The organism is Caballeronia sp. AZ1_KS37 (genome assembly GCF_023631165.1).
GTDB classification, from domain to species: domain Bacteria; phylum Pseudomonadota; class Gammaproteobacteria; order Burkholderiales; family Burkholderiaceae; genus Caballeronia; species Caballeronia zhejiangensis.
The window spans coordinates 57,150-114,063 of record NZ_JALQDP010000017.1 but is presented as its reverse complement, the minus strand read 5'-3'; the positions used below and the strand labels follow the sequence as shown (position 1 = coordinate 114,063).

Genomic DNA, 56,914 nt, shown 5'->3' with positions numbered 1-56,914 from the left:
GCTCGTCGTGATCGACTACGCGCACACGCCCGACGCGCTCGACAAGACCCTCACCGCGCTGCGCCCGATCGCCGAGGCGCGCGGCGGCGAGCTCGTCTGCATGTTCGGCTGCGGCGGCGACCGCGACGCCACCAAGCGTCCGCTGATGGGCGAAATCGCCGAACGCCTCGCGGATCAGGTCGTCATCACGAGCGACAACCCGCGCAGCGAAGATCCCGTCGCGATCATCGATCAAATCGCCGCCGGCATGAGCGAAGCCGCGAAGGCGCGCCGCGTCGAAGACCGCGCGAGCGCGATTCTGCAAGCAATACGAAGTGCGGCGCGCGAGGACGTCGTCGTGCTCGCCGGAAAAGGGCACGAAGCCACGCAGGAAATCATGGGCAAGAAGCGCGCGTTCTCGGATCAGGATCACGCGCGTCTCGCTCTGGCCGCACGCGCCACACAACAACGCGGAGGCGGCGAATGACGATGTTCACTTTGCGCGAAGCCGCCGCGATGATTCCCGGCGCCGTCCTTAAGGGCGATGCGGGTATCGCCATCGCGCGCGTCGTCACGGACAGCCGCGGCGTGCAGGCCGGCGATCTGTTCGTCGCGGTGAAGGGCGATCGCTTCGATGCGCATGATTTCCTCGATCAGGTGGCGAAGAGCGGCGCGGCTGCTGCGCTCGTGTCACGCGACCCGAGCAACTCCGGTGCCTGGCCACTTCCGGTCATCAAGGTAAAGGACACGCGCGCGGCGCTCGGTGCGTTGGCGCACGGCTGGCGCAAGCGCTTCACGATGCCGCTCGTCGCGGTCACGGGCAGCAACGGCAAGACGACGGTCAAGGAGATGATCGCGTCGATCTTCGCGGCTGCGGTCGGCGAGGAAGCGCGCCTCGCGACGGCGGGCAACTTCAATAACGACATCGGCTTGCCGCTCACGCTGTTTCGTCTGAAGGCGTCGCACAAGCTCGCGGTCGTCGAACTGGGCATGAATCATCCGGGCGAAACCGAAGTGCTCGGCAAGATCGCCGCGCCGGATGTCGCCGTCGTCAACAACGCGCAGCGCGAGCATCAGGAATTCATGGCGACGGTCGAAGCGGTCGCGCTCGAGCACGCATCGGTCATTCATGCGCTAGGCGATACCGGCACGGCCGTGTTTCCCGCCGACGACCAGTACGCCGTCTTCTGGCGCACGGCCGCGACCGGCAACGCGATCATCGATTTCGCGCTGACCGCCGATGCATCGCAGGCCGCCGTCACCGGTACGCTCGAAGGCACGACGGTCCACATGCAAACGCCGCAGGGCGCGGTCGACATCGCGCTGAACGTGCTCGGCGAACACAACGCGCGCAACGCAATGGCGGCGACCGCGGCAGCGCTTGCCGCAGGCGTTTCGCTCGATGTCATCAAGCGCGGTCTCGAAGCGTTCGAGCCGGTTAAAGGCCGCTTGCAGGTGAAGCGCGCGATGCTCGGCGCGCTCGCCGGCGCGACCGTCATCGACGACACGTACAACTCGAATCCCGATTCGATGCGCGCCGCGATCGACGTGCTCGCATCGCAGGCAACGCCCCGCGTGCTCGTGATGGGCGACATGGGCGAAGTCGGCGAGGAAGGTCCGGCGTTTCATCGCGAAGTCGGCGCGTATGCGGCGGAGTGCGGCATCGATGCGCTCTTCGCGCTCGGCGCCGCGAGCGTCGATTCGGTGAACGCATTCAACGCGGCCGCATCGAAGCAAACCGCGCAGCATTTCGCCGATGTCCGCGAACTGCTCACCGCGCTCGAACAGGCAGGCTACGGCAACAAGGCCACGTATCTCGCGAAAGGCTCGCGCTTCATGAAGATGGAGCGCGTGGTGGATGCCTTGACGAGTCCACAACAACCCGCAGCGGGCGATGCGCCCGCTGCACATTGATTCACTGAAGAGAAGGACCAGCATGCTACTCGCACTCGCGCAATGGCTTCAGAATGACGCCAGCTTCATGCGCGTGTTCACCTACATCACGTTCCGCGCGGTGGGCGCCACGGCAACGGCGCTTCTGATCGGTCTCGTCTGCGGCCCGTGGGTCATCCGCAAGCTGACCTTGCTCAAGGTCGGCCAGGCCGTGCGCAAGGACGGCCCGCAGACGCATCTCGTGAAGTCCGGCACGCCGACGATGGGCGGCGTGCTGATCCTCATCGGCATTGCCATTTCCACGTTGCTGTGGGCCGATCTCACGAACCGTTTTGTATGGATCGTGATGCTCGTCACGTTCGGCTATGGCGTGATCGGCTGGGTGGACGACTATCGGAAGGTCGTGCACAAGGATCCGCGCGGCATGTCGTCGCGCGAGAAGTATTTCTGGCAATCGGTGATCGGCCTGTTCGCGGCGGTGTATCTCGCGTTTTCCGTGTCCGAAGCGAACAACGCGCGCGTGTTCGATCTCTTCATGGCGTGGGTGCGCAGCGGCCTCTCGATGGGCCTGCCCGCGCGCGCCGACCTGATGCTGCCGTTCCTCAAATCGATCACGTATCCGCTCGGCGTGTGGGGCTTCATCGCGATGACCTACTTCGTCATCGTCGGGTCGAGCAACGCCGTGAATCTCACCGACGGCCTCGACGGCCTCGTCATCATGCCGGTCGTGCTGGTCGGCGCGTCGCTCGGCGCGTTCGCGTATGTGATGGGCTCGTCGGTCTATTCGAAGTACCTGCTGTTCCCGCACATTCCCGGAGCGGGCGAGCTTTTGATCTTTTGTTCCGCAATGGGCGGCGCCGGTCTCGCGTTTCTCTGGTACAACACGCACCCCGCGCAGGTCTTCATGGGCGATGTCGGCGCGCTCGCGCTCGGCGGCGCGCTCGGCACGATCGCGGTGATCGTTCGTCAGGAAGTCGTGCTGTTCATCATGGGCGGCGTGTTCGTCGCGGAAACGCTTTCCGTGATGCTGCAGGTCTTCTGGTTCAAGTTCACGAAGCGCCGTTATGGCGAAGGCCGCCGTTTCTTCAAGATGGCGCCGCTGCATCACCATTACGAGCTGTCCGGCTGGACCGAGACGCAAGTCGTGGTGCGCTTCTGGATCATCACGTTGATGTTGTGCCTGTTCGGTCTGTCGACGTTGAAGTTGCGTTGATTCATTCAAGTTTCGGTAAAAGGTAAAGCGATGTTTGGCGAGAAGTTTATCGGTCGGCAAAGTCCGATGGTGCTCGTGCTTGGGCTGGGTGAATCCGGTCTGGCGATGGCGCGCTGGTGCGCCAGGCACGGTTGCCGCCTGCGGATCGCCGACACGCGCGAAGCGCCGCCGAATCTCTCCGAACTCGCGATCCACAAGATCGATGCGGATTTCGTCGGCGGCGCGTTCACGCCCGCGTTGCTCGATGGCGGCATCGAACTCGTCGCGATCAGCCCGGGGCTGTCGCCGCTCGCGGATGACCTCGCGCCGCTGATCGCTGCAGCGAAAGAACGCGGCATTCCCGTCTGGGGCGAACTCGAACTGTTCGCGCAGGCGCTCGCCGGACTCGGCGCGAACGGCTATGCGCCTAAAGTCATCGCGATCACGGGCACGAACGGCAAGACCACCACGACCGCGCTCACCGGCCTCTTGTGCGAGCGCGCGGGCAAGTCGGTCGCGGTCGCGGGCAACATCAGCCCGGCGATGCTCGACAAGCTGACCGAAGCCATCGACCAGACCGCGCTGCCCGATGTCTGGGTGCTCGAACTGTCGAGTTTCCAGCTCGAAACCGCGCATACGTTCGCACCGGATGCCGCCGCGGTGCTGAACATCACGCAGGATCATCTCGACTGGCACGGCGGCCTCGACGCCTACGCCGCCGCGAAAGGGCGCATCTTCGGCCCGGCCACGACGCGCGTGCTGAACCGCGACGACAGCCGCGTCATGAAGCTCGCGGCGAACGTCGCGCAACATCGCGTCGTGACGTTCGGACTGAACGAGCCGCTGAATGTCGGCGACTACGGTTTGCTGCGCGATAACGGCATGCAGTGGCTCGTCGTTGGCATCGATCGGGACGCGTCGGAAGAGACTGCGACTTCGCGTCGCCGCAAGAAGGACGAGGCCGAGCCGAATCTCGTTTCCAAGCGTCTGATGCCCGTCGACGCGCTGCGCATCCGCGGTCTGCACAACGCGGCGAACGCGCTCGCAGCGCTGGCGCTGGCTCGCGCGATCGATCTGCCGCTTGCGGCGCTTTTGCACGGCTTGCGCGAGTATCGCGGCGAGCCGCATCGCGTCGAAGTGATCGCGCAGATCGACGGCGTCGATTATGTCGATGACAGCAAAGGCACGAACGTCGGCGCGACGGTCGCCGCGCTCGACGGCCTCGCGCAACGCGTCGTGCTGATCGCCGGCGGCGACGGCAAGGGCCAGGACTTTTCGCCGCTCGAAGCGCCGGTCGCACGCTGGGCGCGCGCCGTGATGCTGATCGGCCGCGACGCGGCACGCATCCGCGAAACGCTGGCATCGACGAATGTCGAATTGCAGGATCACGCGACGCTCGAGGAAGCGACGAACGCCGCCGCGAAAATCGCGGAAGCCGGCGACGCCGTGCTGCTTTCGCCCGCGTGCGCGAGCCTCGACATGTTCAAGAACTACGCACATCGCGCCGACGTGTTTCGCGGCGCGGTCGAAGATATCGCCGCCGCGCGGGGAGTGATGCTATGAGCTGGTCGGAACGCTTCGGATCGAAACTCACCGGACAGCGCAACGCCATGCCCGGCGACTCGCTCGCGGGCCGCTCGAATTCGGGCACGCGCGGCGGCATTTCGAGCGCGGTCAACGGCGTGCGCCCGGCGCGCTCGCGCATGCTCGACTACGACTATTCGCTGTTGTGGGTGATGATCTCGCTGCTCGGCCTGGGCATCGTGATGGTGTACTCGGCGTCGATCGCGATGCCGGATTCGCCCAAGTACGCGAGCTATCGCGACTATCACTTCCTCGTGCGTCACCTCGTTTCGATCACGACGGCGCTCGTCGGCGCGACCATCGCGTTCAAGATTCCGATCAAGACGTGGGAAAAGTACGCGCCGAAGCTTTTTCTCGTCGCGCTGGCGATGCTCATCATCGTGCTGATTCCGCACGTCGGCAAAGGCGTGAACGGCGCGCGCCGCTGGATTCCGCTCGGCATCACGAACATGCAGCCGTCGGAGATCATGAAGCTCGCGGTGACGATCTACGCTGCGAACTACACCGTGCGCAAGCAGGAATTCATGCACAGCTTCGGCAAGGGCTTTCTGCCGATGGCGGTCGCGGTCGGCGCGGTCGGTGCCCTCTTGCTGCTCGAGCCCGACATGGGCGCGTTCATGGTGATCGCCGCGATCGCGATGGGCGTGCTGTTTCTCGGCGGCGTCAACGGCAAGCTGTTCGGCGGCCTCGTGCTGACGGCGGTGGGCACGTTCACGATGCTCGTGTGGCTGTCGCCGTGGCGTCGCGAGCGGATCTTCGCTTACCTCGATCCGTGGGACGACCGTTACGCGCAAGGCAAGGCGTATCAGTTGACGCACTCGCTGATTGCGTTCGGGCGCGGCGAGTGGTTCGGCGTCGGCTTGGGCGGCAGCGTCGAGAAGCTGAACTATCTGCCGGAAGCGCATACCGACTTCATTCTCGCGGTGATCGGCGAGGAGCTCGGTTTCGTCGGCGTGATCTGCGTGATCCTGCTGTTCTACTGGATCGTGCGCCGTGCGTTCGAGATCGGCCGTCAGGCGCTTGCGCTCGATCGCACGTTCGCCGGTCTAATGGCGAAGGGCGTCGGCATCTGGTTCGGCGCGCAGACGTTCATCAACATGGGCGTGAATCTCGGTCTTCTGCCGACCAAGGGTCTCACGCTGCCGCTCGTGTCCTACGGCGGCTCGGGCATTTTGCTGAACTGCGTCGCGCTGGCGGTGTTGCTGCGCGTCGATTACGAAAATCGCGTCTTGATGCGCGGAGGAAAAGTATGACCGCGCAACGCGACCGCACCTTGATGGTGATGGCGGGCGGCACCGGGGGCCACGTGTTCCCGGGGCTCGCGGTCGCGCACTGGATGCAGGCGCACGGTTGGCGCGTCGTGTGGCTCGGCAATGCGAGCGGCATGGAAGCGACGCTCGTGCCGAAGCACGGCATTCCGATGGAATACGTGCGCTTCGGCGGCGTGCGCGGCAAGGGCATCAAGACCAAGCTGATGTTGCCGGTGAATCTGCTGCGCGCATGTTCGCAAAGCCTCGCCGCGCTGCGCCGCGTGAAGCCGGACGTCGTGCTCGGCATGGGCGGCTATATCACGTTTCCGGCGGGCATCATGACGAAGCTCGCGGGCTGCCCGCTCGTGCTGCACGAACAGAACTCCATCGCGGGGCTCGCGAACAAGGTGCTCGCGCATCTCGCAAAGCGCGTGCTCGTCGCGTTTCCCAATGCTCTGCCGAATGCAGAATGGACCGGTAATCCGATCCGTGCGGAACTAACGAGCGCATTGCCACCCAAAGAACGCTACGCCGCGCGTTCGGGACGCCTGAACGTGCTCGTCGTCGGAGGCAGTCTCGGCGCTGCCGCGCTCAACGAAACCGTGCCCAAGGCGCTCGCGATGCTCGCATCGGAAGAGCGCCCGCGCATCGTGCATCAGGCGGGCGCGAAGCATATCGAAGCACTGGAAGCGAACTACGCGGCTGCGGGTCTCACGCGCGGTGAAGACCTGCAACTCGTGCCGTTCATCGAAGACATGGCGAGCGCGTATGCATCGGCGGATCTCGTCATCTGCCGGTCGGGCGCGATGACCGTCTCGGAAATCGCCGCGGTCGGCGTGGCGGCGCTCTTCGTGCCGTTCCCGTTCGCCGTCGACGATCACCAGACGACCAACGGCGCGTTCCTCGCGAAGAACGGCGCGGCTGAACTGATACAACAACGCGATCTGTCGGCGCAAAAGCTCGCCGACTGGTTACGCGTACAGACGCGCGACACGCTCGCGGCTATGGCCGAGCGCTCGCGCGCGCTGGCGAAACCGGACGCGACCGAAAAAGTCGCGAGCATTTGCGCCGACGTGGCCGGCGCGCGTTTCGACGCGCAAGCTCGGGAGGCACACTAAATGAAGCACATCGTCAAACATATACATTTCGTCGGGATCGGCGGCGCGGGCATGAGCGGGATCGCCGAAGTGCTGCTCAATCTCGGCTATCACGTGAGCGGATCCGATCTTTCGAACGGCGCGGTCACCGAGCGTCTGCGTGCGCTTGGCGCGCGCGTCGAGATCGGTCATCACGAGCAGAACATCGAAGGCGCGAATGCGGTGGTCGTTTCGACGGCCGTGCGCCCCGACAATCCAGAAGTGCTCGCGGCGCGGCATCGCCGCGTGCCGATCGTGCCGCGGGCCGTGATGCTCGCGGAACTCATGCGCCTGAAGCAGGGCATCGCCATCGCTGGCACGCACGGCAAAACGACGACGACTTCGCTCGTCGCGAGCGTGCTGGCGGCGGGCGGGCTCGATCCGACCTTCGTCATCGGCGGGCGGCTGAACAGCGCGGGCGCGAACGCGCGTCTCGGCACGGGCGATTTCATCGTCGCTGAAGCCGATGAGTCGGACGCTTCGTTCCTGAATCTTTTCCCGGTGATCGAAGTCATCACGAACATCGACGCCGATCACATGGACACCTACGGCCACGACTTCGCGCGGCTCAAGCAGGCGTTCATCGAGTTCACGCATCGGCTGCCGTTTTACGGCATTGCCGTGCTATGTGTCGACGATCCGAACGTCCGCGAAATCCTGCCGTTCGTGTCGAAGCCGATCATCCGCTACGGTCTCGGCGCGGAAGCGCAAGTGCGCGCGGTGAACGTCGAGGCGCGCGACGGCCGCATGCATTTCACGACGCTGCGTGAAGACGCGCCGTCGCTCGACATCGTGCTGAATCTGCCGGGCACGCATAACGTGCAGAACGCGCTCGCGGCAATCGCGATCGCGACTGAACTCGAAGTCGCGGATGCCGATATCCAGCGTGCGCTCGCTGAATTCAACGGCGTAGGCCGTCGCTTCCAGCGTTACGGCGAAGTGAGCGCGGCGAGCGGCGAAGGCGCGTACACGCTCATCGACGACTACGGTCATCACCCGGTCGAAATGGCCGCGACGATCGCGGCGGCGCGCGGCGCGTTTCCGGGGCGGCGTCTCGTGCTCGCGTTCCAGCCGCATCGCTATACGCGCACGCGCGACTGTTTCGAGGATTTCGTGAAAGTGCTGTCGACGGTCGACGCCCTCGTGCTCACCGATGTCTACGCCGCCGGCGAAGCGCCCATCGTGGCCGCCGACGGCCGGGCGCTCGCGCGTGCGATCCGCGTCGCGGGCAAGGTGGAGCCGGTGTTCGTCGAGACGATCGACGAAGTGCCCGACGCGGTGACGACCATCGCGCGCAACGGCGACGTGGTGATCGCCATGGGCGCGGGTTCCATCGGCGGAGTGTGCGGCAAGCTGGCTAACCCCCAGCCTCAGTAAGAGCAAGACCATGAGCAATCAAGTGAATCAAATCGATCCGAAAGTCTTCGGCAAAGTCGCGGTGCTGCTCGGTGGCAATTCCGCCGAACGCGAGGTCTCGCTCAATTCCGGGCGCCTCGTGCTCGAAGGCTTGCGCGAGGCGGGCATCGACGCGCACGCGTTCGATCCGGCGCGGCATCCGCTTTCGGATCTGAAGGCGCAAGGCTTCGTGCGCGCGTTCATCGCGCTGCATGGCGGTTACGGCGAGAACGGGCAACTGCAGGGCGCGCTCGATTTCTACGGCATCCGCTATACGGGCAGCGGCGTGCTCGGCTCGGCGCTCGGCATGGACAAGCTGCGCACGAAGCTCGTGTGGCAGCAGGCCGGCATTCCCACGCCGCCGTTCGAAACCGTCTTTCGCGGCGAAGACTACGCGGCGCGCGCGCAGGACATCATCGCGAAGCTCGGGCTGCCGCTCTTCGTCAAGCCGGCGAGCGAAGGATCGAGCGTCGCGGTCATCAAGGTGAAGAGCGCGGAAACGCTCGTGCCCGCGCTCGAAGAAGCGGTGAATTACGACAAGATCGTGATCGTCGAGAAGAGCATCGAGGGCGGCGGCGAATTTACGTGCTGCATCGCGGGCGATCTCGACTTGCCGGTCATCAAGATCGTGCCGGCGGGCGAGTTCTACGACTATCACGCGAAGTACGTCGCGGACGACACGCAATACCTGATTCCGTGCGGCCTGACCGAAGCCGAAGAAACGCGCATGAAGCAGCTGACGAAGCGCGCCTTCGAGATTCTCGGCTGCACCGACTGGGGCCGCGCGGACTTCATGCTCGACTCGGACGGCAACCCGTATTTCCTCGAGGTGAACACGGCGCCCGGCATGACCGATCACTCTCTGCCGCCGAAAGCCGCGCGCGCGGTCGGCATCAGCTACAAGGATCTCGTCGTGAAAGTGCTGTCGCTCACGCTGAAGAACTAGGTCGATCACACACAGGACACGAACAAGCGAAACCATGTGGAACAACGTTCGCCAACTCAACCTCGCCGCCAACGGGCTGCACGTCGTGCTCGTGCTGCTGCTTCTCGGCGCCGCGGGGTACTGGGCGATCCAGCGTCCCGAGTTTCGCCTGCGCGAGATTCAGATCGACGGGGATACGGCGCACATCAGCTCGCCGGTCGTGCGGGCAAGCGTGATCGGTCATCTGAAGGGCAACTACTTCACGGTCGATCTCGATGCGGCGCGCGCCGCGTTCGAGCAGGTGCCGTGGGTGCGCCACGCGAGCGTGCGCCGCGTATGGCCGAACGCGCTCGCGGTGACGCTCGAGGAATACAAGCCGCTCGGCACGTGGGGGAACGATCAACTGGTGAGCGTGGACGGCGATCTCTTCACCGCGAATCAGGGCGAACTCGACGACGATCTGCCCGCGTTCGACGGCCCCGAGGGCACGGCGAAGGAAGTGGTCGCGCGGTATCACGATTTCGAGAAGTGGTTCGCGCCGCTCGACGCGAAGCCGGAAGAAGTCACGCTGTCGCCGCGCTTCGCGTGGACGGTCAAGCTGTCGAACGGCACGCAGGTCGAACTCGGACGCGAGCGTAATCAGGACACGCTGAACGACCGTTGCAAGCGTTTCGTCGCGTCGTGGCCGTCCGTCACGGGACGCTGGGGGAAGGACATCGAATATGCGGATTTGCGGTACCCGAACGGCTTTGCCATACGAGCCGCGAACATGCGCTTCATCAACGACACCGACAAGGCCAAGAAGTAAGCAGACATCACAGGCATGAGCACGCTATGAGCAAAGACTACAAAGACCTGCTGGTTTCCCTCGACATCGGAACGTCGAAGGTGGTCGCGATCGTCGCCGAATTGAAGGGCGAAGGCCACTACGAGGTAATCGGACTCGGTCAGAGCGACTCGAAGGGGTTGAAGAAGGGCGTCGTGGTCAATATCGAGGCCACGGTGCAATCCATCCAGCGCGCGCTCGAAGAAGCCGAACTGATGGCGGATTGCAAGATCACAAACGTATTCACCGGGATCGCGGGCAGCCATATCCGCAGCTTCAATTCGAGCGGGATGGTCGCGATCAAGGACAAGGAGGTCACGCAGGCGGATGTCGCGCGCGTGATCGAAACGGCCAAGGCGATCAACATCCCGACCGATCAGCAGGTGCTGCATATCCTCACCCAGGAATTCATCATCGACGGGCAAGAGGATGTGCGCGAGCCGATCGGCATGAGCGGCATCCGCCTCGAAGTGAAGGTGCACATCGTGACGGGCGCGGTGAGCGCGGCGCAGAACATCGTGAAGTGCGTGCGCCGCTGCGGCCTCGAAGTGAACGACCTCATTCTGCAGCCGCTCGCGTCGTCGCTTGCGGTGCTGACCGAGGACGAGAAGGAACTGGGCGTGGTGCTCGTCGATATCGGCGGCGGCACGACGGACATCGCCATCTTCAGCGAAGGCGCGATCCGACATACGGCGGTGATTCCCATCGCGGGCGATCAGATCACGAGCGACGTCGCGATGGCGCTGCGCACGCCGACGCCGGATGCGGAAGACATCAAGGTGAGCTACGGCATCGCGAAGCAGGCGCTCGCTGATCCGGACGAAATGATCGAAGTGCCGGGGCTGGGCGAGCGCGGTCCGCGCACGCTGTCGCGGCAGGCGCTGGCGGCGGTCGTGGAGCCGCGCGTCGAAGAGCTGTTCTCGCTGGTGCAGCAGGTCGTGCGCGAGTCGGGCTATGAAGAACTGCTGTCGAGCGGCGTCGTGCTGACCGGCGGCGCGGCGATGATGCCCGGCATGGTCGAGCTCGGCGAAGACATCTTCCTGAAACCGGTGCGCATCGGCGTGCCGGAATACGCGGGCGGCCTTGCCGATGTCGTGCGCAATCCGCGCTATTCGACGGCAATGGGCCTGCTCGCCGAAGGACGCTCGCAACGCATGCGCGGCCGCAAGGTCGCGGTACAGAACGGTTCGATGGGACAAGTCTTCTCGCGGATGAAAGACTGGTTCCTCGGGAATTTCTAAGCAATACGCAACACGCAACAAAAAGAATTTCGCGCCGGTACCGGCGGCTGGTGCGCGACAAGGGGTTGCCCGATCTCTCGTCGAATAACGCCGATCTTCATTCTTGACGGAGGCAACATGGATTTCGAAATGCTGGAAACGGAAACCAACGGAACGATCATCAAGGTCGTGGGCGTTGGTGGTGCTGGCGGCAACGCGGTTCAGCACATGATCAACCGCGGCGTGCAGGGCGTCGACTTCATCGTGATGAACACCGACGCGCAAGCGCTCGCCCGTTCGCGCGCGCCGGCGGTTCTGCAACTGGGCATGACCGGTCTCGGCGCTGGCGCGAAGCCGGAGAAGGGCAAGGAAGCGGCGGAAGACGCGCGCGAGCGTATCGCCGACGCACTGCGCGGCGCGCACATGGTGTTCATCACCGCGGGCATGGGCGGCGGCACGGGCACGGGCGCGGCGCCGGTGGTCGCGCAGATCGCCAAGGAAATGGGCATTCTCACCGTTGGCGTCGTGAGCAAGCCGTTCGAGTTCGAAGGCGGCCGCCGCATGCGCGTCGCGGAAGCGGGCTCGCAGCAACTGGAGGATCACGTCGACTCGCTGATCGTCGTGCTGAACGACAAGCTGTTCGAGGTGATGGGCGATGACGCCGAGATGGACAAGTGCTTCCAGTGCGCGGACGACGTGCTGAACAACGCTGTCGCCGGTATCGCTGAAATCATCAACGTCGATGGTCTCGTGAACGTCGACTTCGAAGACGTGAAGACGGTGATGGGCGAGCAGGGCAAGGCGATGATGGGCACGGCGACGGTTGCCGGCGTCGATCGCGCGCGTCTCGCCGCGGAACAGGCGGTCGCGAGTCCGCTGCTGGAAGGCGTGGATCTGTCGGGTGCGCGCGGCGTGCTGGTGAATATCACGTCGAGCCGTTCGCTGCGTCTGTCGGAAACGCGTGAAGTGATGAACACCATCAAGTCCTACGCAGCCGACGATGCAACGGTCATCTTCGGCGCCGTGTACGACGACGCGATGGGCGACGCGCTGCGCGTGACGGTGGTGGCGACGGGCCTGGGCCGCGCGGCGAAGAAGCAGCAGCAAGCGCCGATGACCCTCCTGCGCACGGGCACCGACAATCAGCCGGTCGCACACGCGCATCACGCCGCCGCGCACAATTCGTACGGTACGCAGCACGGTCAGAGCACGACGGATTACGGTCAGCTCGACACGCCGGCAGTGTGGCGCTCGACGCGTGAAACGGCGGCTTCGCACGTGCAGGCGCTGCAGGAAAAAGGCGTCGATACTTACGACATTCCGGCGTTCCTGCGCAAGCAGGCGGACTGAGCGAAGCGCACGTTATTTGCTGCTGAGTTCGTGACGAAGCGGCACACCGCGTGCACGCGCTGAACGTCCGGCGCGCACGATGCAGGCTTCGCGTGGGGCGACTGTCCAAGGCCGCGTCCTGATGCAAAACGGACGCCGGGCCGTGGCCAGCCGACCTCCACGAATCTGCCCCTGACGTCGAGGAAGGCAGAGTGAAGCCGTAATCGCTGCGGAGACTTTCGGCGCGGTTGCGGGACGATGCGATCGCGAGGATGTCCGCGAGCACTGATGAGGGAAGGACCGAGCATGATCAAAGTGGGTGAAACGTTGCCCGACGTGCGTCTCTTCGAGTTCATCGACGAGGCCACCGAGGGCTGTGCCGTGGGACCGAATGCGTTCCCGGTGCGCGAGCGGAGCGCAGGCAAGCGCGTGGTGATCTTCGGATTGCCGGGCGCGTTCACGCCGACGTGCTCCGCCAGACACGTGCCCGGCTATGTCGAAGCGGCGGCGGATTTGTCCGCGGCAGGCATCGACGAAGTCTGGTGCGTTTCCGTCAACGACGCGTTCGTCATGAACGCGTGGGGACGCGATCTTCAAACCGCGGGCAAGGTGAAGATGATTGCGGACGGCAGTGCGCGTTTCACTCAGGCACTCGGACTGGATCAGGATTTGTCCGAGCGTGGCATGGGAATCCGTTCCCAGCGCTACGCGATGGTGGTCGACGACGGCGTGGTCAAGACGCTGAATGTCGAAGCGCCCGGCAAGTTCGAAGTCAGCGACGCTCGCAGTATCCTGGCGACGTTGCGCTGAGTGCAGCGGCGCGCCGCGTTGCCCGCGCGCAACGCTTGAAGCGCCCTCGCATTGAGCTGCAATTTGGGGCCGATGACCGGAAATGCCTCCATTCCGGCCATCGGCCCGTTCTACTTCACAAATCCTTCGCCTTGGCGTAACACAGGGAAACAGTTGATACCACCTGGATCAGGACGGCATGCGGCGAATGGAGTATAATTCGACCTATTAGAATTTAACGCACGATTAATTTCCTTTATAGGATCTTGAATCGGAAAGAACATCATGTTGAAGCAGCGAACAATCAAGACCGTCGTCAAAACCGTGGGGATCGGGCTCCATTCCGGCCGCAAGGTCGACCTGACCCTGCGCCCAGCGCCGATCGGGACGGGCATCGTCTTTTCGCGTATCGACCTGCCCGAGCCGGTCGATATTCCCGCGTCCGCGATGGCGATTGGCGACACGCGTCTCGCTTCCGTGCTGCAGAAGGACGGCGCGCGCGTCTCGACCATCGAGCATTTGATGTCGGCGTGCGCGGGCCTCGGCATCGACAATCTGTATGTCGATGTGACCGCCGAGGAAATCCCGATCATGGACGGCAGCGCGGCATCGTTCGTGTTTCTGATTCAATCGGCGGGTATCGAAGAGCAGAACGCGCCGAAGCAATTCATCAAGGTGACGAAGCCCATCGAAGTACGCGACGGCGACAAATTCGCGCGCCTCGAACCGTATTTCGGCTTCAAGCTGAGCTTCACGATCGATTTCCGCCATCCGGCCGTCGACAAGACCGGTCAGGCGCTCGAAGTGGATTTCGCGACCACGTCGTATGTGCGTGAAATCGCGCGCGCCCGCACGTTCGGCTTCGCGCATGAAGTGGAGATGATGCGCGAACTGGGGCTCGCGCGCGGCGGCAGCATGGACAACGCGATCGTGCTCGACGAGTACCGCATCCTCAACAATGACGGCCTGCGTTACGACGACGAATTCGTGAAGCACAAGATGCTCGACGCGATCGGCGACCTGTACGTGGTCGGCCGTCCGTTGCTGGCGTCGTACAAGGCGTACAAGGGCGGTCACGCGATGAACAACATGCTGCTGCGTGAGTTGCTCGCGAACGAAGACGCTTATGAAATCGTCACATTTGAAGATACGAAAACCGCACCGCGCGGTTTCGGTTTCGACACGCAGACGGCGTTTGCTTAACTGAAAGCCTCAACGGATGAACAAGAATGAGCGGCCGGGCGCCGCTCATTTTTTTTGTCCGCGCGCCTGATGCCGCGCCGCCATCCGCGCGAGCGCTTCCTGTAGAGGCGACGGCTCGAGCGAGGCCGCCAGATCATGCAGCGCCGTTGCGCCCGCCGCCGACATGCGCGCCTGCTTCGGCGGCGCGGATTCTTTCATCGGCTGCGGACGGACGCGGATTTTCAGCGCGTTGACGGCCCAGCCGCGTTGTTGCAGGTCGGAAAGCAGACGCGGCTCGATATGCCGCAGCCGCGCCGCCAGCGCGTTGTGCGCGGCGAAAAGCGCGAGGACTCCGTCCTTGATGAAACCCGGTTCCACGTTCGACGCCAGATAATCCGGCAAAAGCGAGCTCAGATCGCGCTGCAGCGCCGCCACTTGCTCGACGCCCGCGCGCAACGCGCGGAACGCATCGGTGCGATCGAGGACGTCGGCGACGGCTTGCGGCCGCCGCGGATCGAAACCCGATCTTGAATTCGTAGAAAAGCTGCTCATTTTTGTATAGGCGCAGGCCCGACGGAACGGTTCGATTGTACGCGAGGCGGCCCGTTGCTTCGGGCGGGGAAACGAGTTTCGCCCGAGCTTTCAGCGGGTTGACTGTCGCGTTCCGTCTACGCACGCGCGGGCACGCCGACGCAAGGTCTGCCAAACTCACATGCTAAAATTCCCGATTCGAATTTCACCTTATGGACTTAAGTCGCCGAGGTTCTCCGAGCCCGGACGCAGCTTTGTGCTGTGGCCGTCCGAAGCCGCGACGCAGACACTGATCCGATGACGACCGGTTTCCTTCAGAAGATTTTTGGCAGCCGCAATCAGCGGCTGGTCAAGCAGTATCAAAAGACCGTTGCGGCAATCAATGCCCTCGAGCCGACCGTCGAGAAGTATTCGGACGACCAGCTGCGCGCCAAGACCGATGAGTTCCGCCAGCGCGTCGCGGGCGGCGAATCGCTCGACGTGATCCTGCCCGAGGCGTTCGCGGTCTGCCGCGAGGCGAGCAAGCGCGTCCTGAAGATGCGCCACTTCGACGTGCAGCTCATCGGCGGCATGGTCCTGCATTACGGCAAGATTGCGGAAATGCGTACCGGCGAGGGCAAGACGCTCGTCGCGACGCTCGCCGCGTATTTGAATGCGCTGTCGGGCCGCGGCGTGCACGTCGTGACGGTGAACGACTACCTCGCCCAGCGCGATGCCGAATGGATGGCGCGCCTCTACAACTTCCTCGGTCTGTCGTGCGGCGTGAATCTGTCGCAGATGGAACACTCGCAGAAGCAGGAAGCGTACGCGGCGGACATCACGTACGGCACGAACAACGAGTTCGGTTTCGATTATCTGCGCGACAACATGGTCTACGAGACCAACGCGCGCGTGCAGCGGCCACTCAATTTCGCGATCGTCGACGAAGTGGACTCGATCCTCATCGACGAGGCACGCACGCCGCTCATCATCTCCGGTCAGGCTGAAGATCACACCGATCTCTACGTGCGCATGAACGCGCTGCCGCCGCTGCTCGAGCAGCAGATCGGCGAAGAGAAGGCCGACGGCACCGGCGTCGAAAAGCCGGGCGATTACACGCTCGATGAAAAAGCGCGTCAGGTGTTCCTGACCGAATCGGGCCACGAGAAGGCCGAGCGCCTGCTCGCCGAGTGGGGTTTGATCGGCGAAGGCGAGAGTCTCTACGCGCCGCAGAACATCACGCTGATGCACCACATCTATGCCGCGTTGCGCGCGCATACGCTTTTCCTGCGCGATCAGCACTACGTGGTGCAGAACGGCGAAGTCGTGATCGTCGACGAATTCACCGGCCGCATGATGACCGGCCGCCGCTGGTCGGACGGTCTGCATCAGGCGGTCGAAGCAAAGGAACACGTCCAGATTCAGGCCGAGAACCAGACGCTCGCGTCCATCACGCTGCAGAACTATTTCCGCATGTACTCGAAGCTGTCCGGCATGACCGGCACGGCGGACACGGAAGCCTACGAATTCAACGAAATCTACGGCCTCGAAACGGTCGTGATTCCGACCAACCGTCCGCCGAAGCGCGTCGACAAGCAGGATCAGATCTACAAGACGTCGAAAGAGCGTTACGACGCGGTGATTCGCGACATCCGCGATTGCGTCGAGCGCGGTCAGCCGACGCTCGTCGGCACGACGTCGATCGAAGCGTCCGAATTGCTGTCGCACCTGCTCACGCAGGCGGGCGTGAAGCACGAAGTGCTCAACGCGAAACAGCACGCGCGCGAAGCGGCGATCGTCGCGGAAGCGGGCCGTCCGGCCGCCGTCACGATCGCGACGAACATGGCCGGCCGCGGCACGGACATCGTGCTTGGCGGCAACGTCGAGAAGCAGGCGTCGTTCATCGAAGCGGATCTCTCGATCCCCGAGAACGAGAAAGCCGCGCGCATCCAGAAGCTGCACGACGAATGGCAGGCGCTGCACGATCACGTGAAGGCGGCGGGCGGTCTGCATATCATCGGCACCGAGCGTCACGAGTCGCGCCGTATCGACAACCAGCTGCGCGGCCGCGCGGGCCGTCAGGGCGATCCGGGTTCGTCGCGCTTCTATCTGTCGCTGGACGATCCGCTTCTGCGCATTTTCGCGGGCGATCGCGTGCGCGCGATCATGGATCGCCTGAAGATGCCGGAAGGCGAGCCGATCGAAGCAGGCATGGTCACGCGTTCGATCGAAGGCGCGCAGCGCAAGGTCGAAGCGCGCAACTTCGACATCCGCAAGCAACTGCTCGAATACGACGACGTCGCGAACGATCAGCGCAAGGTCATCTATCAGCAGCGTAACGAACTGCTCGAAGCGAACGACGTGCAGGAAACCATCGCGGCGATGCGTCAAAGCGTGATCGGCGACGTCGTGCGAACCTTCGTGCCGGCGGGCAGCATCGAAGAGCAGTGGGAAGCGCCGGAGCTGGAAGAAGTGCTGCGCAACGACTGGTCGCTCGATCTCGCGGTTCAGGAGATGATCAACGAGTCGAATTCGATCGACGCGGAAGAAATTTGCGAAGCCGTGCTCGCCGCCGCCGACGAAGCGTACGAAGCGAAGGTCGCGATGGTCGGCCGCGAATCGTTCAGCGCGTTCGAGCGCTCGATCATGCTGCAGACGCTCGATAGCCGCTGGCGCGAGCATCTCGCCGCGCTCGATCACTTGCGGCAGGGCATCCATCTGCGCGGCTATGCGCAGAAGAACCCGAAGCAGGAATACAAGCGCGAGGCGTTCGAACTGTTCGCCGCGATGCTCGACGCCGTGAAACAGGAAGTCACGCGCGTCGTGATGAACGTGCAGATCCAGTCGCCGGAGCAGCTCGAAGAAGCCGCCGAGCAGTACGAAGAGAAAGGCAGCCATCTGGAAAACGTGTCGTTCACGCACGCGGATTTCAACGCGCCGGCCGCCGAGCCGACGCCCGCCGCGGCGGCGGCGAGCGCCACCGCGCAGATGGTCAGCCAGGCGATGGCCGCCGGCGACGACATCAGCGTGGCGACGCGTCCTTCGGACGACGTGCCGAAGGTCGGCCGCAACGATCCGTGCCCGTGCGGCAGCGGCAAGAAGTACAAGAACTGTCACGGCAAGCTGGTGTAATCGGCTCGTGACGTGACGAACAAGCGACGCAGCGATGCGTCGTTTGTCTTTGCAGCATCCATCATTCACGGCGCCGGTTCGAATCCGCTGGCCGGCGTCAGTCTTTCATCATGTGCCGGTTCGATGAGCCGGCATTCGCCACTTTCAGCGAGACGCGAACATGGCCGTCAACTTCCCCTCGATCGATCCCGCAGCGCTTCATCCCGTCCCCGGCGTCACGCTCGGTTACGCGGAGGCGAACATTCGCAAGCCCAATCGCAAGGACGTGCTCGTCATTCGCGTCGATGAAGGCGCGAGCGTCGCGGGTGTTTTCACGCAGAATCGCTTCTGCGCCGCGCCGGTTACGGTCTGCCGTGAGCATCTCGCGGCGGCGGGCCAAGGCGGCAAGGGCATTCGTGCGCTCGTCGTGAATACGGGCAACGCGAACGCGGGCACCGGCGAGCCGGGCATGGCGCACGCGCGCGAAACCTGCGCGGAGCTCGCGCGTCTCGCCAATCTTGATGCGCAGCAAATCCTGCCGTTCTCGACCGGGGTGATTCTGGAGCCGCTGCCGATCGATCGCCTGAAGGCCGGTCTGCCCGCCGCGCTCGCGAATCAACAAGCCGCGCACTGGTTCGACGCCGCGCAAGCGATCATGACGACCGACACGCTGCCGAAGGCGGCGTCGCGCCAGGTAACGATCGACGGTCACGTCGTCACGCTGTCGGGCATCAGCAAGGGCGCGGGCATGATCCGCCCGAACATGGCGACGATGCTCGGCTTCCTCGCATTCGATGCGAATGTCGCGCAGCCGGTCCTCGATCAGCTCGTGAAGCACGTCGCGAATCGTTCGTTCAACTGCATCACGATAGACGGCGATACGTCCACCAACGATTCGTTCATCCTGATCGCGTCGGGGAAGTCGTCGCTGCCCCCGATCACATCGACGGATTCGCCCGCGTACGCCGCATTGCGCGACGCCGTGACCGAAGTGGCGCAGGAACTCGCGCAACTCATCGTGCGCGACGGCGAAGGCGCGACCAAGTTCATGACGATCACGGTGGAGGGCGGCCAGGACGCGGCGGAGTGCCGTCAGATTGCCTACGCGATCGGCCATTCGCCGCTCGTTAAGACCGCGTTCTACGCGTCCGATCCGAACCTCGGCCGCATTCTCGCTGCGATCGGTTATGCGGGCGTAACGGATCTCGATGTCGGCAAGATCGATCTTTATCTCGATGACGTGCTGGTCGCGAAAGCCGGCGGGCGCAATCCCGCGTACAAGGAAGAAGACGGCCAGCGCGTGATGAAGAAGAGCGAGATCCTGATTCGCGTCGTGCTCGGGCGCGGCGACGCGCAAGCGACCGTCTGGACCTGCGACCTTTCGCATGATTACGTGAGCATCAACGCCGACTATCGCTCCTGAACGCGGACAACTCGATGGATAAACTCGAACAATTTCTCACGCGCGCCGAAGCGGTGCTGGCGCGCATCGAAGGCATGTTGCCGCCCGCCGCGCCCGATATCGACTGGGAATCCGCGGTGGCGTTTCGCTGGCGCAAGCGTCAGGGACGCGGCTTCCTGCAACCCGTTTCCGCCATCTCGCAGATCTCGCTCGACGACCTTCAGAACATCGATCGTCAGAAATCGCTCATTCGGCAGAACACGCAACAGTTCGTGAACAAGCTGCCCGCGAACAACGTTCTGCTGACGGGCGCGCGCGGCACGGGCAAGTCGTCGCTGATCAAGGCGTGTCTGAACGCGTATGCGAAGGACGGCTTGCGCCTGATCGAAGTCGACAAGGACGATCTGCATGATCTCGGCGATATCGTCGATCTGATCTCCACGCGGCCCGAGCGTTTCATCGTCTTCTGCGACGATCTCTCGTTCGAGGAAGGCGAGTCGGGCTACAAGGCGCTGAAGGTCGCGCTCGACGGCTCCGTCGCCGCGCAATCGGACAACGTGCTCATCTACGCGACGTCGAACCGCCGCCATCTGTTGCCCGAATACATGAGCGACAACGAGACGTACAAGCACACGTCCGACGGCGAGATTCATCCCGGCGAAGTGGTCGAAGAAAAGATTTCGCTTTCCGAGCGCTTCGGCCTTTGGGTCAGCTTCTATCCGTTCAAGCAGGACGACTATCTGTCGATCGTCGGACACTGGCTGAAGCACTTCGGCTGCGCCGACGCCGAAGTCGAAAGCGCACGCGGCGATGCGCTCGTGTGGGCGCTCGAACGCGGATCGCGCTCGGGCCGCGTGGCGTGGCAATTCGCGCGCGACTGGTCGGGACGCAAGCAATGACCGATGCGAAGCCGGACATCGCGCCCGATGGCCGCAAGGTGACCGAAGTGGCCGTCGGCGTGATGGTGCAGCACGACGGGCGCTATCTGCTTGCGCAGCGGCCCGCGGGCAAACCGTATGAAGGTTACTGGGAGTTTCCCGGTGGCAAACTGGAGCCGGGCGAGAGCATCGAGGCGGCGCTCGGTCGCGAACTGCACGAGGAACTCGGCATCGATGTCACCGCGTGCCAGCTCTGGCGCACGCTGGAGCATGATTATCCTCATGCGTACGTGCGGCTTTTCTTCTGCAAGGTGACGGAGTGGAACGGTTCGCCGGTCGGCCGCGAAGGTCAGGCGATCGCCTGGCAGACGCTTCCCGTCGAGGTCGCGCCGCTCCTGCCGGCAGCCATTCCGATTCTGGAATGGCTCGAAGAGGAAGAGCGCGAATAACGGCGCTCAGTTGAGTCCGCCGCGATTGTCTTCGTCCGGCGGCGTTTCCTGCGAATTACCCGCGATCTTGTACTTCTCGGCCGCCCACGCGCCGAGATCGATCTGCTTGCAGCGCTCGGAACAGAACGGGCGAAAGCGGTTTTCGGGAACCCAGCGGACATCCTTGCCGCAGGTCGGACATTTGACGACAGTGGTCATGACGAATACGAATTGAGCCGGTTACGGACGATATTTGACCACATGAGGCCAAACCGTTCCGATTCAAAGGCTGCAAAGCGTCAGATGAAACGGCACGTCGACATCGACGGCGCGCGGTTTCAGATCGCCGTCCTGCACCGTGAAGCGCACCCACAGCATGTACTTGTTCGCGCTTGCTTCCGGAATCACGCGCGTGTCCGGTGAGACGCGCACTTGCATCAGCTGATACGTGCGGCCGGACAACATCTGCTGGTAGCTGCCCTGCATCGCCATGACTTTCGATGCCTGACCCGACTCACGCGCGAGCCGCAATACGATGGCCGCCGCGTCGCGCAACGCGAGCATGGGCATGACCCACTTCGCGATGTCCTGGCGGCGCTCCTCGACCGGCAACTGCTGCCAGGCGTAATACGACGGCAAATCGAACTTGCACGTTCCGCCGGGAATGATCGTGCGGCTGCGGATGCTCGCGAGCCATTCGTTGTCGGCGAGATGCTGGCCGGTCTTGCCGTGCATTTCGGTGAGGCCGGCGAGCGTCTGCTCGATTTCGCCGAGCACGGCTTCGAGCGCTTCCTGTTCGATGCCCGGATTGCCGCGAAACGGCGCGAGCGTTTGCCGCTGCCGTTCCAGTTCCTTCATGAGGTCGGCTTTGAGGTCCGTGCGGCCAGCGACTTCCGCGATCTCGAAGAGCGTCGTGAGTGCAACGTGATGTTCTCGCGCGTCTTCCTGAGTCAGAAAGAACGTGAAGCGCTCGAACAGGTCTTCGAGGCGCAGCAGCGTCCGGATTCGCTCGTTGAAGGGATACTCGTAAAGGATCAAGCGCGCTCGCCTCGGCGTGGGTCGGTTGCTTCCATGAGCGGAAGTGAGCACATTCTAATGCCGCATCCTCACCCTAGCAAATCGGGCCATATTCGGGCGCCGAATGGCTCGTTTCGGCGGAAAACGGGGAACTTTTCGACGATTTCGCTAACTCAGGCGATCGCCGTCGCGTCATGCGGACGCAAGCGAAAGATAACGGCCGTGCAGTGTTTCGACTTGCTGCGCGAGCGTGTCGAGCGTGGCGGTTTCATCGTTGAGCACGATGTCGTCGGCAGCCGCGAGACGCGCTTCGCGAGACGCCTGCTTCGCGATGATCGCGAGTACCTGTTCGCGCGTGAAGCCGTTGCGCCGCATGACGCGAGCGATCTGCGTCTCGAGGGGGCAATCCACCACGAGCACGCGCGACACGCGGCTCGCCCATTCACCGGACTCGACGAGCAAGGGCACCACGACGATGTGATACGCGCCCTGCGCCGCGAACCGCTGGCGTTCCGTCTCGGCGCGAATCAGCGGATGCACGATGCCTTCGAGGCGCGCCTTCGCGGTGTCGTCGGCGAAGACGAGCGCGCGCATCTTCGCGCGATCGAGCGAGCCGTCCGCCGCGATGAATCCGTCGCCGAATTCGCTCGCGATGAGCGGCATCGCGACGCCGCCCGGCGCCGTGATTCGATGGGCGATCAGGTCCGTGTCGATCAGCGGCACGCCGCGCGCTGCGAAGAGATCAGCGACCGTGCTCTTGCCGCTGCCGATGCCGCCGGTAAGACCAATGCTGAACATCCGTTGCTCCGTTCGGTTCGATCAACCTAACAATGCATAAAGCGGCGTGCCGATGAAAAGCGTGATCGCGCCGCCCGCTGCGAGAAACGGTCCGAACGGCAACGGCTCTTCGAAACGCATGCGCTTGCGCCACGTCGCCACGATGCCGAACGCGGCGCCCGCGACGGCCGCGATCAGAAGCACTTGCGCGAGCGCCGACCATCCGAGCCACGCGCCGATCGCGGCGAGCAGCTTGAAGTCGCCGTAGCCCATGCCTTCCACGCCGCGCACGAGCTTGAAGAGCCAGTACACGCACCACAGGAACAGATAGCCTGCGACTGCGCCCGTCACGGCGTCGTGCAGCGTCGCGAATCCGCCTTCGCCGAAATTGACGAGAAGCCCGGCCCAAAGCAAGGGCAGCGTCAGTACATCGGGAAGATAGCGTGTGTCGTAGTCGATGAGCCCTGCCGTCAGCAAGGCCGCGCATAGACCGAACGCGGCCAGCGCGGGCCACGTGGGACCGAACGCGTAAAGCGATAGCGCCGCCAGCGCGCCGGTCGCGAGTTCGGTCAGCGGATAGCGCGGGCTCACGCGTGCGCCGCATGCCGAGCAACGTCCGCGCAGGGCCAGATAGCTGATGACGGGAATGTTTTCCCACGCGCGCAGCACGTGCTTGCAATGCGGACACGCGCTGCGCGGCACGGCGAGATTGAAGCGCTCGGGATAGGGATCGGCGGCGGCGAATTTGGTGGCATCGGACGCCTCGGGAATGGCTGCGTCGACTTCCGCGCGCCACGCGCGTTCGAGCATGACGGGCAGACGATGCACGACGACAGTAAGAAAACTGCCGATCACGAGGCCGAACACGATGGCGAACCCGTACTGCACGGCCACGGGCAGCGCCGCGAACGCCGCCAGATAGCGGCTCGCGAAATGCGCGGCGGTCGGATCGAACGAAGGCTGCATGATGGACGAACGGTTGCTTTGGCCCGCGATGCTACACCACGTTGCCGAGCTGAATGACAGGAAGATACATCGCGATGACAAGGCCGCCCACGAGCGCGCCCAGCACCGCGATGACGATCGGCTCGCAAAGACTCGCGAAGCCGCCGATGCGCTCGTCCACCTGACGGTCGGCGAGCGTGGCTAGATCGAGAAGCATCGCATCGAGCGAGCCTGATTCTTCGGCGACCGCGATCGGCTGCACGACGTCCTGCGGAAAGCATCCGACGGCGCGCATTGCGGCCGCGAGACGCTCGCCGTTGTGCAGGCGCGCGGCGATGTCGACGGTGGCGCGGTCGAACACGCGGTTTCCTGTGGCATGCGTGAGTGAGTTGAACGCATCCGACAGCGGCGTGCCCGCCGAGAGCAGCGTGCCGAGCGCGCGGCTCCATCGCGCGACCGCGAGCGAGCGCAGCAGCTTGCCTGCAAGCGGCAGGCGCAGCGCGGCGTGATCGGCGGCGGCGCGTGCATCGGGCGAACGCTTCATCCAATTCCATCCGATGAATACCGCAGATGCGGCTGCAATCCCGAACGGCACGCCGACATTCGCGACGCCGTCCGAAAGCGCGAGCACGAAACGCGTCGGCGCGGGCAGCGCGGCGCCGAAGCCGTCGAAGATCGTCTTGAAGGTCGGCACGACGCCGATCAGCAATCCCGCCGTAATCGCGAGCGAAAGCAGCAGCACCATCACGGGATAGGTGAGCGCGGCGCGCAATCTGGCCCGTTGCGACGCCGCCCGCTCGCGGTCGTCGGCGAGGCGGGCGAGCACCGTCGGCAACGCACCCGCGACTTCACCGACCGAAACCAGCTGGCAGTACAGCGTGCCGAACGCAGCCGGATGCCGTGCCAGCGCGCCCGAGAATGGCACGCCGCGCGTGATATCGCGGGCCAGCGCGCGCACGATGCGCGGCATTCCGCTGGCGGACGCGCTGCCGGCGAGCAATTCGAGCGCGCCGACGAGCGGCAGTCCCGCGCGCAGCAGGCCGGCGAGCTGTCGCGTGAAGACGGTCACGTCGGCGGTCCGCGCTTTGGGCGGCGGCGCGGCGCCGAGCGTTTCGAGCAGGGTGACGATCACGCCTTCGCGCCGCAGCGACGCGCGGGCCGCGAGTGCGTCGGCGGCGATGATCTTTCCCCGCATCGGCTGGCCTTCGCTGTCCATGCCGCGCCACGCGAAGCGCAGTTCGAGCGCGTCGTTCATCATTCGATCTCCGTCGCGTCGACTGCTTCGGCGACGCTCGTTACGCCTTCGCGCACGCGCGCGAACGCCGCATCGCGCAACGCGGGCATGCCTTGCGCCTGCGCCGCGCGCGCGATCGCATGCGTCGCGGCGCGCGAGACGATCAACTCGCGCAGTTCATCCGATACCGGCATCACCTGGTGCACGCCGACGCGCCCGCGATAACCGACGCCATGACACGCCGGACAGCCGCGCGGCTCGAACGGATGAAACCCGTCCGCGAGCGCCAACGCCGACGGCGCGCGGCAGAACTCGCACAGCTTGCGCACGAGCCGTTGCGCGGTGACGAGCTTGAGCGCCGACGCGAGGTTGTAAGGCGCGACGCCGATATCGATGAGACGCGCGATCGCGGCGGGCGCATCGTTCGTGTGCAAGGTCGAGAGCACGAGATGGCCCGTTTGCGCAGCCTTCACCGCGACGTCCGCCGTTTCCGCGTCGCGTATTTCGCCGACCATGATGACATCCGGATCCTGACGCATGAACGCGCGCAGCGCCACGGCGAAGGTCAGTCCCGCCTTTTCGCGCACGCTCACCTGATTGATGCCCGCAAGTTGAATTTCGACAGGATCCTCGACCGAGCACACGTTGCGGGCTTCCGCGTTGAGCATCTGGAGGAAGCAGTAGAGCGATACGGTCTTGCCGCTGCCGGTCGGGCCGGTCACGAGGACGAGACCGTGCGGCGCGCGAATCGCCGATTCGACCGCGCGGCCTTGCGCGTCGTCGAGACCGAGCGAGGCGAGCGAAAGGTCGGGCGGCAGCGCTTCGAGCCGCCGCAGCACGAGTTTTTCGCCAAAGAGCGTCGGCAGCGAATTGACGCGATAGTCGCCGATCCGCCCGCCCGGCAGATTCAGGCGCAGCCGGCCGTCCTGCGGCACGCGCCGCTCGGCGATGTCCATTCGCGCCAGCACCTTGATCCGCGTGACGAACGCATCGCGCAAATGGGGCGGCGGGCGCTTCAATACGTGCAACGCGCCATCGACGCGCAGCCGGATGCGCCATGCGTGCTCGGACGGTTCGACATGGATATCGGACGCGCCGCGCTCGGCGGCTTCGCGCAAGGTGTCGGTGAGCAGCGAGACGGCGGGCGTCTCGTGGTCGGATGGCGTTTCGCGGAAGGAAGGGGAAATCATGGCGTCGGCGGTCGAGTCGAGATGATCCGATGATCCCGTCCTCGGCCGCCGGCGCACAGTCGTCCGAATGGCTAACGCAGCGCGTGTCGCGTGCCTTCGGGCGGGCGGAAAATCTTGACGGTTCGGATCGCCTGATCGTCGCTGCGCATCACTTCGAAGGTCACGCCCGCGATCTGCACCGAAACGTCGCCGTCGGGGATGTCTTCGAGCGTTTCGAGGATCAGGCCGTTGAGCGTTTTCGGGCCGTCCGTCGGCAGCGACAGATGCAGCCAGCGGTTCAGTTCGCGCAACGGCATGCTGCCCGCCACGATGCACTCGCCGCTCTCGTCCCAGCCGCCGCGCGAGCCGGCGCCGCGCGGAATCGTCGTCGTGAATTCGCCGATCAGCTCTTCGATGATGTCCTCCGGCGTGACGAGGCCCTGCAATTCGCCGTACTCGTCGACCACGATCGCGATACGGTGGCCGCTTTCCTGGAAGTACTGCAATTGCTGGAAGACAGGCGTGCCCGCGGGCACGAAATACGGTTCGGTGAGCAGTTCGCGCAGCGTGTCGCGCTCGAGTTCCTGGTTGTGCAGCGCCGAGAGCGTCTTGCGCACGTGCAGAATGCCGAGCACGCGATCGATGTCGCCCTGAAAGACGACCAGCTTGTTGTGGTAGCACGTCTCGAGCTGGTGCAGGATCTGTTCGAAGGGCGCGTCGAAGTCGAGCGCTTCGATGCGCCGGCGCGGGATCATCACGTCATCGACGGTGATGTTCTCCAGATCGAACAGATTGAGCAGGATGCTGCGGTGCTTGGTCGGCATGAAGCTGCCCGTTTCCAGCACGATGGTGCGCAACTCTTCGGGCGAGATCCGCTGATCGCGCTTGCCCTTCGTGTTGATGTGCAGTGCGGCGAGGATCGCGTTGGCGAACAGATTGACGAACCAGATGAGCGGCCGCGCGACGCGCATGAGCGGCGCGAGCACGAGGCTCGCCGGCAGCGCCACTTTCTCGGGATACGTCGCGCCGACGATCTTCGGCGCGATTTCCGCGAACACGATGATCAGGAATGCAATGACGCCCGTCGTGATCGACAGGACGAGGTTGTTATGGCCGAAGGTGCGCAGCGCGATGGATGTCGTGAGCACCGGGATGATCGTGTTGATCAGGTTGTTGCCGATCAGGATGACCGAGAGAAGCTGATCGGTCTTCGCGAGCAGGCCTTGCGTCGTGCGGGCGCGTAGCGATCCTTGGCTCGCCAGATATTTCAGGCGATGGCGATTGAGCGCCATCATCGACGTTTCGGAGATCGAGAAGAAGCCGGAAAGGAAGAGAAGCAGAAAAATGGCGCAAATTTGCGCCCATAAGGGAAGGTTGTCCACGCGGTGATCGAGTAGGGGCGGAGATGGGAGGCAATATAGCAGACGGGCCGGCAAGCTCGCCCTCGGCCTTTCGGCCAGCGTACGCGGTTTTGCCGCCGGAAATAAAAAACCCGCATGGCGAACCATGCGGGTTTTTGCAATTCTGGTCGGGGTGAGAGGATTCGAACCTCCGGCCTCTACGTCCCGAACGTAGCGCTCTACCAGGCTAAGCTACACCCCGAATTTGACCAACTTGGACTCTTACGCTGCTTCAGTCTCGTTCAAGACTGCCGTGACGTCGAGTAAGAACATAATTCTAGCAGGCTATCTTTGTAGATGGAAGAGGGAAATGAAGAAATCGCATTTGCCGCTGCCTGAGCTTCCTTGCGCGCGCATTCCAGCGTGTGATCGAGCGCGCCGGACGTCGTGATTGCGTGGAAGATCGTGTCGAAGCGATCCGTGCCGCCTTGCTCGATCGCCTCGCGTGCGAGGGCCGCCTGGTCCGGCGTGCCGTGCTCCATCAAATAAATGAGCGGCAGCGTGGGCTTGCCTTCGCGCAGGTCGTCGCCGGCGTTCTTGCCCATCGATTCGGGCGTGCCGGTGTAATCGAGCCAGTCGTCCATGATCTGGAACGCCGTGCCGATGCGCCGGCCGAACTCCGCCGCCGCCGCTTCGGTCCGCGCATCCGCACCCGAAAGCACCGCGCCGAGCTGCGCCGCCGCTTCGAACAGCTTCGCCGTCTTGTAGCGGATCACCTGCATGTAGCGTGCTTCGTCCACGTCCGGATCGTGCATGTTGAGCAGTTGCAGCACTTCGCCTTCGGAAATGATGTTGGTCGCGACGGACAGGATTTCCATCACGCGCATCTTGCCGACGCTCACCATCATCTCGAACGAGCGCGAATACAGGAAGTCGCCGACCAGCACGCTCGCCGCATTGCCGAACAGCGCGTTCGCGGTCTTGCGGCCGCGGCGCAAATCCGATTCGTCGACGACGTCGTCGTGCAGCAGCGTCGCCGTGTGGATGAACTCAACCACCGCCGCCAATTCGTGACGATGCCCGGTCGTGTCGCCCAGCGCGCCCGAGACGAGGAGCAGCAGCGCCGGCCGCAGCCGCTTGCCGCCCGCGCCGATGATGTACTCCGAAATCTGGTTGATCAGCATCACTTCTGATGCCAGGCGCTGCCGGATGACGCGATTGACCTGCTGCATGTCCTCGGCGATCGGGGCGAGCAGCGCGGCGGCGTTGGGAGAGGAAGTGGCGGTGGACGACATGATCGGCAAAAAGGGTAATCCGGCGGATTATAAGGCGAATCCGACAGACGCCGGGTGGTCCGGTGTTCCGACTCGCGCAATGTCGGCGAATTTCGGCTGCGATTCGCTTCGTTTTCGCCGAGGTTCGGAGCCGGATCGCGCGTTGCGCCGCCCGCGCGGGCATCGTCACGGCGCTTTGACGTCGAGCGTAACTCTATGTATAATCGCGTGTTTTCCCCGCGTGGTGCGTGGAAAAAGAATTCTGAGTGAGGTTCTCAATGTACGCGGTCATAAAAACCGGCGGCAAGCAGTACAAAGTTGCCGTTGGCGAAAAACTTAAAGTAGAACAGATACCGGCAGACATTGACGCTGAAATCACGCTCGACCAGGTTCTCGCAGTAGGCGAAGGCGAATCGATTCAGTTCGGTACGCCGCTGGTCAGTGGGGCTTCCGTCAAGGCTACCGTCGTGTCCCAAGGTCGTCACAAGAAAGTGACCATCTTCAAGATGCGCCGCCGGAAGCACTACCAAAAGCACGCTGGCCATCGCCAGAACTACACCGAACTGCGCATCGACGCGATCAACGCGTAAGCGCATCGGTTAAGGAGCTAAGCAAATGGCACACAAAAAAGCAGGCGGGTCTTCCCGCAACGGCCGCGACTCCGAGAGCAAACGCCTCGGCGTGAAGGTGTACGGCGGCCAGGCAATCAACGCAGGCGGCATCATCGTTCGCCAGCGCGGCACGCGCATGCACCCGGGTGAGAATGTCGGCATCGGCAAGGATCACACGCTGTTCGCGCTGGCCGACGGTCACGTCAAGTTCGTGACTAAGGGCGCTGCGAAGAAGCACACGGTCGTCGTCGTCCCGGCAGCGTAAGTTTTACGCACGGGCTTCAGGACCGAAGAAATGGCCCCGCGAAGTTCGCGGGGCCATTTTTATTTGGTGCGGTCAAAAATTGGTTATGAGTGACCGGCCAGGTCGGTCACGGCAAAATAGAGCGAATACACGGGACGGAGCAACGCATGAAGTTCATTGACGAAGCGAGGATCGAAGTCATCGCCGGCGACGGAGGAGATGGCAGCGCGTCGATGCGCCGCGAAAAGTTCGTCCCGTTCGGCGGACCGGACGGCGGCGACGGCGGGCGCGGCGGCAGCGTCTACGCGGTCGGCGACCGCAACATCAACACGCTGATCGACTACCGGTTCTCCAAGAAGCATCAGGCGCGCAACGGCGAAAACGGCCGCGGCGCGGATTGCTACGGCAAGGGCGGCGACGACATCACGCTGCGCATGCCGGTCGGCACGATCATTTCGGATCAGGAAACGGGCGAGATCATCGCCGATCTGACCGAGCACAATCAGCAGGTCTTGATCGCGAAGGGCGGTGCGGGCGGCCTCGGCAACCTGCATTTCAAGTCCAGCACGAACCGCGCGCCGCGTCAGAAAACCGACGGCAAGCCGGGCGAGCGCCGCATGCTCAAACTCGAGCTGAAAGTGCTCGCGGATGTCGGTCTGCTCGGCATGCCGAACGCGGGCAAGTCCACTTTCATCTCGTCGGTGTCGAACGCGCGGCCGAAGATCGCGGATTATCCGTTCACGACGCTCGCGCCGAATCTCGGCGTGGTGCGCGTCGGGCCGAGCAAGAGCTTCGTGATCGCGGACATTCCGGGTCTCATCGAAGGCGCGGCGGAAGGCGCGGGCCTCGGGCATCGTTTTCTGCGGCACTTGCAGCGCACGGGCGTGCTGCTGCATCTCGTCGACATGGCCCCGTTCGATGAAAACGTCGATCCGGTCGCGGAAGCGAAGGCGATCGTCAACGAACTGCGCAAGTACGACGAGCAGCTTTACGAGAAGCCGCGTTGGCTCGTGCTGAACAAGCTCGACATGGTGCCGGAAGACGAACGCGAGGCGCGCATCGCCGATTTCGTCGAGCGCTTCGAATGGGACGGTCCGGTCTACGAGATTTCGGCGTTGACCGGTCAGGGCTGCGAGGCGCTCACCTACGCGATCTACGATTACATCTCGCAGCATTCGGACGCATCGCGCGCGGCTGAAGCGGAAGATCTGGCCGCCGACGTGCGCTTCCGCGACGACGAAACGAAGGAATAAAGCAACCACGAGGAGAAAGCGCACGATGCGTTCGGTCATCGCCGCTGCGAAGCGAATCGTAGTGAAAGTAGGGTCGAGCCTCGTCACCAATGACGGTCGCGGGCTCGATCATGCGGCAATCTCGCGCTGGGCGTCGCAAATCGCGGCGCTGCGCGAACAGGGCAAGGAAGTCGTGCTCGTGAGTTCGGGCGCGATCGCGGAAGGCATTCACCGGCTCGGCTGGACAAAGCGACCGCGCGAAATCGACGAATTGCAGGCGGCGGCCGCGGTCGGCCAGATGGGTCTCGCGCAAGTCTACGAAAGCAGCTTCGGCGCGCACGGCATCCGCACCGCGCAGATTCTGCTCACGCACGCCGATCTCGCCGATCGCGAACGCTATCTGAACGCGCGCTCGACGCTGCTCACGCTGCTGCGCCTGGGCGCCGTGCCGATCATCAACGAGAACGACACCGTCATCACCGACGAAATCAAGTTCGGCGACAACGACACGCTCGGCGCGCTCGTCGCGAATCTGATCGAAGGCGATGCGCTCGTCATTCTCACCGATCAGCGTGGCCTCTTCACCGCCGATCCGCGCAAGGACCCGAACGCGACGCTCGTCGAGCAAGCCGACGCCGGCACGCCCGAACTCGAGCAGATGGCGGGCGGCGCGGGTTCGAGCCTAGGACGCGGCGGCATGCTGACCAAGATTCTCGCGGCGAAGCGTGCCGCGCACAGCGGCGCGAACACGGTCATCGCGAGCGGCCGCGAAGCCGATGTGCTCACGCGCCTCGCATCGGGCGAGATGATCGGCACGCAACTCATCGCGCGCACCGCACGCATGGCGGCGCGCAAGCAGTGGATGGCGGATCACTTGCAAGTGCGCGGGCATGTCGTCATCGACAAGGGCGCGGTCAACAAGCTCACCGCCGACGGCAAGAGCCTTTTGCCGATCGGCGTCATCGACGTGAAAGGCGCCTTCGATCGCGGCGAAGTAATCGCGTGCGTCGACGATCAAGGGCAGGAAGTCGCGCGCGGCATCACGAACTACAGCAGTTCGGAGGCGCGGCTGATTCATCGCCGGCCGAGCGGCGAGATCGAATCGGTGCTCGGCTACATGCTGGAGCCGGAACTGATCCATCGCGACAATCTCGTGCTCGTCTGAAACGAAAACGCCCGCTGAATCAGCGGGCGTTTTCACATCGTCACGCCGACGCGCGGCGCAATCAGCGCAGATTGATCACGCTTTGCGTGCGCTTGTATTCCATGTTGTTGACGATCTGTTTCGCGGTGCCGACGGGCAGCTTGCTCGTGCAGAAATAATCCTGATAGAGCGCCGCCTGATACGCGTTCAGCTCGCCGTTTTCGATGCGCTTGAAGTCGAATGCGGAACCTTGATCCCAGCCGTTCTGATCGTCGTTGATGCTCGCGTAGCGACGCCATTCGTAGGTGTCGCAACGAATGCCTTCATAGTTGACGTTGCGCGCGCCCGCCGGACTCGTCGCGACGATCACGTAACGAATGACGCCATCCTTGCCGACCGTGAGCGTGGTCTTGTCGACGGCGAACGTGAGCGGCGTGTTCTGCGACACGTTGAACGCGACCAGATTCGATGCCTGCGGCAGCGGTGGCATCGTGTCGATTTTTTCTTCGGTCCAGTTCGGCTTGCGGTCGAGCAGATAGGTGAACACGCCGTCGTCCTGCGTGGACGGCGCCTTGTTGCTGGAACAGCCGGCGAGCACGGCGAGCGCTGCCGCGGATGCCGCGATTACCGCGAGTGAGGCATTCACTTTCAATTGGGTCTTCCCGGAAACATGCGCGCGGGCTTCATGCGCCCGCCCGGCGGAACAAAGCGAGATGGCACGGCGAGAAGTTCGCCGTGCCATCGATCGCAATCGAGTTGAGTGTCAAAGTGCTCGAAGCGTTGCAGTGCCCGGATTCACGATGAGCGCTGCACGATCACATGCACTTCTTCGCTGACCGTGCATTCTGCCTGAACTGCCGCGCCGGAGGCAGTAACGGCAGGAGCTTCGATCGTCATCGTCTGGACGACGCGTGGATAGCGCGGCCCGTGATGCGCGGCTCGCTCGCCGCGCTCACCGCGGGAGTTGGTACGCCGCAGAAAGCGGGACAGCTCGGATAGAGCCATTTGATAAACGTCGCGCTTGAACTCGATGACCGCATCCAGCGGTACCCAATACTCGTTCCAGCGCCAGGCATCGAATTCCGGATGGTCCGTCGCGCGCAGGCAGATGTCGCAATCGCGGCCCACCATGCGCAGCAGAAACCAGATCTGTTTCTGACCGCGATAATGTCCGCGCACCTCGCGCTTGATGAACTTGTCCGGCACCTCATAACGCAGCCAGTCGCGCGTGCGACCCACAACTTTTACATGCTCCGGTAGCAGGCCGGTTTCTTCGTGTAACTCCCGATACATCGCTTGCACAGGGGTCTCACCGTATTTGATGCCCCCTTGCGGAAACTGCCAGGAATGTTCACGCAGCCGCTTGCCCCAAAACACTTCGTTGCGCGCGTTCAAGAGGATGATGCCGACGTTCGGGCGAAAGCCTTCACGATCCAGCATACAGCCACCTTCAAATCCTTTAAAATTGCTTTGATTATAAACAGTTATTGGCCTCGACGCACTGGCACGAACCCCAATTCGGGGCATCCGTGTGAATGTCTTTGCCAGAGCATCCGGCAGGCGGCAAAATCTTCTTTTCTCGCCGGTCGTTCCGTCGTTCACCTTGATCCGCCTGCTTCGGCGCTGTCCGCTCCGAAGCGCGCCGCATTTGGAAAATTTGAATGAAAGCATCCCGTTTCTTCATCGGCACCCTGAAGGAAGCTCCCGCCGACGCCGAGATCGTCAGCCACAAGCTGATGATGCGTGCAGGCATGATCCGCCGCGTCGCGGGCGGCATCTACGATTACATGCCGATCGGTCTGCGCTCGGTGCGCAAGGTCGAGGCCATCGTGCGTGAAGAGATGAACCGCGCGGGCGCGCTCGAATTGCTGATGCCCGCCGTGCAGCCCGCCGAACTGTGGCAGGAGTCGGGCCGCTGGGAGCAATACGGCCCGGAACTGTTGCGTTTCAAGGATCGCCACGAGCGCGATTTCGTCATGGGCCCGACGCACGAGGAAGTCGTGACGGACATCGCGCGCCGCGAGATCAAGAGCTATCGCCAGTTGCCGGTGAACTTCTATCAGATTCAAACGAAGTTCCGCGACGAAATCCGTCCGCGCTTCGGCGTGATGCGCGGCCGCGAATTCATCATGAAGGACGCCTATTCCTTCGATAAAGACCTCGACGGCCTCGCAGAGTCGTATCGCAAGATGTACGAAGCCTACGTGCGCATCTTCACGCGCATCGGGCTGGAGTTCCGCGCGGTCGCGGCGGACAACGGTTCGATCGGCGGCAGCGGTTCGCATGAATTCCACGTGATCGCCGATACGGGCGAGGATGACATCGCGTATTGCCCGAGCTCGGACTTCGCGGCGAACGTCGAAGCCGCCGATGCGCTGCCGCTCATCGCGCAACGCGCCGCGCCCACCGAAGAACTGAAGAAGACGCCCACGCCCGGCGCCGCGAAGTGCGAGGCGGTCGCGCAGCTTCTGAACATTCCGCTGGAACGTACGATCAAGTCGATCGTTCTCGCGACCGACAACGAAGGCGCCGAACCGACCATCTGGTTGCTGATGCTGCGCGGCGATCACTCGCTCAACGACATCAAGACGGGCAAGCTGCCGGGCCTGAAGGGTTATCGCTTCGCGACGGAAGCCGAGATCGTCGAATGGTTCGGCACGCCGCCGGGCTACCTCGGTCCGCTCAACACGAAGAAGCCGGTGCGCGTGATCGCGGACCGCACGGTCGCGAACATGAGCGACTTCGTCGTCGGCACGAACGAGGTCGATTACCACACGACTGGCGTGAACTGGGGCCGCGATCTGCCCGAGCCGGAAGTCGCGGACATTCGCAATGTCGTCGCGGGCGATCCGTCGCCGGACGGCAAAGGCACGCTCGAAATCTGCCGCGGCATCGAAGTGGGTCACGTGTTCCAGCTCGGCACGAAGTATTCCGATTCGATGGGCGCGACCTTCCTCGACGAAAACGGCAAGCCCGCGCCGATGCAGATGGGCTGCTACGGCATCGGCGTGACGCGCGTGCTGGGCGCGGCAATCGAACAGAATTTCGACGACAAGGGCATCATCTGGCCGGAAGCCATTGCGCCGTTCGAAGTCGTGATCTGCCCGATGGGCTACGACCGCAGCGACGCCGTGCGCGAGCAGGCCGACAAGCTGTACGCGACGCTGCAGCAGGCCGGCATCGACGTGATTCTCGACGATCGCGGCGAGCGTCCGGGTGTGATGTTCGCGGACTGGGAATTGATCGGCGTGCCGCATCGCATCGTGATCGGCGATCGCGGGCTGAAGGAAGGCAAGCTGGAATATCAGGGCCGCCGCGACGCGGAAGCCACGCTGCTGCCGGTCGATGAAGCCGCCGATGTCGTCGTCGGGAAAGTGCGGGCCGCGCTCGCGAAGTAATGCAGTACAACTTCCTGTCGGCGACGATCTTGCTGCTGCTGATCACCGATCCGCTCGGCAATATCCCGATCTTCATCAACGCGCTGCGCGGCGTCGCCAAAGAGCGGCGCCGCGTGGTCGTGCTGCGCGAAGTGGCGATCGCGTTCGTCATTCTGCTGGTGTTCATGCTGGCGGGCGATCGCTTCCTGCGCGCGATGAACCTCACCGATGTCTCGTTGCGCATCGCGGGCGGCATCGTGCTGTTTCTGATCGCGCTGCGCATGATCTTTCCGCATCCGGACGGCGCGATGGGCGGCGATTCGCGCGGCGGCGAGCCGCTGATCGTGCCGCTCGCGATTCCGGCGCTGGCGGGGCCATCGGCGCTCGCGACGGTGATGCTGCTGACGTCGCAGGCGCCCGGCAAAATGTTCGAATGGATCGGCGCGCTCACGGTGACGATGATCGTCTGCGCGATCGTGCTGATTCTCGCCGAGAAGATTCAGCAATGGCTCGGCGAGCGCGTGGTGACGGCTTTCGAGCGTTTGATGGGGCTTGTCCTTGTCGCGATTTCCGTCGAGATGATGCTCACGGGCATACGCACTTTCGTGCATCAGCTATGAAAAAAGCGGCCCGCGGGCCGCTTTTCTTTTGGATACGGGCGGGGATCACGCCCCTTCCGTCAACGCCCGGATCGTCGGCAGATTACGCCAGTAACCCTTCGCGTCCATCCCGCAGCCGAACACGTAACGATCCGGCACTTCGAATCCGCAAAAATCCGGACGCAGCGGCTTCGCCTTCGGGATGATCTTCTCGCACAGCACCGCGGACAGAAACGTCTTCGCGCCCATCGCCATGATGCGATCGCGGATCGCGGCCATCGTTTCGCCTTCGTCGAGAATATCGTCGAGCACGAGCACCACGCGATCCTTCACCGATTCCGCCGGCGCGACGCGCCACTGCATCTCGCTGCCGCCCTTGATGGCGTTGCGATAGCGCGTCAGGTGGATGTAATCGAACTCGAGCGGGAAGTCGAGATGCGGCAGCAGCATGCCGGTGAACACGGCCGCGCCCCCCATGACCGAGAGCACGAGCGGGAAGTCGTCTTTCGTCGCAGCCTTGATGGCCGTGGCCATCTTGCCGATCGATGCGTTGACTTCGTCAGCCGTCACGATCTCTTCGGAGTGGCTGAAAATATGGAGGGCTTCTTCGCGATTCATAAGGGGAAGCGGGAAAGGCTGACTTCTAAGTGTGGAAAAAAACGGCGGCGTGCGCCATATGATAAACCCGCGTTTCTTTCGAGTCGGACGCCCGAAGAGAACGCGGGTTCAATAAAAGTGCGGGTCAGCGCATGCCGGGCAGCATGCCCTTCATGCCGCGCATCATCTTTTGCAGGTTGCCGCCTTTCAGCTTCTTCATCATGCCGCGCATCTGCTCGTACTGGTTGAGCATGCGGTTCACCTCCTGAACGTGCACGCCCGCGCCCGCGGCGATACGGCGTTTGCGCGCCGCCTTGATGAGCTCCGGCTTCGCGCGTTCCTGCAGCGTCATCGAATTGATGATGCCTTCCATGCGGCGCATCTGCTTTTCCGCGTTGTTCATGTCCGCGCCTTGCGCGGCCTGCTGAAACTGCGCGGGCAGCTTGTCCATGAGTGACGAAAGGCCGCCCATCTTCTTCATTTGCGAGAGCTGCGCCTTGAAGTCGTTCAGATCGAAGTCGCCGCCTTTCTTGACCTTGTCGGCGAGCTTCTGCGCGGCCTGGCTGTCGACGCCGCGTTGCGCTTCCTCGACGAGCGCGAGAATGTCGCCCATGCCGAGAATCCGGTTCGCCATGCGATCCGGATGGAAGACTTCGAGGCCGTCGAGCTTTTCCGCGACGCCGACGAACTTGATCGGCTTGCCGGTGACGTTGCGCACCGAAAGCGCCGCGCCGCCGCGCGAATCGCCGTCGAGCTTGGTGAGCACGACGCCGGTGAGCGGCAGCGCGTCGTTGAACGCCTTCGCGGTGTTGACCGCGTCCTGCCCCAACATGGCGTCGACGACGAAGAGCGTTTCAGCGGGCTTGAGCAGCGCGTGCAGCTCGCTGATTTCCTTCATCATCGCTTCGTCGATACCGAGACGGCCGGCCGTATCGACGATCACCACGTCGTGATAGTGCCGCTTCGCCCAGTCGATCGCCGCGCGCGCGATATCCGCGGGCTTCTGATTCGCTTCCGACGGGAAGAAGTCGGCGCCGACCTGTTCCGTCACCGTCTGCAACTGACGGATAGCGGCGGGGCGATACACGTCGACGGAAACGGTGAGGACCTTCTTCTTGCTCTTTTCGCGCAGCAGCTTGGCGAGCTTGCCGGTCGTGGTGGTTTTACCCGCGCCCTGCAGACCGGCCATCAGGATCACGGCGGGCGGCGCGACCGCCAGATTCAGCTCGGCTGCCTTGCCTTCGTAATCGCCGCCGATCACGGCCGTCAGTTCCTTCTGGACGACGCCGACGAGCGCCTGACCCGGCGACAGGCTCGACAGCACTTCCTCGCCGAGCGCCTTTTCCTTCACCTTCGCGATGAACTCGCGCACGACCGGCAGCGCGACGTCGGCCTCGAGCAGCGCGAGACGCACTTCCCGCAACATCTCTTGCGTGTTGGCCTCGGTGAGCCGGGCTTCGCCGCGCAGCGTCTTGACGACGCGGGCCATCCGTTGAGTCAGGTTATCGAGCATGGGAAACGGTAGTGAATGCGGCCCTTTTTCAGCGCAAAACGACGTAATCGCCCCGCGTTGCCGCAAGGGAGAAAACGTCGTGATTCAAGGGCCTAGTGTAAACTTCGAACATGGATATTGTACTGTATGCCCTCACTGCGCTTCTCTATGGCGGACTCGCCGTAGCGGGCTGGCGCGCGCATCGCCACACGGCCGTGGAGCCGGCGCTGGCCGGCGTGCCTCCGGGCATCGCATCGCCGGCGGCGGCCAAAAAATCGCCGGACATGGGCGGATTGGGCCGCGCTCTATTATTAGTAGCGTTGCTCGTGCACGGCCTCCTGCTGCACACGACCATCTTTCCCCAGAACGCGATGATCTTCGGCTTCGCGTTCGCGCTCTCCGCGATGTTCTGGCTCGGCGCGGGCATCTACTGGATCGAGAGCTTCTTCTTTCCGCTCGACGGCCTGCGCCTGCTCGTATTGCCGCTCGCGTGCATCGCGTCGCTGTTGCCGCTCGTCTTCGGCGGCGTGCGCGTGCTGTCGTATTCCGCCGCGCCGATGTTCAAGCTGCATTTCCTGATCGCGAACATCGCGTACGGACTCTTCGCGATCGCCGCGCTGCACGCCGTGCTCATGCTGATGCTCGAACGCCGCCTGCAGCGCATGCGCGGCCTCGCGACGCGTCATACCGGCAATGGCTGGCTCGCGAGCTGGCTCGACACGCTGCCGCCGCTTCTGACTCTTGAAAAGCTGCTGTTCCGCCTGATCGCGGCGGGCTTCGTGCTGCTCACGCTCACGCTCGTGTCGGGCATCGCGTTCAACGAGCAACTGGTCGATCGCGCGCTGCGCTTCGATCACAAGACTGTGTTCGCGTTCGTCTCCTGGCTGATGTTCGGCGCATTGCTCACCGCGCGCCGCCTCTCGGGATGGCGCGGACGCGCCGCGTTGCGCTGGGTGCTGGCGTCGTTCGCCGCGCTGCTGCTCGCGTACGTCGGCAGCCGCTTCGTGTTCGAAGTGCTGCTGCATCGCGCGGTCGTCTGAGCGTCTGAATCTATCGGCATTGAATCGATGCGAAATTTCTTCTTTCTGATCGTCCTCTTTTTCCTGTGCCAGTGGCTTCTGAAGAAGCTGCGCCGCGCGAACGAGCGCGCGCAGCAGGGCGACGCGCCAGCCGGCGGCGCGACCGCGGGCGGAGCGCATGACGCACGCCGCGCCCGCAGCGGCAACGGTCATGGCAACGGCGCGGCCGCGAGCGCGCCGCAACTCGCCGATCCGCTCATCCGTTGCGCGCAGTGTGGCGTGCACACGCCGCGCAGCGAATCGATCATCGTCGCGGGCGAGCGCTTCTGCTGCAGCGATCACGCGCGCCATTACGCGGCCCGTCCGACCGGACGCGACGCACGATGAACGCCAACGTCGTCAGACAGCGCGATCCGCATATCGACGCGCAAGGCTGGTTCACGCACGCGACGCGCCTGCCGTCGCCGAACTTCGAGGCGCGTCCGGGCGACGCGGTGCCGACGCTCATCGTCGTGCACAACATCAGCCTGCCGCCCGACGATTTCACGACGAACGCCATCGCCGATTTCTTCCTCAACAAGCTCGATCACGACGCGCATCCGTACTTCGATCATCTGCGCGGCATGCGCGTGTCGGCGCACTTCGTGATCCGTCGCGGCGGCGCGATCGAGCAGTTCGTCTCCTGCGACGAACGCGCGTGGCACGCGGGCGTCTCGTCGTTCTGCGGGCGCGAGCGCTGTAACGACTTTTCGATCGGCATCGAGCTCGAAGGCAGCGATCGCGTGCCCTTCGAAGACGCGCAGTACGACGCGCTCGCCGCGCTCGTGCGAGTCGTGGTGAAGCGCTATCCGATCGATGCAGTCGCGGGTCACTCCGACATCGCGCCCGGCCGCAAGACCGATCCGGGCCCGCATTTCGAGTGGTCGCGTCTGCGTCACGGCAGCGCGCTGCCGCCGTCGTTCTTTCCGTTTCAATCCAACATCTGAGCGCTGCGTAAGGTCTTTCTCGTTGCGGCGCAGCAGCGTCGCGCGCGAGGCCTTGTCGCGCTTTGCTATAGCAAAAGTCAACCCCGCGACCGCAGACTCAGGGCAAATAAAACTTTTTGAGACTGCGATGTTGTCCACTATACTTGGTGCCGACAGACGTACTTTGCACTAGATCTTGTGTTGTTGACGCGGCGCCCGCTCCAGTGAGCCGGCGCCGTCGGCTTTCCGGCGTAGAAGAAGTTTGGCTGGCCCGGGGCGATGCGCGAGACGGTTTCTCTTTGCGAGGAGAGAGGCGTCGGGCGCGTCGGGCGCCAGCGAGCAGCACCGTGAAGAAGGCATGCAAGCAAGCGCGAATTGCGTCGACCGACACCGCGCGCCAACGCGGGCACCGCATGAGACGCCAATGACAATGCGGGCCGTAAGCGCCGCGATTCGTGTTTTCAGCCTGCTGCATTCACAGCCCGGCTTGACCGCCAAAACACCGCGCGACTTTCACGACGAGTTCGTCACGCGCGCGGCATAAGTGATAAATCCGCGGACCATCCGCACCAATCGAACACCAGGAGTTTTGCACATGCAAACCACCGAAAACGCCACGACTTCATTCGAAGGCGCATCCGCACAGCCGATGAGCGGTGCGCAGGGCGTGGGCGCTCAGGCGCTCGCGCCGAACACGACGTTTGCCGACTACAAGGTCATCCGTCGCAACGGAAGCGTGGTGTCGTTCGAGCCGACGAAAATCGCGATCGCCGTGACGAAGGCATTCATCGCGGTGAACGGCGGTCAGGGCGCAGCTTCGGCGCGTGTGCGCGAGCAAGTCGAGCAACTGACGCAAGCCGTCGTGCGCGCGCTCGTGCGCAGCCGTCCGCACGGCGGGACTTTCCACATCGAAGACATTCAGGATCAGGTCGAGCTCGCGCTGATGCGCGGCGGCGAGCACAACGTCGCGCGCGCGTACGTGCTGTATCGCGAGAAGCGCACGCAGCAGCGTTCGCAAGAGCGCTCGGCCGCGCAAAACGCGCAGTCGCACGAAGGCGCGATCAACGTGACGGACAACGGCGTCACGCGTCCGCTCGATCTCCAAGCGCTGAAGGCGCTGATCGTCTCCGCGTGCGCGAATCTGGGCGATGCGGTGTCCGCCGAGCCGATCGTCGCGGAGACGGTGAAGAACCTGTACGACGGCGTGCCGATGTCGCAGGTCTACGATTCGGCCATTCTCGCCTCGCGCACGATGATCGAGAAGGATCCGGCGTACAGTCAGGTCACGGCGCGCATCCTGCTGCACACGATCCGCCGCGAAATTCTCGAAGAGGAAGTGACGCAAGCCGAAATGGGCGAGCGTTACGCCGAATACTTCCCGCAGTTCATCAAGCGCGGCGTCGAAGCCGGCCTGCTGGATGACAAGCTGCAACAGTTCGACCTCAAGCGCCTCGGCGCCGCGCTCGATCAGAATCGCGATCTGCAGTTCGGCTATCTCGGCCTGCAGACGCTGTACGACCGCTACTTCCTGCACGTCGACGGCACGCGCATCGAGTTGCCGCAGGCATTCTTCATGCGCGTCGCGATGGGCCTGTCGCTGAACGAGATCGACCGTGAAGCGCGCGCGATCGAGTTCTATAACGTGCTGTCGTCGTTCGACTTCATGTCGTCGACGCCGACGCTCTTCAATTCGGGCACGCATCGCTCGCAATTGTCGTCGTGCTATCTGACGACGGTCGCCGACGATCTCGACGGCATCTACGAAGCGCTGAAGGAAAACGCGCTGCTCTCGAAGTTCGCGGGCGGCCTCGGCAACGACTGGACGCGCGTGCGTGCGCTCGGCTCGCACATCAAGGGCACGAACGGCAAGTCGCAGGGCGTCGTGCCGTTCCTGAAGGTCGTGAACGACACGGCCGTCGCGGTGAACCAGGGCGGCAAGCGCAAGGGCGCGGTGTGCGCGTACCTGGAATCGTGGCACCTCGACATCGAGGAATTCCTCGAGCTGCGCAAGAACACCGGCGATGACCGTCGCCGCACGCACGACATGAACACGGCGAACTGGATTCCCGATCTGTTCATGAAGCGCGTCGTCGAAGGCGGCGACTGGACGCTGTTCTCGCCGTCGACCTGCCCGGACCTGCACGATCTGTTCGGCGCCGACTTCGAAAAGGCGTACGTCGCTTACGAAGAGAAAGCCGCGCGCGGCGAAATCAAGCTGTTCAAGAAGCTGCCGGCGGCGCAACTGTGGCGCAAGATGCTTGGCATGCTGTTCGAGACGGGCCATCCGTGGATCACGTTCAAGGATCCGTGCAATGTGCGTTCGCCGCAGCAGCACGTCGGCGTCGTGCACTCGTCGAACCTGTGCACCGAAATCACGCTGAACACGAGCGAGACGGAAATCGCCGTCTGCAATCTGGGCTCGGTGAACCTCGTCGCGCACATGGTGAAGCAGGCCGATGGCAGCTACGCGCTGGATCACGCGAAGCTCAAGCGCACGATCAGCGTCGCGATGCGCATGCTCGACAACGTCATCGACATCAACTACTACGCGGTGCCGAAGGCGCGCAACTCGAACCTGAAGCATCGTCCGGTCGGCATGGGCATCATGGGCTTCCAGGACTGCCTGCATCTGCTGCGCACGCCTTATGCGTCGGGCGAGGCGGTCGAGTTCGCGGATCGTTCGATGGAAGCCGTCTGCTACTACGCGTACTACGCGTCGACGGAACTCGCGGAAGAGCGCGGTCGTTACGCGACGTATCGCGGCTCGCTGTGGGATCGCGGCATTCTTCCGCAGGATTCGCTGAAGCTCCTGGCCGAGGCGCGCGGCGGTTATGTCGAAGTGGATACCTCGGAGACGATGGACTGGGCGCAACTGCGCTCGCGCATCTCGACGTACGGCATGCGCAACTCGAACTGCGTGGCGATCGCGCCGACGGCGACGATTTCGAACATCATCGGCGTGTCGGCGTGTATCGAGCCGACGTTCCAGAACCTGTATGTGAAGTCGAATCTGTCGGGCGAATTCACGGTGGTCAACGACTACCTCGTGCGTGATCTGAAGGCGCGCGGCCTGTGGGACGAAGTGATGGTGTCCGATCTGAAGTATTTCGACGGCACGCTTTCGCGCATCGACCGCATTCCGGCCGATCTGCGCGCGATCTACGCGACCGCGTTCGAAGTCGACCCGAAGTGGCTCGTGGAAGCGGCGTCGCGCCGTCAGAAGTGGATTGATCAGGCGCAGTCGCTGAACATCTACATGGCGGGCGCGTCGGGCAAGAAGCTCGACGAGGTCTACAAGCTCGCTTGGATTCGCGGTCTCAAGACGACGTACTACCTCCGCACGATGGCGGCGACGCACGTCGAGAAGTCGACCGTGGCGCACGGTGCGTTGAATGCGGTGCCTTCTTCTTCCGGTGACGGTGGGGCGGGTGCGGCTGGCGGGTTTGGTGGCGGTGCGGCGTCGGCTGCCGGGAATGGTGGCTTCAATGCTGCTGCCGCGAGCGCGCCGGCGGTGGAGGCGGCTCAGGAAGCCGATGGTCCCGTCTGTATGATGCGCCCCGGCGATCCGGGCTTCGATGAGTGTGAGGCTTGTCAGTAAGGTTTTGAGCTGAGAGTCGGTCTCTGCGGACCGGTGCTGGGTGCTTCCTGCTTATGGAAGCGGTCGGTGCCGGTCCGTTTTTGCTTTTTGCTTTTTGCTTTTTGCTTTGCGTTTTGGTTTCGGTTTCGCTGGATCCCGCTTTCGTGTCGGTCTATTAGCGTTGCCCCTGTGCGGGGCGGCACTCACTTTCTTTGCTGCTGCAAAGAAAGTAAGCAAAGAAAGCAGCTCGTCACGGCCCGCGGTCACACGCAATTTGGGTAGTCCTCTCGTCCCAGGCGGCACTCGCCTAAAGAGTGCCCTCAAACACCTAATCGGACTTGGATCGCGCACGGTCCGCCGCCCGAAGACGTTGAGGACATTGGTTCAGCACGAGATGGCTTCGGCACAGCGCTACGCGCTGCCGCCGGGTACGCAAGGGAAACCAACGGGCGGCAAGTGCAGCGGGACGGAGACGTTAGTAGAGAAGCGCGTGCATCCCCGATTGACCGGTCGGCCGCGAAGCGGGCCGGAGCTATTTGGTGCTGAACCCGTTTGGTGTGTGGTGCGATGAGACGGACCGTGCGCGAGCCAAGCCCGATGGGACCGATGAGGGCACTCTTTAGGCAGCCCACGATGGACGAGAGGACTACCCAAATTGCGTGTGACCGCGGGCGTATCAGTAGCTGCTTTCTTTGCTTACTTTCTTTGCAGCAGCAAAGAAAGTGAGTGCCGCCCCGCACAGGGGCAGTGCTAATAGACCGACACGATCACGGGATCCGGCGAAACACCGAGCCGACACGATCACGGGATCCGGCGAAACACCGAGCCGACACGATCACGGGATCCGGCGAAACAAAACGCAAAACAGCGAACTCACCCCCGCGTACCGCGAGAAATCTCCGTCCCAGCATCATGCGAAAGCCGCGCCGTAATCGGCATCGAAAGAAAAGAGAACAGCCCGACGACGACAAACGCCGGCCAGAAATCCGACCATTGCACACTCGCATGACCGTTCAGATATTGCGAGAGCTCGAGCGTGATCCCCGCGATCGTCACGCCGAGCCCGAGCGAAACCTGCTGCACGAAGCTAGCAAGGCTCGTCGCGCGGCCCACATCGCGTGTTTCGATCTCAGCGTAAGCAAGCGAGTTGAGGCTCGTGAACTGCAACGCAGGGAAGAAGCCGCCGAGCAGCACGACGGCCCAGATCACCCAGGCCGGCGTGCCGGGAAAGAACGCGCCGCACGCCGCGATCGCGATACCCGACAACGCCGCGTTGTAGAACAGCGTCTGACGGAAGCCGAAGCGATGCAGCACGCGCGATGCGAACGAGCGCATGAACATGCCGCCGAAAGCCGACGCGCACGTGATCGCGCCGGACTTGAACGCGCTCATGCCGAGACCCTCCTGCAGCGCGAGCGGCAGAAGAAACGGCACGGCGCCAAGCCCGATGCGAAACATCGAACCGCCGAGCACGCTCGCCTGAAACGTCGGCACGCGGAAAAAGCGCAGATCGAGCAGCGGCTTCTCCACACGTCGCGCGTGGACGCAGTACAGCACGACCATCAGCGCGCCGGCGACGCACATCGCAAAGGCGACGCGCTGCGGAATCAGTTCGCCGCCGACGAGCGAGAGCCCGAGCAACAGCAGCACGCCCGCGCTCGCGGAGAGAAAGAAACCGAACCAGTCGAGACGGCCCGGATGTTCCTCGTGCGAGTTGGCGATGTAGCGGTTGGTCAGCCAGATGCCCGCGATGCCGATCGGGATGTTGATGAAAAAGATCAGGCGCCAGTGCAGATACGTCGTAATGAAGCCGCCGAGCAACGGCCCGACCGCTGGTCCAAGCATTGCGGGCACTGAGAGGTAGTTCATCGCGCGTATGAACTCGGAGCGGCGCACCGAGCGAAAGATGATGATGCGGCCGACAGGCACCATCATCGCGCCGCCGACGCCCTGGATGAAGCGCGCGACGGTGAAGGGGCCAAGCGATGTGGAAGCCGCGCACAACAGCGAGCCGACGACGAACACGCCGATGGCCGTGCGGAACACGGCGCGTGCGCCGAAGCGGTCGGCGACCCATCCGCAGATCGGTATGAAGACGCCGAGTCCGAGCACGTAGCTCGTGACCGCAACCTTCAGCGTCACGGGATCGCGTCCAAACGCGCGCGCCATTTCAGGAATCGCGGTAACGATGACGTTGGCGTCGACGCTTTCCATGAACATCGCGCACGCGACGATGAGAGGGGCAATGAAAGCTTGGACGGCCAGCGGCATGTTGATTCGCGATCGACTCTCGGCGGCAAGAGCGGCGATTATGGCACCGATATGCAGCAATCGCTGAAGGATCGAAGCGCGCTGCGTGGTGCGATGAACATTGAACGAGGAGTGAAGAAGCGATGGACCCGCAAGACCTGCAGCGTCTCGTCACGCAGACGATGCCCTATGGCAAATACAAGGACAGGCTCATCGCCGATCTGCCCGGTCACTATCTCGCGTGGTTCGCGCGTGAGGGTTTTCCACAAGGCAAACTCGGCAGCCTGCTCGCGTTGATGCACGAGATCGATCACAACAATCTGCGCTCGCTGCTCGATCCGTTGCGCGGCCGATGAGCCTTGCGCAGCGCGGTTTCGCGTGAGACGGATCGTCGCGTAAACACGCTATAGATTGTGTTGGCGAGATTTGCAAGCACAAGATATTGTGGAAATACGAGACGTCAAATGCTAAACTTCGGCAACGAATTCGACGCGCGCAGCAGGCATCGACGCTCCATCGAAGTGCTTGCGTCAGCGTGTATCGAGCGATGCGAAGTGCGTGCGGTCACACACATCGAAGCTCATCGAAGAGGAGCGCATGAAGGTCGCGCGTTCATCGATTCGCGACGCATGTTTTGCATCGCATCGCGGGTCGACGAGAGACTTCGATCGATGATCGCAACGCGTCACGCTTCGATGAGTTCGCGCTTGGCAACACAGCATCGAGCAGACCTTCGCAATGAAGCGCGCGTGCTTCGCATCGCACAAGCAGCGTCGTCCGCAGAGCCTTGCGCGACAAGGCTTGCAGAGCAGCGATGAAGTCACGCGAAAGCACGCTGCGATGTCACGGAAGTCACTCGATCAGGACCGCTTCACACTCGATTCAAGAGATGTCGCATCGAGCTTCACACACACGGCTTCGAGCCAAGTGTTGTATGCAGGTAGCAACGTCGAATCTAAATCGCATGAAAACGAGAATTTTCATGAGCAAACTCTTTTATCGCTCATGAAAAGATGGTACAAACCGATCTAAATTGATGGTGAGAATTTATGCTCAACTGGGATGACGAGACCACTGCCGTAGCTCCCTCGAGCGCTCCGCAACAGAACCCGTTGCGTAACGCTCAAGGCACGACTTTCGGTACGCAGGCAGCGCAAGCTGCAACTCATCAAGCTGCCCATCAGATTGCTCAGGCGAACAACATCTTTTCCGATGGCTTCGTTCCGCCCGCAGCCGCAACGCCTTCCGCCAGCGCGATCGCCGCGCAAAGCGAAGCGCGCGTCAATGTCGCCGACAAGCGCATCATCAACGGCAAGACCGACGTCAATCAGCTCGTCCCGTTCAAGTACAAGTGGGCGTGGGAGAAGTACCTCGCCGGTTGCGCGAACCACTGGATGCCGCAGGAAGTGAACATGTCGCGCGACATCGCCCTGTGGAAAGACCCGAACGGTCTCTCGGACGACGAGCGCCGCATCGTCAAGCGCAACCTCGGCTTCTTCGTCACGGCGGACTCGCTCGCCGCGAACAACATCGTGCTCGGCACGTACCGTCACATCACCGCTCCGGAGTGCCGCCAGTTCCTGCTGCGCCAGGCGTTCGAAGAGGCGATCCACACGCACGCGTACCAGTACATCGTCGAATCGCTGGGCCTCGATGAAAGCGAGATCTTCAACGCGTATCACGAGGTCAAGTCGATCCGTGACAAGGACGAGTTTCTGATTCCGTTCATCAACACGCTGACCGACCCGGCCTTCACGACCGGCACGCTCGAAGCGGACCAGAAATTGCTGAAGTCGTTGATCGTGTTCGCCTGCATCATGGAAGGCCTGTTCTTCTATGTCGGCTTCACGCAGATTCTGGCGCTGGGTCGCCAGAACAAGATGACGGGCGCGGCGGAACAGTATCAATACATCCTCCGCGATGAATCGATGCACTGCAATTTCGGCATCGACCTCATCAACCAGATCAAGCTGGAAGAGCCGCAACTGTGGACCGCCGACTTCAAGGCAGAGATCCGCGAGCTCTTCAAGCAGGCTGTCGATCTTGAATATCGCTACGCTGAAGACACCATGCCGCGCGGGGTTCTCGGCCTGAACGCGTCGATGTTCAAGAGCTACTTGCGGTTCATCTGCAACCGGCGTTGCCAGCAGATCGGACTGGACCCGCTCTTCCCGAACGAGGAAAACCCGTTCCCGTGGATGAGCGAAATGATCGACTTGAAGAAGGAACGCAACTTCTTCGAGACACGCGTGATTGAGTATCAAACCGGCGGCGCGCTCACCTGGGAATAATAAAAATCCAGGACGTGTTGCAGACGAAATCGATGGGACGGACGGGCAGCAGCGTGTCGCTCACGCGCGCCCGGCCGACAAGGTTTAGGAGAACGGTCGCCTGATGCAAAGTGCGCCTACTGACTTGGCGGGCCGTGTGGCCCGAATAGAAGACAGGCGTTTTGCGCTCCCTGAAAAGGGATGGGCAAACTTCCCCCCGGAAAATGCCAGCGGCATGCTCGCTGGCTCGATCAAGCGATGGCCGGCGCCGCGAAGAAGCGGTGCTGACTCAATTTGGCGCGCGGTGCCTCGGGGCACGGCGCGCCTTGCCGTATTCATTAGCGTAAGCAGGTGGGATCAGCGTACGCCGATGAATAATCCGCTTCGTAGCGTGCGTTATAGAGAAGGCGACACGTGGGAAGCGGGTTTTGACGAAGGGTGTTGTTTGAACTGACTCTCATCTGAAAACCTGAAGGAGAAAAACCATGGCAGTTGCCAAGAAAAAACCCGCCGCAAAGAAGGCTGCAGCGAAGAAAGTCACCGCCAAGAAGGCCGCTCCGGCGAAGAAGGTTGCGGCCAAGAAGGTCGCTGTGAAGAAGGTTGCAGCGAAGAAAGTAGCGGCGAAGAAGGTCGCAGCGAAGAAGGTCGCGGCGAAGAAGGCACCCGCGAAGAAGGCCGCAGCGAAGAAAGTCGCGACCAAGAAAGTAGCGGCGAAGAAGGTTGCTGCAAAGAAGGTCGCGGCGAAGAAGGCTCCCGCGAAGAAGGCCGCAGCGAAGAAAGTCGCGACCAAGAAAGTAGCGGCGAAGAAGGCCGCAGCCAAGAAGGCGCCTGCGAAGAAGGCCGCTGCGAAGAAGACCGCGGCGAAGAAGGCGCCGGCGAAGAAGGCCGCAGCGAAGAAGGCCGCTGCGAAAAAGGCTCCCGCGAAAAAGGCTGCTGCGAAGACCGCAGCCGCTGCGCCTGCGCCTGCTGCTGCGCCCGCACCCGCTGCGAAGAAGGCCCCCGCGAAAAAGGCTCCGGCCAAGAAGGCCGCTGCTGCGAAGAAGACTACGGCTGCCGCTCCTGCCACGACGGCAACGACCGTCTCGGCGCCTGCTCCGGCCGCTCCGGCTGCTGCGGTCAAGACGGCGTTGAACCCGGCAGCGGCATGGCCGTTCCCGACGGGCAGCCGTCCGTAAGCTCTCGCAGTACGCAGCACCCAGGCACAGTGCGCTGTGCCCTTAGTCCGGGTATGCCTACCCGGCCTGAACCCGTCGTCGGGGAAACCTGGCGGCGGGTTTTTCGCTTCGGCCAACGAATTTCATCGCTTGCTCGGGGCGTCGAAAAAGAAAAAGCGCATGCATCTTTCGATACATGCGCATTCTTAGAATGACGCGGCGCTATTTGTCCGCTGAATGCCCTCGTCAGTGAGTGACGCGCGTGACGCCGCCGCTCGACAACAGACGCACTCGCTCGCCCGCCTGAAACACTTCGCCGTTCGCGGTCTGCGTGATCGCGCGCAGGTCGCCGTTATCGAGGCGCACGGTGATCTCGAGACCGTTCTTCATCGCGACGCTATTCTCGACCGCGTTGCCCGCGACGGCGCCAGCCAGCCCGCCGATGATGCCCGCGATGATCGAACCGTTGCCGCCGCCGATCGCACTCGCCGCCGCGACGCCGCCGAGCGCGCCGCCGCCGATCGTGCCGAGGCCCGTAGGCTGGCCGTTGTTCGAGCTGATCTTCACGCCGCGCACGCTTTCGACGGTCGCCATGCGCACCGTTTCCTCACGCTGCGCCTGCGACGCCGTGTAGACGTCCGACGAACTGCTGTTGTAGGCGCAGCCCGTCAGCGCCACCGAGCCGACGAGCGCCATGGCCAGCGCGATACGACTTACCGTTTTCATTCCTTCACTCCAATCATTCAGAACAGGCTGCTTCCGAAGGCCTGCTTGAAACGCTCTTCGATTTCGGCGCGCGTCGGCGCGTAGGTTTGCGGCCCCTGATGTTCGATTTTCAGCGAACCCATCAGACTCGCGAGACGACCCGTTTTCTCCCAGCCAAGCTTGTTTTCGATGCCGTACAGGAGCCCGCCGCGGAATGCGTCGCCGCAACCGGTCGGGTCGACCACCTGACGCGCCGCGACGACCGGAATCTCGGCCACGCCATCTTCATGATAGATCTGCGCGCCGTGTTCGCCACGCGTGACGACGAGGGCATCGACCCGGCTCTTGATGTCTTCGATCGACCAGCCGGTCTTGTTGCTCAGCAGCTTGGCTTCGTAATCGTTGACCGCCACGTAGGTGGCGAGTTCAATCATGCGACAAAGTTCCACGCCGTCCAGAATCGGCAATCCCTGGCCCGGGTCGAACACGAACGGCACGCCCGCGCGCGCCAGCCCTTCGGCGTGCTCGCGCATGCCTTGAGCGCCGTCCGGTGCGACGATGCCGAGCGAGATGCCCTGCGCTTCGTCGGCGCGGTTCAGATGCGATTCCATCATCGCGCCGGGGTGGAACGCGGTGATCTGGTTGTTCGCGAGATCGGTCGTGATGAAGCATTGCGCCGAGTGCTGATCGGCCAGCACGCGCACGTATTCCTTCGACAAACCGAGCGCGTCGAGCCGGTCGATGTAGAGCTGCGCATCCGCCGCGCCGAGCGTCGCCATGATCTTCGGATCGCCGCCGAGCAGCTTCAGCGCATACGCGATGTTGCCCGCGCAGCCGCCGAAGTTGCGCCGCATCGTCGGCACCAGGAAGCTGATGTTCAGCATGTGCACCTGATCCGGCAGGATGTGGTCGCCGAAGCGCCCCTGGAAAGTCATGATGTTGTCGTAGGCGAGCGAGCCGCAAATGAGCGTAGCCAAGGCGAACGTCCTTTATAGATAGGGGCCGAGGAGAGAAATCCGCATACGGCGCGCGGCGAGCGCTTCACCGTGCCTCGTATGCGCGGACCGCTCCGGTCGGAAGCGGTCCGGCGAGACGATTTACTTCAGCGCGGCGAGCGCTGCATCGTAGTTCGGCTCATTCTTGATCTCGGGCACGAGCTCCGAATGAAGCACCTTGTTGTTCTCGTCGAGCACGACCACGGCGCGCGCCGTCAGACCCTTGAGCGGGCCGCTCGTCACGTCGACGCCGTAAGCCTGCGCGAATTCGTGGCCGCGGAACGTCGATGCCGTCACGACATTGGCGATACCTTCGGTCGTGCAGAAGCGCTTCGCGGCGAACGGCAGATCGCCCGAAACCACGACCACGACCGTGTTGTTCAGGCCGGCGGCCGCTTCATTGAATTTGCGCGTCGAGGTGGCGCAGGTCGGCGTGTCGAGACTCGGCACGATGTTCAGCACCTTGCGCTTGCCCGCGAAGTTCGCGAGCTTGACGTCGCCGAGATCGGCGCCGACGAGCGTGAATTCGGATGCCTGCTGGCCCGGGCCCGGGAACGTGCCGCTGACGTCGATAGGGTTGCCGCCGAGGGTAACTTGACTCATGTTGCGCTCCAGAGAATTGTCAGATGCTGACGGGAAAATCGCGCGTGCAGGCGCCGCGAGGAGCATGACGCGCGTCGTGTGGAACCGGGGCAGGCGGCGTTCGCGCGCCTGCCCGACATCACGGGTAAAAGACCTGAACCCGGTAATTGGCGGCAACCGCGTCGCCCGTATCCAGCCGGACGATCACCGGTTGCGCGCTTTGCGGCGCGAGGCCGACGGCGAATATCGTACCCGGTCGCGCGTAATCCTGCGGCCAGAGCACGCGCCGGATCGCGACGTTGTTCTTGTCGTCGAGCAGCGTGAGTTCGAGCGCCGGATACGCCAGCGCGACGTCCATCCGGTTGCGCAGCGACAATTTCAGTTCGAGCTTGTGCGGGCCGTCCACCTGGCGCAGCCCGGAACTCTCGATCTGCAATCCGTCGATGTCGCGCGGCGGCGAGATCGTGCAGCCGATCTGATCGCAGACGTTCGAATAGAGCGCGTGCGAGCCGGGCACGTAGACCATCAACGTTTCGCGTTGCCACCATGCGAGCTGCACGAGCAACAGCAACGCCAGCAGCACGGCGACGATGACGCCCACGACACGTCCCGCCTTCCCGGCTCCGCCGCGGCCACGCACCGGCGCGCGCGTTTCCCGCGACTCGCGAATCACGGGAAACGCCTCGTTCGCGCTGACGCGCCGAGCAGGAGCGGGCGGCTTCCTGGCGCCGAAACCGGGCTCCGCGTCGTCGCGCCATGCGGGTACGGCCGGTTCCGCGGCGGCGCGCGCGGGCGGCGCGTCCGGCTGATGAACCGGACCGATGAACGGCTCGGCGCGATCGTCGACAGCATTGGCGAGCGGCGCGACGGGCGGTTCGCCGAGCGGCGTATCGTCGGCTTGCTCGGAGTTCGCGGCATCGGGATGCGGCACGCCGACGCGAATGTACTGCTTCAGGCGGGCGGGCTCCGAAGGCAACGCGGACGGCTCGTTCGCGGCATCGGCTTGATCGGGTTCGCTGCGCGGCGACGCGGCGCGTGTCTGGCTCGACGCGCTCGACGCTGCAGGAGCGTTCGCATAGACGGTGCCTTCGCTGTCGGCATCGGGTTGCTTGATGGAACTCGGCGCGCCGAGATCGAGGTTGCGCGGCGCGAACGGGCGCGGCTTGAGCGGCGCATCGGGCGGCGCGGTCACATGCGCGGGTGCATCGGCGGCGGCAGCGTGGCCTGCGCCCGAGCTTGTTGCCGGACCGACGGCGGCATCATCGTCGATGATCGCGGCATGCTGAGCGACGCCTGCCGCGGCCGGCTCGTCTGGAAGCTCGAAGCGATGATGTGCGGCATCGAAAACTTCCTGACAGTGTCCGCAGCGCACGCGGCCGTCATGCGGCGCGAGCAGATGCGGGTCCAGCTTGAATACGGTTTCGCAGTGGGGGCAGCGGGTTGCCAGCGCCATATAAGAAGTGCCGTTGGCCTGACGGCCTGATCGTGGAGGATGGCGCTATTCTAAAGGCTTTCGCGCCGCGTTCCCGCGAGGCATACCCAGCCTTCGTGCTCGCGCCAAACGCCGATGTCGATCCACTTCGCATAGACCGCCGCGACCTCGTCGGCCTGGCGCGCGAGCACGCCCGACAGCGCGATTCTGCCGCCCGGCTTTACCTTCGCGGCGAGCATCGACGCCATCAGCTTGAGCGGATTCGAGAGGATGTTCGCGACGACGATATCGAACTCGCCGGCGGGGCACGCATCGGGCAGGCCGTAGATCACGTCCGCGCGATTGCGCTCGCTGTTCTGACGCGCCGACTCGACCGCTTGCGGATCGATGTCGATGCCGACGACCGGATCGGCGCCGCACTTCTTCGCGAGAATCGCGAGGATGCCGGAGCCGCAGCCGTAATCGAGCAGCGATTGTCCCGGCTTCACCGACTGCTCCAGCCATTCCATGCAAAGCCGCGTGGTCGGATGGCTGCCGGTGCCGAACGCGAGGCCCGGATCGAGTTCGAGCACGAGCGCGTTCGGATCGGGCGCGTCGTGCCACGAAGGCACGACCCAGATGCGCTCGCCGATGGCGATCGGATCGAACTGCGCCTGCGTGAGACGCACCCAGTCCTGCTCCTCGACCTCGCGCACCGTGAACTGCGGGGTTGCCGCGAGGCCGATCTCGTTCGCGGCCGCGGCGAGCAGCACGTCGGGATCTGCGTCCTCGGCGAGCAGCGCGACGACGCGCGAACGGTTCCACGCACGCTTTTCAGGCACGAGACCCGGCTCGCCGAAGAGCGGCTGTTCGTCGGGCGTGTCGGCGTCGGCGTCTTCGACGGACACCGACAGCGCGCCGACTTCAAGCAGCGCATCCGACAGCGCTTCCGCGTGCTCGCGATCCAGCTCGGCGATCAGTTCCCGGTAACTCATGCTATCTCTCTGAATAAGGCGTGCTTCAGGACTCTTCGGCGACGGCGGCCTGGCGCGCGGCCAGCTTGTTCTCGAGATAGTGAATGCTCGTGCCGCCTTCGACGAACTTCGCGTCGATCATCATTTCGCGATGCAGCGGGATGTTCGTCGAAATGCCTTCGACGACCATTTCCGACAGCGCGATACGCATGCGGTTGATCGCCTGCTCGCGCGTCGCGCCGAACGCGATCAGCTTGCCGATCATCGAATCGTAGTTCGGCGGAACGAAGTAGTTCGCATACGCGTGGGAATCGACGCGAATGCCCGGGCCGCCCGGCGTATGCCACGACGTGATGCGTCCCGGCGACGGCGTGAACTTGAACGGATCTTCCGCGTTGATGCGGCACTCGATCGCGTGGCCGCGGAACTGGATGTCCTTCTGGCGGATCGAGAGCTTTTCGCCCGCGGCGATGCGGATCTGCTCCTGCACGATATCGACGCCCGTGATGAGTTCCGTCACCGGATGCTCGACCTGCACGCGCGTGTTCATTTCGATGAAGTAGAACTCGCCGTTCTCGTACAGGAACTCGAACGTGCCCGCGCCGAGATAGCCCATCTTCTTGCACGCGTCGGCGCAACGGTCGCCGATGCGCTCGATCAGCCGCCGCGCAATGCCCGGCGCCGGCGCTTCCTCGATCACCTTCTGGTGACGGCGCTGCATCGAGCAGTCGCGCTCGCCGAGCCAGATCGCGTTACGGAACGAGTCCGACAACACCTGAATCTCGATGTGGCGCGGGTTCTCGAGAAACTTCTCCATGTACACCTGCGGGTTGCCGAAGGCGCGGCCCGCTTCTTCGCGCGTCATGTTGACGGCGTTCACGAGCGCCGCTTCGGTGTGCACCACGCGCATGCCGCGCCCGCCGCCGCCGCCCGCCGCCTTGATGATGACGGGGTAGCCGATTGCGCGCGCAATCTTCACGATCTCGCGCGGATCGTCCGGCAATGCGCCTTCGGAGCCCGGTACGCACGGCACGCCGGTCTTGATCATCGTCTGCTTGGCGGTGACCTTGTCGCCCATCAGGCGGATGGTCTCGGGACGCGGCCCGATGAACGTGAAGCCCGATTGCTCGACGCGCTCGGCGAAGTCGGCGTTTTCGGAGAGAAAGCCGTAGCCGGGATGGATGGCTTCGGCGTCGGTGACTTCGGCCGCGCTGATGAGCGCCGGCATGTTCAGGTACGAGAGATTCGAAGGCGCCGGTCCGATGCACACGGCTTCGTCGGCCAGCTTGACGTACTTCGCTTCCTTGTCGGCTTCGGAATAGACGACGACTGTCTTGACGCCCAGCTCGCGGCACGCGCGCTGGATGCGAAGCGCGATTTCGCCGCGGTTCGCAATGAGAATTTTTTCAAACATAGTGGGTCGGCTCATCAACGGGCTCGCGCGAGCGGCCCTCGGGGATCCAATCGGCGGCGCGCTTCTCGACGAATCGATGCCGCATGAAGCGCGCCGGCGCGGCGGGGCCGGGCGGCGGCTGCGAGGCGCATCCGCGGCACGGCCCGGTGCGCCTTTAGTCGCCGATCACGAAGAGCGGCTGGCCGTACTCGACCGCCTGGCCGTTCTCGACGAGGATTTCCTTCACGACGCCGGCCTTGTCCGCTTCGATTTCGTTCAAGAGCTTCATCGCTTCGATGATGCACAGCGTCTGGCCTTCCTTCACCGTATCGCCGACCTGGATGAACGGATCCGCGCCCGGCGACGGCGCACGGTAGAACGAACCGACCATCGGCGAGGTCACGATGTGACCTTGCGGCGCGGCGGCCGCGGGCGCAGCGGCTGCCGGCGCGCCGGCTTCGCCTGCACCGCCGAATTGCGGCGCGGCCGGCGACTGCACTTGCGGTGCGTACTGCTGCGGCGCCTGCATGTAGACCGGCGCGGCGTTCTTGACGATGCGAACCTTGCCTTCGCCTTCCGTCACTTCCAGCTCCGAGATGCCGGATTCCGAGACGAGGTCGATCAGCGTTTTCAGTTTACGAAGGTCCATCGAAAAATCCCCTTTCAATACTTGGAGACCGGGACTGCCCGGCACTTGACTTGATTTGTGGGTGTTCTGACTGCTCAGCCGCGAGTCGGCGCGGCCAGCCGTCCCACACGCGCGCTCGCGAAAGCGCCCGCGCAAACGACGGCTCCAGAATCGGTCGGCACGCCGGTAGCGTTCATGTCGAACGTATCGGCGTGGTCGCTTCGAAGCGCGCGCCCGAACAGCACGCGGATGACGGCAGCGGATGCTCCACGCCTTCCGACCGCCGTTTTGCGGAGGTCGGACTTGACGGCGAGGGGGCCACATGGCACCGGCAGAGTTGTCATAGTCGCTTCGGGTTGTGCGGAATTCGGCGCACTTTAGCGCCGTTTAGAGAATTTTGTCTAGTTTTACTGTGCAGTCCGGCTCGCAACCATGGGACAAATTACCGCCGCGTATTGGGAGTCGCGTCGAATTTCCAGCAAGATCGGCGTACTGCGTGCTAACTCGCAGCTTACTCGACGCAAGCCACGGCGTACACGCAGCCAATTTTTACAGGCTGTCGAGCGTATGTTTCAGCTGGGCCGGGTCGACTTCGCCCAGTTTCGTGGAGCGGATTTTCCCATTCGCGTCGATCACGACGGTAAATGGCAGGCCGCCCGCATTATTGCCGAAGCTACGCGCAAGATCCGCGCCTCCGAAGCCGGTGACGTAGACGGGATAGGCGACCGGCACTTTCTTAAGGAAATCGTTGATGTTCTTCTCGCTATCGACGCCGAGTCCGATGAACGTGATGCCTTTCTTTTCGTAATCGCGCTGCATCGCGGAGAGCGTCGGCATTTCCTTCACGCACGGTCCGCACCACGACGCCCAGAAGTTCACGACGACCGGCTTGCCCTTGAACGCCGCGAGC

The 56,914-nt window shown here is 63.5% G+C and carries 53 protein-coding genes and 1 tRNA gene (2 of these 54 only partly in view); 31 read left to right on the top strand and 23 right to left on the bottom strand.

The genetic code is table 11. The features are described 5' to 3' along the window. The 13 genes from NCS00_RS12315 to lpxC all read left to right on the top strand — a co-directional run. Positions 1–466, top strand: partial view of a UDP-N-acetylmuramoyl-L-alanyl-D-glutamate--2,6-diaminopimelate ligase gene (locus NCS00_RS12315; RefSeq protein WP_244807651.1) — the final stretch only. Its footprint begins 1,079 nt before the window's first position; 466 of the gene's 1,545 nt are visible here — the last part of the coding sequence; its start codon lies beyond the left edge, outside the window; it ends in the stop codon at positions 464–466. Continuing rightward, a complete protein-coding gene (locus NCS00_RS12310; RefSeq protein ID WP_250440208.1) occupies positions 463–1,893 on the top strand; it encodes a UDP-N-acetylmuramoyl-tripeptide--D-alanyl-D-alanine ligase in 1,431 nt (476 codons plus the stop codon). Before NCS00_RS12315 ends, NCS00_RS12310 begins: the two co-directional genes overlap by 4 nt. A gap of 22 nt (positions 1,894–1,915) precedes the next feature. Further along, positions 1,916–3,085: a phospho-N-acetylmuramoyl-pentapeptide-transferase gene (mraY, locus tag NCS00_RS12305; RefSeq protein WP_008342993.1), complete on the top strand. Its 1,170-nt coding sequence runs from the start codon at positions 1,916–1,918 to the stop codon at positions 3,083–3,085. A 30-nt stretch (positions 3,086–3,115) separates the two neighbouring features. Then, positions 3,116–4,627: a UDP-N-acetylmuramoyl-L-alanine--D-glutamate ligase gene (murD, locus tag NCS00_RS12300; RefSeq protein WP_250440206.1), complete on the top strand. Its 1,512-nt coding sequence runs from the start codon at positions 3,116–3,118 to the stop codon at positions 4,625–4,627. Further along, positions 4,624–5,901 (top strand): putative lipid II flippase FtsW, encoded by a 1,278-nt coding sequence (gene ftsW / locus NCS00_RS12295; protein ID WP_008342990.1) that lies wholly within the window; start codon positions 4,624–4,626, stop codon positions 5,899–5,901. Before murD ends, ftsW begins: the two co-directional genes overlap by 4 nt. Continuing rightward, positions 5,898–7,016 carry an undecaprenyldiphospho-muramoylpentapeptide beta-N-acetylglucosaminyltransferase gene (gene murG, locus NCS00_RS12290; protein ID WP_175982743.1) on the top strand — a complete coding sequence of 373 codons (1,119 nt, stop codon included), beginning with the start codon at positions 5,898–5,900 and terminating at the stop codon, positions 7,014–7,016. Before ftsW ends, murG begins: the two co-directional genes overlap by 4 nt. Further along, a complete protein-coding gene (gene murC, locus NCS00_RS12285; protein ID WP_034471448.1) occupies positions 7,017–8,411 on the top strand; it encodes a UDP-N-acetylmuramate--L-alanine ligase in 1,395 nt (464 codons plus the stop codon). Positions 8,412–8,433: 22 nt separating this feature from the next. Then, a complete protein-coding gene (locus NCS00_RS12280; RefSeq protein WP_250440211.1) occupies positions 8,434–9,375 on the top strand; it encodes a D-alanine--D-alanine ligase in 942 nt (313 codons plus the stop codon). Positions 9,376–9,409: 34 nt separating this feature from the next. Then, the gene (locus NCS00_RS12275) at positions 9,410–10,162 is read left to right on the top strand and encodes a cell division protein FtsQ/DivIB (protein ID WP_008342982.1); all 753 of its coding nucleotides are present in this window, start codon (positions 9,410–9,412) and stop codon (positions 10,160–10,162) included. 26 nt (positions 10,163–10,188) lie between these two features. Continuing rightward, a complete protein-coding gene (ftsA, locus tag NCS00_RS12270; protein ID WP_008342980.1) occupies positions 10,189–11,421 on the top strand; it encodes a cell division protein FtsA in 1,233 nt (410 codons plus the stop codon). A 117-nt stretch (positions 11,422–11,538) separates the two neighbouring features. Continuing rightward, complete coding sequence (gene ftsZ, locus NCS00_RS12265; RefSeq protein WP_008342979.1) at positions 11,539–12,750, top strand: cell division protein FtsZ; 1,212 nt, start codon at positions 11,539–11,541, stop codon at positions 12,748–12,750. A 285-nt stretch (positions 12,751–13,035) separates the two neighbouring features. Further along, positions 13,036–13,539: a peroxiredoxin gene (locus NCS00_RS12260; RefSeq protein WP_175982744.1), complete on the top strand. Its 504-nt coding sequence runs from the start codon at positions 13,036–13,038 to the stop codon at positions 13,537–13,539. A gap of 264 nt (positions 13,540–13,803) precedes the next feature. Next, positions 13,804–14,721: a UDP-3-O-acyl-N-acetylglucosamine deacetylase gene (gene lpxC, locus NCS00_RS12255; RefSeq protein ID WP_008342975.1), complete on the top strand. Its 918-nt coding sequence runs from the start codon at positions 13,804–13,806 to the stop codon at positions 14,719–14,721. Positions 14,722–14,766: 45 nt separating this feature from the next. Here the strand turns inward: lpxC and NCS00_RS12250 are convergent, their stop codons facing one another. Further along, on the bottom strand, positions 14,767–15,252 hold the full coding sequence (locus NCS00_RS12250) for a DciA family protein (protein ID WP_250440205.1): 486 nt from the start codon (positions 15,250–15,252) through the stop codon (positions 14,767–14,769). 276 nt (positions 15,253–15,528) lie between these two features. On the opposite strand from NCS00_RS12250, the gene secA reads away from it, so the two are divergent. The 4 genes from secA (at position 15,529) to NCS00_RS12225 (ending at position 21,050) form a co-directional block, all read left to right on the top strand. Next, positions 15,529–18,342: a preprotein translocase subunit SecA gene (gene secA, locus NCS00_RS12245; protein WP_034471684.1), complete on the top strand. Its 2,814-nt coding sequence runs from the start codon at positions 15,529–15,531 to the stop codon at positions 18,340–18,342. Positions 18,343–18,502: 160 nt separating this feature from the next. After that, positions 18,503–19,744 (top strand): bifunctional glutamate N-acetyltransferase/amino-acid acetyltransferase ArgJ, encoded by a 1,242-nt coding sequence (argJ, locus tag NCS00_RS12235; protein ID WP_239295170.1) that lies wholly within the window; start codon positions 18,503–18,505, stop codon positions 19,742–19,744. Positions 19,745–19,758: 14 nt separating this feature from the next. Next, complete coding sequence (locus tag NCS00_RS12230; protein WP_239295169.1) at positions 19,759–20,622, top strand: ATP-binding protein; 864 nt, start codon at positions 19,759–19,761, stop codon at positions 20,620–20,622. Next, positions 20,619–21,050, top strand: a complete 432-nt coding sequence (locus tag NCS00_RS12225; RefSeq protein ID WP_008342968.1) for an NUDIX domain-containing protein — start codon at positions 20,619–20,621, stop codon at positions 21,048–21,050. Before NCS00_RS12230 ends, NCS00_RS12225 begins: the two co-directional genes overlap by 4 nt. Before the next feature lie 6 nt (positions 21,051–21,056). Here NCS00_RS12225 and yacG read toward each other — a convergent pair whose 3' ends face one another. The 9 genes from yacG to NCS00_RS12180 form a co-directional block, all read right to left on the bottom strand. Continuing rightward, positions 21,057–21,248: a DNA gyrase inhibitor YacG gene (yacG, locus tag NCS00_RS12220; protein WP_008342966.1), complete on the bottom strand. Its 192-nt coding sequence runs from the start codon at positions 21,246–21,248 to the stop codon at positions 21,057–21,059. Positions 21,249–21,311: 63 nt separating this feature from the next. Further along, positions 21,312–22,067: a cell division protein ZapD gene (gene zapD, locus NCS00_RS12215; protein ID WP_008342965.1), complete on the bottom strand. Its 756-nt coding sequence runs from the start codon at positions 22,065–22,067 to the stop codon at positions 21,312–21,314. 171 nt (positions 22,068–22,238) lie between these two features. Continuing rightward, positions 22,239–22,844, bottom strand: coding sequence for a dephospho-CoA kinase (coaE, locus tag NCS00_RS12210; RefSeq protein ID WP_175982748.1), 606 nt, complete (start codon positions 22,842–22,844; stop codon positions 22,239–22,241). A gap of 21 nt (positions 22,845–22,865) precedes the next feature. Further along, positions 22,866–23,789 carry a prepilin peptidase gene (locus NCS00_RS12205; protein ID WP_175982749.1) on the bottom strand — a complete coding sequence of 308 codons (924 nt, stop codon included), beginning with the start codon at positions 23,787–23,789 and terminating at the stop codon, positions 22,866–22,868. Between the two features lie 31 nt (positions 23,790–23,820). Then, positions 23,821–25,026, bottom strand: a complete 1,206-nt coding sequence (locus NCS00_RS12200; RefSeq protein ID WP_034471457.1) for a type II secretion system F family protein — start codon at positions 25,024–25,026, stop codon at positions 23,821–23,823. Next, positions 25,023–26,192 carry a GspE/PulE family protein gene (locus tag NCS00_RS12195; RefSeq protein WP_244807647.1) on the bottom strand — a complete coding sequence of 390 codons (1,170 nt, stop codon included), beginning with the start codon at positions 26,190–26,192 and terminating at the stop codon, positions 25,023–25,025. The genes NCS00_RS12200 and NCS00_RS12195 overlap by 4 nt, the downstream gene beginning before the upstream one ends. Positions 26,193–26,263: 71 nt before the next feature. Continuing rightward, positions 26,264–27,553 (bottom strand): HlyC/CorC family transporter, encoded by a 1,290-nt coding sequence (locus NCS00_RS12190; protein WP_034471461.1) that lies wholly within the window; start codon positions 27,551–27,553, stop codon positions 26,264–26,266. A 143-nt stretch (positions 27,554–27,696) separates the two neighbouring features. Beyond that, positions 27,697–27,773: transfer RNA gene (locus tag NCS00_RS12185), tRNA-Pro, on the bottom strand. Positions 27,774–27,813: 40 nt separating this feature from the next. Next, positions 27,814–28,806, bottom strand: a complete 993-nt coding sequence (locus tag NCS00_RS12180) for a polyprenyl synthetase family protein (protein ID WP_008342955.1) — start codon at positions 28,804–28,806, stop codon at positions 27,814–27,816. Between the two features lie 257 nt (positions 28,807–29,063). Between NCS00_RS12180 and rplU the strand changes: the two genes are divergently transcribed. The 4 genes from rplU (at position 29,064) to proB (ending at position 32,037) form a co-directional block, all read left to right on the top strand. Beyond that, positions 29,064–29,375 (top strand): 50S ribosomal protein L21, encoded by a 312-nt coding sequence (rplU, locus tag NCS00_RS12175; protein WP_008342953.1) that lies wholly within the window; start codon positions 29,064–29,066, stop codon positions 29,373–29,375. Positions 29,376–29,400: 25 nt separating this feature from the next. Continuing rightward, positions 29,401–29,661, top strand: coding sequence for a 50S ribosomal protein L27 (rpmA, locus tag NCS00_RS12170; RefSeq protein ID WP_008342952.1), 261 nt, complete (start codon positions 29,401–29,403; stop codon positions 29,659–29,661). A 146-nt stretch (positions 29,662–29,807) separates the two neighbouring features. Next, on the top strand, positions 29,808–30,893 hold the full coding sequence (gene cgtA / locus NCS00_RS12165; RefSeq protein WP_008342949.1) for an Obg family GTPase CgtA: 1,086 nt from the start codon (positions 29,808–29,810) through the stop codon (positions 30,891–30,893). Positions 30,894–30,918: 25 nt separating this feature from the next. Then, a complete protein-coding gene (gene proB, locus NCS00_RS12160) occupies positions 30,919–32,037 on the top strand; it encodes a glutamate 5-kinase (protein WP_008342948.1) in 1,119 nt (372 codons plus the stop codon). Between the two features lie 61 nt (positions 32,038–32,098). Here the strand turns inward: proB and NCS00_RS12155 are convergent, their stop codons facing one another. Together NCS00_RS12155 and NCS00_RS12150 are read right to left on the bottom strand one after the other, a co-directional pair. Then, complete coding sequence (locus NCS00_RS12155) at positions 32,099–32,662, bottom strand: CNP1-like family protein (RefSeq protein WP_033537265.1); 564 nt, start codon at positions 32,660–32,662, stop codon at positions 32,099–32,101. A 149-nt stretch (positions 32,663–32,811) separates the two neighbouring features. After that, complete coding sequence (locus NCS00_RS12150) at positions 32,812–33,456, bottom strand: RNA pyrophosphohydrolase (protein ID WP_008342943.1); 645 nt, start codon at positions 33,454–33,456, stop codon at positions 32,812–32,814. Between the two features lie 221 nt (positions 33,457–33,677). Between NCS00_RS12150 and NCS00_RS12145 the strand changes: the two genes are divergently transcribed. After that, positions 33,678–35,414, top strand: coding sequence for a proline--tRNA ligase (locus tag NCS00_RS12145; RefSeq protein ID WP_008342941.1), 1,737 nt, complete (start codon positions 33,678–33,680; stop codon positions 35,412–35,414). Beyond that, positions 35,414–36,013: a MarC family protein gene (locus tag NCS00_RS12140; protein ID WP_008342940.1), complete on the top strand. Its 600-nt coding sequence runs from the start codon at positions 35,414–35,416 to the stop codon at positions 36,011–36,013. Before NCS00_RS12145 ends, NCS00_RS12140 begins: the two co-directional genes overlap by 1 nt. Before the next feature lie 45 nt (positions 36,014–36,058). Here NCS00_RS12140 and NCS00_RS12135 read toward each other — a convergent pair whose 3' ends face one another. Together NCS00_RS12135 and ffh are read right to left on the bottom strand one after the other, a co-directional pair. After that, entirely contained in the window at positions 36,059–36,610 is a 552-nt protein-coding gene (locus tag NCS00_RS12135; protein WP_008342939.1) for a hypoxanthine-guanine phosphoribosyltransferase, read from the bottom strand. A 124-nt stretch (positions 36,611–36,734) separates the two neighbouring features. Continuing rightward, positions 36,735–38,102: a signal recognition particle protein gene (gene ffh, locus NCS00_RS12130; RefSeq protein WP_008342937.1), complete on the bottom strand. Its 1,368-nt coding sequence runs from the start codon at positions 38,100–38,102 to the stop codon at positions 36,735–36,737. Between the two features lie 110 nt (positions 38,103–38,212). Between ffh and NCS00_RS12125 the strand changes: the two genes are divergently transcribed. The 4 genes from NCS00_RS12125 (at position 38,213) to NCS00_RS12110 (ending at position 43,663) form a co-directional block, all read left to right on the top strand. Continuing rightward, positions 38,213–39,121, top strand: a complete 909-nt coding sequence (locus tag NCS00_RS12125) for a cytochrome C assembly family protein (RefSeq protein WP_008342934.1) — start codon at positions 38,213–38,215, stop codon at positions 39,119–39,121. A gap of 27 nt (positions 39,122–39,148) precedes the next feature. Beyond that, a complete protein-coding gene (locus NCS00_RS12120; RefSeq protein ID WP_034471463.1) occupies positions 39,149–39,487 on the top strand; it encodes a PP0621 family protein in 339 nt (112 codons plus the stop codon). After that, positions 39,484–40,086, top strand: coding sequence for a 1,6-anhydro-N-acetylmuramyl-L-alanine amidase AmpD (gene ampD / locus NCS00_RS12115; protein ID WP_250440204.1), 603 nt, complete (start codon positions 39,484–39,486; stop codon positions 40,084–40,086). The genes NCS00_RS12120 and ampD overlap by 4 nt, the downstream gene beginning before the upstream one ends. Positions 40,087–40,660: 574 nt before the next feature. Continuing rightward, positions 40,661–43,663 carry a ribonucleoside-diphosphate reductase subunit alpha gene (locus tag NCS00_RS12110; protein WP_250440203.1) on the top strand — a complete coding sequence of 1,001 codons (3,003 nt, stop codon included), beginning with the start codon at positions 40,661–40,663 and terminating at the stop codon, positions 43,661–43,663. Between the two features lie 852 nt (positions 43,664–44,515). Here NCS00_RS12110 and NCS00_RS12105 read toward each other — a convergent pair. Continuing rightward, positions 44,516–45,913 carry an MFS transporter gene (locus NCS00_RS12105; protein ID WP_250440202.1) on the bottom strand — a complete coding sequence of 466 codons (1,398 nt, stop codon included), beginning with the start codon at positions 45,911–45,913 and terminating at the stop codon, positions 44,516–44,518. Positions 45,914–46,035: 122 nt separating this feature from the next. Here NCS00_RS12105 and NCS00_RS12100 point away from each other — a divergent pair, with 122 nt between their 5' ends. From NCS00_RS12100 to NCS00_RS12085, 4 genes are all read left to right on the top strand, one after another. Beyond that, positions 46,036–46,248 carry a DUF3820 family protein gene (locus NCS00_RS12100; protein ID WP_008342924.1) on the top strand — a complete coding sequence of 71 codons (213 nt, stop codon included), beginning with the start codon at positions 46,036–46,038 and terminating at the stop codon, positions 46,246–46,248. A 693-nt stretch (positions 46,249–46,941) separates the two neighbouring features. Next, positions 46,942–48,183: a ribonucleotide-diphosphate reductase subunit beta gene (locus tag NCS00_RS12095; protein ID WP_008342919.1), complete on the top strand. Its 1,242-nt coding sequence runs from the start codon at positions 46,942–46,944 to the stop codon at positions 48,181–48,183. Between the two features lie 103 nt (positions 48,184–48,286). After that, positions 48,287–48,616: a hypothetical protein gene (locus NCS00_RS12090; protein ID WP_239295166.1), complete on the top strand. Its 330-nt coding sequence runs from the start codon at positions 48,287–48,289 to the stop codon at positions 48,614–48,616. 31 nt (positions 48,617–48,647) lie between these two features. Beyond that, positions 48,648–49,337 (top strand): histone H1-like DNA-binding protein, encoded by a 690-nt coding sequence (locus NCS00_RS12085; protein ID WP_250440201.1) that lies wholly within the window; start codon positions 48,648–48,650, stop codon positions 49,335–49,337. 225 nt (positions 49,338–49,562) lie between these two features. On the opposite strand, the gene NCS00_RS12080 is transcribed toward NCS00_RS12085, so the two are convergent. The 8 genes from NCS00_RS12080 to NCS00_RS12045 form a co-directional block, all read right to left on the bottom strand. Next, positions 49,563–50,042 (bottom strand): outer membrane lipoprotein, encoded by a 480-nt coding sequence (locus NCS00_RS12080; protein WP_008342914.1) that lies wholly within the window; start codon positions 50,040–50,042, stop codon positions 49,563–49,565. Between the two features lie 17 nt (positions 50,043–50,059). Further along, entirely contained in the window at positions 50,060–50,998 is a 939-nt protein-coding gene (locus NCS00_RS12075; protein ID WP_008342912.1) for a carbohydrate kinase family protein, read from the bottom strand. Positions 50,999–51,118: 120 nt separating this feature from the next. Then, entirely contained in the window at positions 51,119–51,619 is a 501-nt protein-coding gene (tpx, locus tag NCS00_RS12070; RefSeq protein WP_008342910.1) for a thiol peroxidase, read from the bottom strand. A 118-nt stretch (positions 51,620–51,737) separates the two neighbouring features. Then, complete coding sequence (locus NCS00_RS12065) at positions 51,738–53,051, bottom strand: zinc-ribbon and DUF3426 domain-containing protein (protein ID WP_250440200.1); 1,314 nt, start codon at positions 53,049–53,051, stop codon at positions 51,738–51,740. 50 nt (positions 53,052–53,101) lie between these two features. Next, a complete protein-coding gene (gene prmA / locus NCS00_RS12060) occupies positions 53,102–54,004 on the bottom strand; it encodes a 50S ribosomal protein L11 methyltransferase (protein WP_008342906.1) in 903 nt (300 codons plus the stop codon). A 25-nt stretch (positions 54,005–54,029) separates the two neighbouring features. Then, positions 54,030–55,397 carry an acetyl-CoA carboxylase biotin carboxylase subunit gene (gene accC, locus NCS00_RS12055; RefSeq protein WP_008342904.1) on the bottom strand — a complete coding sequence of 456 codons (1,368 nt, stop codon included), beginning with the start codon at positions 55,395–55,397 and terminating at the stop codon, positions 54,030–54,032. Positions 55,398–55,551: 154 nt separating this feature from the next. After that, positions 55,552–56,025, bottom strand: coding sequence for an acetyl-CoA carboxylase biotin carboxyl carrier protein (gene accB, locus NCS00_RS12050; RefSeq protein WP_008342903.1), 474 nt, complete (start codon positions 56,023–56,025; stop codon positions 55,552–55,554). A gap of 528 nt (positions 56,026–56,553) precedes the next feature. Then, positions 56,554–56,914 carry the 3' portion of a TlpA family protein disulfide reductase gene (locus NCS00_RS12045; RefSeq protein WP_250440199.1) on the bottom strand. The gene runs 179 nt beyond the window's last position, so only the last 361 of its 540 coding nucleotides appear in the window; its start codon lies off the right edge, out of view; it ends in the stop codon at positions 56,554–56,556.

Excerpts from the sequence above, each read along its gene's own strand:
- NCS00_RS12230 (WP_239295169.1), top strand. The coding sequence starts at position 19,759 with ATGGATAAACTCGAACAATTTCTCACGCGCGCCGAAGCGGTGCTGGCG.
- lpxC (WP_008342975.1), top strand. The coding sequence starts at position 13,804 with ATGTTGAAGCAGCGAACAATCAAGACCGTCGTCAAAACCGTGGGGATC.
- yacG (WP_008342966.1), bottom strand. The coding sequence starts at position 21,248 with ATGACCACTGTCGTCAAATGTCCGACCTGCGGCAAGGATGTCCGCTGG.
- ampD (WP_250440204.1), top strand. The coding sequence starts at position 39,484 with ATGAACGCCAACGTCGTCAGACAGCGCGATCCGCATATCGACGCGCAA.
- accC (WP_008342904.1), bottom strand. The coding sequence starts at position 55,397 with ATGTTTGAAAAAATTCTCATTGCGAACCGCGGCGAAATCGCGCTTCGC.
- NCS00_RS12150 (WP_008342943.1), bottom strand. The coding sequence starts at position 33,456 with ATGCTGGATCGTGAAGGCTTTCGCCCGAACGTCGGCATCATCCTCTTG.
- NCS00_RS12275 (WP_008342982.1), top strand. The coding sequence starts at position 9,410 with ATGTGGAACAACGTTCGCCAACTCAACCTCGCCGCCAACGGGCTGCAC.
- accB (WP_008342903.1), bottom strand. The coding sequence starts at position 56,025 with ATGGACCTTCGTAAACTGAAAACGCTGATCGACCTCGTCTCGGAATCC.
- ftsA (WP_008342980.1), top strand. The coding sequence starts at position 10,189 with ATGAGCAAAGACTACAAAGACCTGCTGGTTTCCCTCGACATCGGAACG.
- NCS00_RS12205 (WP_175982749.1), bottom strand. The coding sequence starts at position 23,789 with ATGCAGCCTTCGTTCGATCCGACCGCCGCGCATTTCGCGAGCCGCTAT.
- NCS00_RS12105 (WP_250440202.1), bottom strand. The coding sequence starts at position 45,913 with ATGCCGCTGGCCGTCCAAGCTTTCATTGCCCCTCTCATCGTCGCGTGC.
- NCS00_RS12225 (WP_008342968.1), top strand. The coding sequence starts at position 20,619 with ATGACCGATGCGAAGCCGGACATCGCGCCCGATGGCCGCAAGGTGACC.
- proB (WP_008342948.1), top strand. The coding sequence starts at position 30,919 with ATGCGTTCGGTCATCGCCGCTGCGAAGCGAATCGTAGTGAAAGTAGGG.
- NCS00_RS12080 (WP_008342914.1), bottom strand. The coding sequence starts at position 50,042 with ATGAAAACGGTAAGTCGTATCGCGCTGGCCATGGCGCTCGTCGGCTCG.
- NCS00_RS12095 (WP_008342919.1), top strand. The coding sequence starts at position 46,942 with ATGCTCAACTGGGATGACGAGACCACTGCCGTAGCTCCCTCGAGCGCT.
- mraY (WP_008342993.1), top strand. The coding sequence starts at position 1,916 with ATGCTACTCGCACTCGCGCAATGGCTTCAGAATGACGCCAGCTTCATG.
- NCS00_RS12140 (WP_008342940.1), top strand. The coding sequence starts at position 35,414 with ATGCAGTACAACTTCCTGTCGGCGACGATCTTGCTGCTGCTGATCACC.
- NCS00_RS12180 (WP_008342955.1), bottom strand. The coding sequence starts at position 28,806 with ATGTCGTCCACCGCCACTTCCTCTCCCAACGCCGCCGCGCTGCTCGCC.
- NCS00_RS12200 (WP_034471457.1), bottom strand. The coding sequence starts at position 25,026 with ATGATGAACGACGCGCTCGAACTGCGCTTCGCGTGGCGCGGCATGGAC.
- murG (WP_175982743.1), top strand. The coding sequence starts at position 5,898 with ATGACCGCGCAACGCGACCGCACCTTGATGGTGATGGCGGGCGGCACC.
- NCS00_RS12260 (WP_175982744.1), top strand. The coding sequence starts at position 13,036 with ATGATCAAAGTGGGTGAAACGTTGCCCGACGTGCGTCTCTTCGAGTTC.
- NCS00_RS12120 (WP_034471463.1), top strand. The coding sequence starts at position 39,149 with ATGCGAAATTTCTTCTTTCTGATCGTCCTCTTTTTCCTGTGCCAGTGG.
- rpmA (WP_008342952.1), top strand. The coding sequence starts at position 29,401 with ATGGCACACAAAAAAGCAGGCGGGTCTTCCCGCAACGGCCGCGACTCC.
- NCS00_RS12065 (WP_250440200.1), bottom strand. The coding sequence starts at position 53,051 with ATGGCGCTGGCAACCCGCTGCCCCCACTGCGAAACCGTATTCAAGCTG.
- ftsZ (WP_008342979.1), top strand. The coding sequence starts at position 11,539 with ATGGATTTCGAAATGCTGGAAACGGAAACCAACGGAACGATCATCAAG.
- prmA (WP_008342906.1), bottom strand. The coding sequence starts at position 54,004 with ATGAGTTACCGGGAACTGATCGCCGAGCTGGATCGCGAGCACGCGGAA.
- NCS00_RS12110 (WP_250440203.1), top strand. The coding sequence starts at position 40,661 with ATGCAAACCACCGAAAACGCCACGACTTCATTCGAAGGCGCATCCGCA.
- ffh (WP_008342937.1), bottom strand. The coding sequence starts at position 38,102 with ATGCTCGATAACCTGACTCAACGGATGGCCCGCGTCGTCAAGACGCTG.
- NCS00_RS12125 (WP_008342934.1), top strand. The coding sequence starts at position 38,213 with ATGGATATTGTACTGTATGCCCTCACTGCGCTTCTCTATGGCGGACTC.
- NCS00_RS12195 (WP_244807647.1), bottom strand. The coding sequence starts at position 26,192 with ATGATTTCCCCTTCCTTCCGCGAAACGCCATCCGACCACGAGACGCCC.
- NCS00_RS12135 (WP_008342939.1), bottom strand. The coding sequence starts at position 36,610 with ATGAATCGCGAAGAAGCCCTCCATATTTTCAGCCACTCCGAAGAGATC.
- ftsW (WP_008342990.1), top strand. The coding sequence starts at position 4,624 with ATGAGCTGGTCGGAACGCTTCGGATCGAAACTCACCGGACAGCGCAAC.
- NCS00_RS12100 (WP_008342924.1), top strand. The coding sequence starts at position 46,036 with ATGGACCCGCAAGACCTGCAGCGTCTCGTCACGCAGACGATGCCCTAT.
- NCS00_RS12310 (WP_250440208.1), top strand. The coding sequence starts at position 463 with ATGACGATGTTCACTTTGCGCGAAGCCGCCGCGATGATTCCCGGCGCC.
- NCS00_RS12145 (WP_008342941.1), top strand. The coding sequence starts at position 33,678 with ATGAAAGCATCCCGTTTCTTCATCGGCACCCTGAAGGAAGCTCCCGCC.
- NCS00_RS12085 (WP_250440201.1), top strand. The coding sequence starts at position 48,648 with ATGGCAGTTGCCAAGAAAAAACCCGCCGCAAAGAAGGCTGCAGCGAAG.
- cgtA (WP_008342949.1), top strand. The coding sequence starts at position 29,808 with ATGAAGTTCATTGACGAAGCGAGGATCGAAGTCATCGCCGGCGACGGA.
- tpx (WP_008342910.1), bottom strand. The coding sequence starts at position 51,619 with ATGAGTCAAGTTACCCTCGGCGGCAACCCTATCGACGTCAGCGGCACG.
- NCS00_RS12250 (WP_250440205.1), bottom strand. The coding sequence starts at position 15,252 with ATGAGCAGCTTTTCTACGAATTCAAGATCGGGTTTCGATCCGCGGCGG.
- secA (WP_034471684.1), top strand. The coding sequence starts at position 15,529 with ATGACGACCGGTTTCCTTCAGAAGATTTTTGGCAGCCGCAATCAGCGG.
- argJ (WP_239295170.1), top strand. The coding sequence starts at position 18,503 with ATGGCCGTCAACTTCCCCTCGATCGATCCCGCAGCGCTTCATCCCGTC.
- NCS00_RS12090 (WP_239295166.1), top strand. The coding sequence starts at position 48,287 with ATGCAAAGTGCGCCTACTGACTTGGCGGGCCGTGTGGCCCGAATAGAA.
- murC (WP_034471448.1), top strand. The coding sequence starts at position 7,017 with ATGAAGCACATCGTCAAACATATACATTTCGTCGGGATCGGCGGCGCG.
- murD (WP_250440206.1), top strand. The coding sequence starts at position 3,116 with ATGTTTGGCGAGAAGTTTATCGGTCGGCAAAGTCCGATGGTGCTCGTG.
- rplU (WP_008342953.1), top strand. The coding sequence starts at position 29,064 with ATGTACGCGGTCATAAAAACCGGCGGCAAGCAGTACAAAGTTGCCGTT.
- coaE (WP_175982748.1), bottom strand. The coding sequence starts at position 22,844 with ATGTTCAGCATTGGTCTTACCGGCGGCATCGGCAGCGGCAAGAGCACG.